This window comes from Pseudomonas sp. WC2 (assembly GCF_050586545.1).
Taxonomy (GTDB): domain Bacteria; phylum Pseudomonadota; class Gammaproteobacteria; order Pseudomonadales; family Pseudomonadaceae; genus Aquipseudomonas.
Map to the genome: position 1 here is coordinate 343,490 of NZ_JBOBDR010000002.1, position 56,283 is coordinate 399,772.

Sequence of the window (56,283 nt, forward strand, 5' to 3'; positions counted from 1 at the left end):
GCGGCCAATCAGTGCCCCAGAGGACGCGATCTGGAGCAATCTCAATCAGTCTCTTTGCGAAAGGAGCGGCATCATTGAATGGTCGGCGGCCCGCTGATACTCGCTCTGCGCCACAAACCTTGACCCACGCCAGCGGGTTTTCCATCAATTGCTGTAACGCAAGGAAGGACTGCTGCTCAATGCCATCCTGAGCTTTAACCCTACCCATGTGATCAATGATGAAAGGTACGGGGATACGGCTCAGTCTGTCCGCATAGGTAAGGATGTCTTGTGCATCAAGGTGCAGGACGACATGCCATCCAAAATCAGCAAGTCGATCCACAGTGCTGTCAAAGACGTCCAGGTCAGGCGCACCACCCAGATGTGCAACGAAGTTGAATCGCACGCCGCGAACGCCGCCAGCATCCATTTCGGCAAGTTGCTCGTCGGTTTCACTACCATCAACGATTGCTACGCCTCGATACCGACCTTCACTTCGCGCGATAGCATCCAGCATTGCGTGATTATCACTACCGTGGCAGCTGGCTTGAACAATCACACCTCGAGTGAACCCCAAGTGGTCGTGCAATGACCGCAAAGTTTCAAAGGGAGCGTCAGGTGGTGTGTAGCTACGATCTTCGGCATAAGGAAATTCAGCCGCAGGGCCGAATACATGGCAGTGAGCATCCCAAGCACCCTCAGGAAGTATCTGCGTGGGTTTTGTAGGATTAGAGTCAGGTGCGAGGCAGGTTTTCATCTCGTGTCCTTTAGTCATTGTTAGTGGAAGCGATAGCCCCGATGTTGGCCGTCTCTACGCACTACAACAACCGGATGCAGGCTCTAGCAGTTATGCACATTTTGCATGCATATCTTCAGCCTATGCAGATCTCGCGAACCAATAGCATTGTCTGTTCTGCCAGACGAGACAGCGGACGCTGCTCATATGTGGCTATAAATAGGTGTGTTTGAATCGATGGGTCAACGATTTGGGCAGCTTTCAAACCTTCCATTTTTCCGTCGGAATTTGCCAAAGCCGAGCGAAAAAGTACGCCGTATCCCATGTCTAGATTGATGAGTTCCAGCAGGGACGGGATGCTATCGATCTCCAGACAAACGTTCAGATGCACGTCATGCCGAGACGCTTCACTTTCGATGAGACGGCGTATGGAGTGAGGTTCGCTAGGAGTGATCAAGGGGTAGTGCCCCAAGTCTTTCATGGCTACCTGGGAGGAGAGATTAGAGTGCTGGCTACCGATGAGCATCAGCGGCTCTGAGTGGATGTGCTCATATTGTAGTTGTGCGCTGTGACCGGGATTGAAGAGCAAAGCAAAATCCAGGCGACCCAGCAGCAACCACTCACGCATCGAATGGGTGAGACCTTCCTTGATCCCTAATATGCAGTTGGGAAAACGCTCGCGAAAGGTAGAGACCAGAGCCACGGTGTGACGTCGGGAAATACTAGGGGGGAGCCCGATGACGACTTTGCCAGACAATGTATCGCGTTGTTCGCGCAGGTCTTCACGAGCCACTTGCACCTGTCGCAAGATGCCTTTGCCATGATCGAACAAGCGTTGCCCGGAAGTGGTCAGCAAGACCCCCCGGCCATTTCGCAGTAGCAGATGCTCCTGCAGTTCGACCTCAAGCTGCCTGACTTGGCGGCTGACGACCGATTGAGAAATGTTCAGTACAGCGGCAGCTTTGGTGAAGCTTCCGAACTCGGCCACCCTGACGAAACATTCGAGCTGTTTTAGATCCATGAGTGCGACTCTGGGAAAAGGCTATGTTACCGCTTTTCCTCCATAGCGCTTTCCCGGGCAATTGGACTGCCATACAACGTGTCTATCAGGTTTAACCAGTCGAATGGCTCAAGGTTTGGGTAATCAATATCGGCATCCAGCATGGCATCGACAAGCCCTAGCTGAGCGCTGACGATGGCTTGGCTCATGTTAGGAACAACGTCTACATCGCGAGCGGTTTTCGCCACTTCCTTCATTTCCTCTGAACGACGCCGACCGTGCTCTGCCACGCGGCTGATCAAGTAGTGGGGGAGTGCACCATCCCAACCCATCTGCGGAAAACTCTGGTGCAATGATGCCAGCACCTCGTCTTCAGCATGGTATTGGCGAGCGGTGCTCAAGCATTCGGTGGTTAGCGCTTCCAGGCCCTTGATCATGATGCTCCGACACATCTTAATCGCCGACGCTACGCCAATCACCTCAGCCACTACCCGCACGTTCATTCCGAGCCCGCGTAATCGTTCGGCAACCAGGTTAGCGTGTTGGCCACCTAACAGAATCGGTGTTTTCAAGCGTTGTGGTGGAACCGGCGCCATGACTGCCGCATCGATGTAATCAACGCCATACTGTTGCATCGCTGTAGCTGCCGCACGCTTAGTAGAGGGGGCGACGGAGTTGATATCGATGAACAGTTGACCACGCCTCATCAGTGGCGCCGCGTTCAGTGCGACCTCGAGTGCGTTATCCGCTGTGACGGCTGAAATGATCCACTCGCCAAGCTCTATCGCTTGAGCCGCACTCTTGCATAGCTGAACGCCACACCGAAGAGCGCGCTCCTGCAGTGCTGCTCGTTTGGTGGGGTCTTCAAGGAGTCGATCATAGGCGAAGATCTTCACGTCCAGCGCGGCAAGATCCTGGCCCAGAATGGCACCTGCTTCGCCGAATCCGATCAGTGAAAAGGTAGTGCTCATTACGATTTCACCGTGTTCTGCCAGACATCGCCAGGAATGAGCACGTTGCCTTCGAACAATAACCGTGTCGTGCGTACCAGCCCGCAACCGGCTAACTCACCGTCACTTAACCGCAACTCGACCGTAAACTCTCCGGTTGGATGCTCGACAGACAGTCGTATTCGGTCACCCGTGTCCACTTGGGCCAAACCGCTCGCTACTGTTCCTTTAACCTGGCAGGCAGAAGCGACACTGACAGCGCCGAACACCCCAATCGATGTGTGACAGCGGTGAGGAATGAAGGTACGACTGCAAATTGCGCCTCCATCGCGGGGGGCTGCTATCAAAGACATTTTCGGTACCGTGCGCTCGCGGACATCCCCAAGATTCATCGAGGGGCCAGCCTGCAGCCGGATCGATTCCAACAACGCTTTGAGGTCGATGTTGGCGTCCAGTTGCGCAGGGGTTTCATCGCCCGTACACCCCACATCAGTGGCCCTGATCAGCACTACAGGCATACCATTGTCGATACACGTCACTTCAACGCCATCGAAGCGGTCAATGGCATTTCCGGTAGGCAAGAGCGCTCCGCAACTGGAGCCGGCAATGTCTTCGAACTCGACAATCACTGGAGCGCTGGTGCCCGGCACGCCATCAATGCGGGTATCACCTGCGTACTCGACCATGCGACCTGGTGTGTAGACGTTAGCTACGGCAATCTGTCCAGTATTCATCATGAAAATCCGCACGGTCGTCAGCGATTCGTCTGCGCTGATCAGCTCACGCTCAATTGAAAAGGGGCCGACACCTGCGAGGATGTTTCCGCAATTTTGGCCGTAATCCACTTGAGCATGTTCGACAGAAACCTGAGCAAACAAATAGTCGACATCAGCGTCTGGGCGATTTGAGCGACTGATAATGGCGACTTTGCTGGTCAGCGAGTTCGCACCACCGATGCCATCTATCTGGCGCGCATCGGGTGATCCCATAACGGCCAGTAATACTTGATCACGCAGCTTGCCTTCGGGCGGCAGGTCGTCGGCCAGAAAGTAAGCGCCCTTGGATGTTCCTCCACGCATCATAAGACACGGAATTCGGGTCTGGCGCATGAAAGTCATCCTTGCACGTCAGTGAGGCTGTCGTAATAAGTGAGGCCCCGGTCGATAAGCTTTTGACGCATCTCGTAGATATCCAGGCCCAGCTCGCCAGCAGCCAGGCGAACGCGTTTCTCCTCTTCGATGCGAGCGCGTTTTCGGCTTGTGTCAAACACGCCGGGTAGTTCTTCGCGGCGAACAATGACCACGCCGTCATCGTCAGCGACTACGACATCCCCGGGCTCGACCAACTGGCCAGCGCAGATGATGGGCACGTTGACTGAACCCAGGGTTTCCTTGACGGTGCCTTGGGCATGAACCGCCCGCGACCATACCTTGAAGCCCATGTCCCGCAGCGTTCGGGTATCGCGTACCCCAGCGTCAATAATCAGGGCGCGTACCCCTCGGGCCATCAACGAGGTGGCGAGTAAGTCGCCGAAGTAGCCATCGGTGCAGGGCGACGATGTCGCGACCACGAGGATGTCGTCCGGTTGGCATTGTTCGACTGCCACGTGAAACATCCAGTTGTCGCCCGGCGCGACCAGCACGGTCACCGCCGTTCCGCTGATGCTCTGGTTTTGCTGAATGGGACGAATGGCAGAATCCAGCAGACCTTTACGCCCTTGGGCTTCATGCACGGTAGCCACGCCAAAGCGATCCAGTTCGTCGATCAACGCCGCATCTGCACGCGGGATGTTGCGCACGACAATGCCGGTTTTTCCGATCAGTGTGCTCATGCCAGGTTCTCCGTCACCCGTGGGAAGATGCTTTGATAGCCCTCGGCGTAAACGATGTTGCGGGTGGAGGCGATACCCACATTGCGCTTTGCCTGAACGCCGCGTTGCAGTGCGACGCGTGTGTAGTATTCCCAAAGATGTTCCTGGCCTGCCATGCACTGAATTGCGGCGTATTTCTTGTCCCAGACCTCGGTGATATCCAACAGTACATCCGGGCGCCATTCGCATTGCTCAGGCTGATGGGGTTCGAAGCTGTAAACGGGAGGGGCACCCACAATTTTTTCGCCAGGCTTGTAGCCCTCAGCTTGGGCGATGATGCGCGCTTCCTGGGTCAGGTTCATCGCTAACGGGTGATCGTAGTTGTACGGGTCTTTAATCGAGTGGCTGAGGACGAACTCCGGCTGTACTCGACGAAACACATCGGCCAGGCGGAACAGCGTCTCTTTGTCGGCACGCATCGGGTAATCACCGATGTCGAAGAATTCCACGCTCGCGCCAAGAATCTCCGCTGCGGCTTCAGCCTCGCTGCGACGCGCGGTTTTGACCTTGTCTTCGGACATCTCGCCTTTGCGCCAGAGCTTGGCCGACTCACCTCTTTCTCCGTAGGAAAGGCACACGATGTGAACGGCGTGACCTTGTTGGGCGTGCAGGGCGATGGCACCACCTGCGCGCCAGACGAAATCGGCAGAGTGGGCGCTGACGACCAGTGCAGTTTTTGTTGTATTGATCATGGGAGGGCTCTTCTTGCGGCTGTTTGATAGAGCCCACATTCGCATTTGAGGTGAGTGATGAATAATGCGTTCGGCGGTAAGAGGTATGCGTTTTACTTATCGGGATGGGTTCTGCATGCTGTACGGTCAGTTCCTGAAAAGCCGACAGGTGAATATGCACAGTCCTGAATTGCCCAATCTGATGCAGGTTCGAGCATTCCTTCGTGTCGCTGAACACGGCAGTGTATCCAAGGCCTCGGCCGTACTTTTTCGGGCTCAGCCCGTTGTGACTCGCGCCATCCTGTCCTTGGAGAAACGCCTCGGCGTGGCGTTGTTTGAGCGCAACGTCAGTGGTATGCGTCTGACCGATTATGGAGAGCGCGCAATACCCCGGGCTCGGCGGGCCATGGCTGAGTTGCTCGCCGTACCGCCTTTATTCGGGCACTCGTTGGGTCAGGCCGCCGAACCGCTGTACTTATTACAGACCCGGCGCCTGGAAGCGTTTGCCAAGCTCTGCGAAACCCACCATATGCAAACGACCGCCAGCATCCTGGGGGTCTCCCAGCCAGCGATCAGCGCCGCTATCAAAATACTTGAGCAGGGTAGCGGCTGCAGCCTGTTTGAACGCACCCCCCACGGCTTGCTGCCGACTCGTCTATGCCTGGCAATGTTGGTGCGGGTACGCCGAGCCCTGAATGAGCTGCGCCACATCGATGCGGACATCGCTGCGCAGGGTGGTTCCCTTCAAGGCGTCGTGCATGTAGGGGCCCTGCCTCTTGGGCGCACGGGGATATTGCCTGAAGCCATAGTGCGCCTGACCCTGGAACACCCTTATGTTCGAATCGTCACCAACGAAAGCCCGTTTGATTTGTTGGCCGGCGAATTGCGTGCAGGCGACGTGGATTTTGTGCTGGGCGCTCTTCGCCCGTTGGCCTACGCCAGTGACCTGTCTAGCGAGGAATTGCTGCAGGAAGAAATGGTGATCCTTGTACGCCACGACCACCCTTGGTTGAAAAGGGCACCAGTCTATGAAGACTTGAGTGCCGCCCGCTGGATCTTGCCTCGCGCGGGCTCTCCAGCGCGGCAATTGCTAGACGTGTTTTTTGGCCATATTGGTATCGCCGCCCCCAGCCCCGTGATTGAAACGGGCGACCTGGCAATTTTGCGCGGAGTGCTGCTGCGTTCAGACATGCTTGCCGCTGTTTCAGCACACCAGTTGGAATACGAAATGCTAAGCGGTGATCTTGTTCAGCTACCGCTCTCCTTGAGTCATACAACGCGACCAATTGGTTTTATCTCAAGGACGGGAGCGCTCCAGTCGCCAGCGGCGACTGCGTTGATGAACAAGATCCGGGAGGTAGTGAGGGAGGCAACGGCGAAAAATACGTAGCAGACCTGACTCAATTTAGAGCGGTGAATTAGGACGCCATTGGTTTCAATACGGTGGTAGAGCTTTCAAGCACTGGATTTTTCTATCTAGAGTTGTTCGGATTTCCATCTCGCTACGATCTGTTGACTGCCGTCTAGGGGGGAGGTGCAAATGTTCGCATCCTTTCGATGCAGTAGAACCAAAAGCCGTATCACAAAACTTTGAAAGAATACGAGTCAGCTCAGTGACCATTGAATCCTGGCTGAGGAAGTGAATTTGGTTTGAGTACAAAGGGGCCCTTGAAAGGATCATTTTTTGTGGTGCTCCACCTATCTGATGACGCTTTAACCGTGTCCAGTGACAGGTGATAGCGCTGAATAGTCTCACCGGTAAATTAATTCTTCTCTCCAAATGCTCTGACTTGAAAGACTCACGAAAGCACTCCGGTTTATCTTCAGCGCTGCGTCTCTGCTATCGTGTTAAACACCTCTAATCGCTCATTCGGGCGATTTCCGTAAGCACGCTTTACGGCACCGTCATAACGGTCAGGTTCGCGAGTTAACGGAAAATTAATCAATGGATACCCCTCCTTCACACAGTCCGCCCAGCCATCCCCAAACTCGAGCTGAGAAGCTTGTCGAGTTTCGCCGGCAGCAAACCGTGCTCAAGGCTGGCGCGCTTCAAGACGCGATCTTCAACAGCGCCTACTTTTCCAGTATTGCGACCGATGAAAAAGGTGTCATTCAGATCTTCAATGTCGGCGCCGAGCGCATGCTCGGATACCTTTCCGAAGATGTGATCAACAAAATCACCCCGGCAGACATTTCCGATCCTGCTGAGTTGATTACCCGAGCAGCAGCACTAAGCCAAGAGCTCAAAACGCCAATCACACCTGGTTTTGAGGCCCTTGTATTCAAGGCTTCTCGGGGTATTGAGGACATTTACGAGTTGACCTACATCCGTAAGGATGGAAGCCGGCTGTCGGCGATGGTGTCGGTCACCTCTTTGCGTGATAGCAGCGAAACCATCATTGGTTATCTGCTGATCGGGACTGATAACACCGCAAGGAAGCAGGAGGAAGCCGCCCAGGCTTTGCTGGATCAGCGCTTGAGAGATCAGCAGTTTTATACGCGCTCGTTGATCGAGTCGAACATCGACGCCCTGATGATGACTGATCCGCAAGGCATCATTTCTGACGTGAATAAACAAATGATGGCGCTCACGGGCCGTACCAGGGACGAATTGATTGGTGCTCCGTGCAAAAACTTTTTCACAGATCCTGCTAGTGCAGAAGCCGCAATCAAGCGCGTTTTGAGTGAAAACAAAGTCAGCGACTACGAGCTGACCGTTCGCGCTTACAACGGCACTGAAACCGTTGTTTCTTATAACGCTGCAACATTTCATGATCGTGATCGCAAGCTGCAGGGCGTGTTTGCTGCTGCGCGGGATGTTACCGAGCGCAAACGCTTCGAGCGTACCCTGGAAGAGAAAAATATCGAGCTGGAACGCGCCAGCCATATGAAGTCCGAGTTCCTGGCCACCATGTCGCATGAACTGCGCACGCCGCTAAACGCCGTCATCGGTTTCTCCGAAGCGCTTAAGGATGGAATGGTCGGAGACATGACCGAGACTCAGCGCGAGTACATCAACGATATTTTCAACAGCGGCCAACATTTGCTTTCTTTGATCAATGACATCCTCGACTTGTCCAAAGTGGAAGCCGGGATGATGGAGCTGGAGCTGGAGCCCGTCGAACTTCAAAGCGTGCTCAGCAACAGTTTGTTGATCGTGCGCGAGAAAGCCGCACTGCAAAGCATTCAGCTGACACTCGAGACTGACGGTGATCTCGGCAGTATTGAACTTGATCTGCGTAAGACCAAGCAGATCGTCTACAACTTGTTGGCCAACGCGGTGAAGTTTAGTTCGCCAGGTGGGGTTGTCACTTTGGCGGTGCGACAGGTTTCGCGTGAGGAAGTAGGGGTGCTGGGAGGGGACTGGCCGGTGCATGCTTTCCAGATTCCAGAAAGCGATTTTGAGTTGTTTTTGGAGTTGAGTGTCAGTGACACCGGCATCGGTATCGCTGAGAGCAATATGGACAAATTGTTCAGGGCTTTCAGTCAAATCGACAGCAGTCTGGCACGTAGATTTGAAGGCACCGGTTTAGGGTTGGCAATGGTTAAGCAGCTGACTGAACTCCACGGCGGAAGTGTTGCGGTGGCCAGCCTTGAAGGGGCGGGCGCTCGATTTGTGGCCTGGTTACCTATCCGAAGTTCGACCCATGTGGAGGCGCCGTGGCCGAGATCCTGATCGTCGAAGACAACGCCGCGAATATGCGCTTGGCCAGGTTACTTCTGACCAGTGCCGGCCATAGCGTCATATGCGCGGCTGATGCCGAAACCGGTCTGAAGCTTGCTCGCGAACTTCAGCCGGCCCTGATTCTCATGGACATCCAATTACCGGGAATGGACGGTCTCAAGGCCACCTCATTGCTAAAGAGTGATGAGCTGACTGCCGCCATTCCGGTGATTGCGCTCACCGCTATGGCCATGAAGGAGGATGAAGAAAAAACACGTCTGGCAGGGTGTAACGCCTACATCATCAAACCTCTGCGCTACAAGGAGCTCTACCGGGTCATCGACACGTTGCTGCAAAACAATCTGCCTCAACAGCCCTCTATGTGAGCTCCCTTCATGTCTATAACCGCTGCAACGTTGTTAATCGTCGATGACGAACCCCTAGTCCGCAAGCTACTAAAAATGCTGTTGGAAGATCAGGGGTACCTTACGCTGACGGCGTCTTCGGGTGAGGAGGCGCTTGCTATTGTTGAGCAGCAACCGCCTGACTTAATCCTGCTAGACATCATGATGCCCGGCATGGACGGCTATGAAGTAGCACGTAAATTGAAGTCCGATAAGAGCATGGCCAACATCCCGATCATCATGTTGTCTGCACTGGGTGAGCACAGTGCTCGAATTTTGGGTTTGGAGGCTGGCGCCGAGGACTTCCTCAACAAGCCAGTAGAAAGTGCAGAGCTGTGGTTGAGAGTTCGAAATCTGCTAAGGCTCAAGGCATTTGGAGATTATCTGAAAAGCCACAACCTGATGCTGGAAGAACAACTGCAACAACGCACCATAGACCTTGAGCGATTTCGCTCGGCTATGGATGCGTCTGGGGATGCCATATTTCTGATCAATCGCAGTAGCATGCGGCTGATTGAATTTAACCGACACGCTTGCCAGGTGATGGGTTATTCCGTCGAAGAGCTTTTGCGCAAAACACCTGCCGACCTTAGCGATAACACTATCGAGCAGTTGGAGATCATGTATGACCAGATCATAGCTGGTCGAAGCCCAATCGAGCCGATAGAAACGCGCATTCGCTGCAAAGATGGCAGCTACATCCCGGTAGAAATGCACCGTGAAGCTTATAAAACTGGCGACGATTGGATCATCGTTGGCATTGCGCGAGACATCTCCCGACGCAAGGAGACCGATCAGCGTCTGCTAAAAATGGCGCATTACGACAGTCTGACTGGGTTGCCCAATCGCAATCTCTTCTTTACGACTTTGCAAATGGGGCTGACCCAAGCATTGCTCAGTAACTGGCAATTGGCCGTAGTGACCGTTGACCTGGACGACTTCAACAACGTTAACGAGACGTGGGGGCATCTGGTGGGCGATCAGATGCTGACTGAGCTAGGTCAGCGACTGACTAACTGTCTGAACGTGAGTGACACCGTAGGGCGCATGGACGGTGACGAATTTGCGTTGATATTGATGATTCGTGAGGGGCAAGCGGATCCTCTGCAAACAGTAGAGCGGGTGCGTGAAAAGTTACGTGAGCCTTTTCACCTTGCCGGGCAGTTGACAGCGATGACCGCAAGTATCGGTATCGCTCTATACCCGAATGACGGAGACGATGCTCACGGATTGATCAAGCACGCGAATACTGCAATGCATCGCGCCAAAAAGATCGGCAGAGACACATACCGTTTCTACACGGCACAAATGAACGTGGAGGCATCCGCGCGTCAAGCAATGGAGGCTGCTTTACGTGATGCAGTCGAGCAACACGCATTCGAACTCTATTACCAACCCAAGATTGATTTGGCCGACGGTACTGTTTGCGGACTGGAGGCCTTGTTACGTTGGCCACGCCCAGGGCTGCCCAATGTCTCGCCAGCAGTATTCGTTCCTATCCTGGAAAACCTGGGGCTGATTACCCAAGTCGGCAAATGGGTCATCACGTCAGTCTGCAAGCAAATCGCCGATTGGCAAACCGCAGGGGAGAAGCCATTCCGAGTGGCGGTCAACGTTTCGGGCCAGCAGATAATCGAAGGAGATCTGATCGCCAGCATCCAGCAGGTGCTGGTTGACCATCAGATCGATCCGCATTGGCTAGAGATCGAGCTAACGGAAAGCTCTCTGATGGAAAACACTTCGCACACCATCGCAAGTTTGAAAACGTTGCAACAAATGGGCATCAAGGTTTCCATAGATGACTTTGGCACCGGGTATTCAAGCCTTGCGTATCTGCGACGATTTCCCATCGACAAACTCAAGATAGACATCGCGTTCATACGCGAAGTGACGAGCAACCCCCAAGACGCCGCCATTGCCAAGACGATCATTGAATTAGCGCACAGTCTCGACCTACAAGTGATAGCAGAAGGCGTCGAGACCGTTGAACAGCTTGCATTTCTTACGGCAAATGGCTGTGATCAGGTGCAAGGTTACCTGTTCAGCAGGCCACTGCCGATCAGTGAGTTGGATGAACTTCTGCGTGAACGAATCTGTTTTACTTGAGCTTTGAAAGCATTTGGGGAGTTTGATCGGCGTTGATATGGCGTTGATTCCTGGCGGCCCTTTTTCACATGAAAGGTGCCGCCAAATCCCGAAGCCAGGAAGGTTATGCGGGGTTGATCCCTGAGTCGATTCGACCTAACGCTTTCAGGTATAAGGACACGGTTGTCCCCTTGTCAGGTGCTGTATTTACCCTAACTGTGCCCCCAGCGTTTTCTGCAAACTCACGCACTTGAGATAGGCCCAAGCCGGTGCCTTTTCCTCTTTCCTTTGTCGTGAAAAACGGCTCAAAAATTTTAGCCGCAAGATCGGTGGGTATGCCCGTTCCACTGTCACTTACGCTGAGCACTACGTAATTGCCTCCAGTCAGTGAAACGTCATCCTCTACATAAACAAGACGTGTTGAAATGCGAACAGTACCTGCTGTCGCAAGCGCGTCTCTTGCATTCGTTAGAAGGTTTAGCACCGCTGCATTCAGCTGGTCTTCCTCACACATCACGATTGTGTTTGGAGCCGACAAGTCGAAAGCCAACTCGACACTTTCGGTCGCTGTGCGAAGCAATACATCACGCATTCCTTCAAGCCGAGCATTGACGTCTATGCAGACGACATTCGGGCCGTCCAGCCGAACGCTGCGCAGCAGGTGACTGACTAGCTGGCGTCCTTGGTCTACAGCCTGCAAACCGGTATCGCTGAACTGTTCAACATCGCCCGGTCGCCTGGCTCGCAAGCGAATCATTTGCAAACTTGCGCTCAACGCCTGAAGGATATTGTTGAAGTCGTGAGCGATACTCGCAGTGACCATCCCCAGTGAGGAAATGCGCCTCGCATGATGCAATGATTCTTCTGTCAGTTTGTTCAGCGCCTTCGCCTGGGAGAGTTCCTTCTCCAGAATTTCTGCTCGGTGCTCACGTTGATGTTTGAGCAGGCGTAATTGCAATAACGAAGCGGTCTGCCTAGCCAACGCCAACAACGCCGTTCGCTGCTGTTCTGTCAATGTTCTCGGCTTTGTGTCGATCACGCAAACTGTGCCAAGTGCATGCCCCGAATCGTCAATGATCGGAGCTCCCGCATAAAAGCGAATATAGGGCGGGCCAAGCACCAGCGCGCTGTTTTGAAATCGCGAGTCCAGTTTGGCGTCTTCCACAATCAACACGTCAGCGGGAGCCAGGATCGCATGGGCGCAAAAAGCCAAATCGCGATGGGTTTCCTTCACATCCAGTCCGACGCAAGCCTTGAACCACTGACGCTCTCTATCGACCAGCGAAACAAGCGCGACAGGCACCTCACACCAAGTGCTTGCCAGCATCACAATGTCGTCGAAATCTGGCTCCGGAGCGGAGTCCAGTATCCGTAGATGCTCCAGTGAAAGGGCTCTTTCATCCTCGTTTGGTGGAAAGGGTGCAGGACTGTGAGGCATCTGAGTACGCATCGTTATGGGGTGTTTGGCGATGATGCTATTTTGATTGCTGATACAGCAAGGGATTGTTCCACCGCAGCCAAAAGCATTCTATGAGTGAGGGATCTCTACTTCGTTTCTTCAGGTCACGGCGCGCCAAAAAACATTTTGACGTCAACTTTTCTTTAAAGAATAGATTTCATGCCTTCATCTGATGGTGCAATTGCATTATCTGTAATAGTGCATTTTGGCTAGAGGCGAACGTATATCCAATTGCCATACTCAGACTGGATAAGGCACATCGCCTTGCTCCCATAACTAAACAGTGGTTTGAGCGCGTAAAAGCCTCCGGTGAGCCAGCACTCAACGCTGCGGATAAAGAGGCTTTGGTCAACATTGTTTCTGCCCGTACCGGCAAGAGTAAAGAGGAGGCCACTCAGATCGTTGACAACTACGCTCAGGCCTATCAGCAAGCGATGCAGAAATTTGAAGAGTTGAAACAACAAGCTGAGCAAAAGGCGCGTGAAGCTGGCGAGATTGCTGCCAAGCAAATTTCGCGCGCGGCATGGAGCACATTGGCGATGCTTCTGTTGGGGGCGGCTCTGAGCTACTTTGTTGGTCGCATGGCTCTGGCCAACCGTCGTATCCCTACAGCTTGATGGAAAAGAAGGGGAGGGCGACAAGGATGTCGCTTTGGCTTCTTTTCTCGTGAGGCGCAGCTTCTCGCTAAACAGGCGCCTCTAATCGAAGCGCTCAACCTGTCATGCTCATACGAGTCACTTCACTCAGCCGGGACAAGATGGATTCCAAAAGCGCACTCCAGCTTTCCGCGAGTCAGGCGCTTTTTGCAGTGGATGGAAAGTAAGCTGTGACATGAATTCACGTATTGAGTGGCGCGTATGAAACTTAGAATAAAGAGTCAGTTCCGCGACTGAGTTCCAGCCGCGTGCTTACAGATTGCTCACGGACGGGAAGCCACCTCATCCAGATGCCGCAGCAGTGCCAGAGGATCCTCGTAAACCCGCAGTGCACCTGCGCGTTCAAGCTCTCCGGTGTCGTAACCACCAGAAAGCAGGCCGATACCGGTGGCCTTGCAGCGGCGTGCGGCAAGCATGTCCCAGATGGCGTCGCCGATCACCAGGCAATCTTCGATGGGTACCTTGAGTTTGCTTGCAGCGGCGAGGAAAAGGTCGGGGTCGGGCTTGCCGTACTTGACGTCATCACGGGTGATGAGATTGACCTGCGCGATATCCAAGCCCAATGCCTTCAGGTTTATCGCCGCAGTGTCGATGCCACCGCTGGTCGCAATACACCATTTGAGCTGATCGCGGTTCAGAGTATCGAGAAGCTCGACAGCGCCAGGGAGAGCGGTTATCTGGCCTTGCAGATCCTTGTAGGCTTCAGCATGTTTATCGCTGAGTCGTTCAGCCTGGTCTGGTTTGATTTCCAGGCCGGTCTCCCGGGCTAGCATCTTGAGCATCAGCCCGCCGCTCATACCGATCTTTCTGTGAATTCGCCACATGGCCAATGGTATGTCTTCTGAGTCGAGCGCGGTTTTCCACGCAAAGACATTCTGGTAGACGCTATCAGTCAACGTGCCATCCAGATCAAATATGAATGAGGTTTGCTGGCGCATACGTGACACCTCCATTAAGCAAGTTTCAGGTAGTAGATGTCGCATATTGGAAATATGGGTCGCATCGAATATCGTGATTCGAAGCGCTCAATTTTTCGAAAGCACAGGCTCTGAGTCGTTCAGTCTTTCGCAAATCTCGAAACGCAGGGGAGGGGCAATCAGCAGGATCCGCGCTAGCCCTCGGACACCCCTTGGGCAATCCTCAAGTGAGTTGGTCAGGGGATGGCTAACTTGGATGGGGAGCAGGCAGAGCTGGACAGTTGAGTCCATATTCGGCGCGAAAAAAAGACCCGCGATGGGGGGCGGGCCGGGAATCACCAAAGGAGCTGTCACAACCGTACACCTGCACATGTGAAATTATCGTGATGGGTGTTTCAGCGCTTTTTCAGAAGCGAGGTTAGTCAAGGATGCGGGAGTGGCCTTCGGTAGCGAGCTCGGCAGCGGGTATTCCAGTTTGGGGAGCGCTGCTCAATCATGGTGTGTCCTGAGTCCAGCAGCGTTATCTGAAGTTCCTGCAAACAACCTTATATTGCAGTCATCAGGGATCGTTCCAGATGCTGTATGCTCGTTTTCCTCCCTATCTCCATCAGCACACTCAGCCGATGCATTTGATTCCTTTGAATTTGATCGCACTGATGGTGCATGCCCCAATGCTGGAGCCCAAATGATTGTGCAACGTGTCACTGATCCATGCGATTCGCCGGAACGTCTTGCCGCGCTGCATGGCTATGAGATCCTCGACACCCCGCGCGAGTCCGATTTCGACGAACTGGTAAGTTTGGCTGCTTCCATCTGTGATGCGCCTATCTCAGTGATGAACCTGATCGATAGTCATCGGCAGTGGTTCAAGGCGGAAGTAGGATTGGGGATAAGTGAAACGCCACTGGACGTTTCCATCTGCCGTCATGTCCTTCTCCAACCGGGCGTCACCGTCATATCGGATCTGCGCGATGATCCGAGGATGAGCGCCAATCCTCTCGTGACAGCGGATGAAGGTCTGCGCTTCTACGCTGGCTGCTTGTTGGAAACACCGGAGGGCTATGGTCTAGGGACTCTGTGCATCCTCGACCGCCAGCCAAGACAGTTAAGCACGCAACAAAAGGTCGCCCTCGCAACGCTGGCGAAACAGGTCATGGCTCAGATGGAACTGAGACGGTCGCTAAAGCAGAAAAGCCGACTTCTTGAACAGAAGGATATGCTTCTCAAGGAGATCAACCATCGAACGAAGAACCACCTGCAACTGATCATTGGCTTGATTCAGTTACAGATACGCCAGTTGACAGATCCGCAGGCGCGGGCAGCACTCGTCGATACCAGCAGAAGAATCACCAGCATCGCGGCAGTGCATGAAAAGCTGTATCAGGCTGATCAAGTGGAGACGGTTAACGCGGGAATTTACTTGTCTGAGTTGATAGACGGCCTCCGTGGCTCAGCATCCCTCCATACGAGTTTCGCAATCGATATGGAGGACGTAATCCTGCCGCTGGATAAAGCGATACCTTTGGCCCTGGTCCTGAATGAGCTGGTCACCAACGCCCTTAAGTACGCTTATGCAGACAAGGCACCCGGCGAGGTGTTTGTTGAGTTAAAGGCGTCCACTGACCAGATACTGTTGAGAGTGACTGACAGAGGCAGAGGACTTCCGGAAGGGTTCGATCTCAAAAAGCATTCGTCGGTGGGCATGAAGATTATCAAGTCGCTGACACGCCAGCTTCGTGGCGAAATTTCCATGCTAAACCAGCATCCCGGGCTGCAATGCTCTTTAGAGTTTCCACGTTGAAAACAGGGTACGTTGCACAGCTTTTGCTAAGGGTGATCATCGCTGGCCATTGAATTCAGTCCAGATAAGCCAGGTCATCCCCCCGTACAGTTCAGCGAATTGAATCGCTAGGTCGATGCGACTCTGGTCAATCGGGCTTCTGGATGAGGTTTTCGATCACCCAATTGCGCGCAGCAAGGAGAAATCATGACAACGCACAAGCTAATAGCGAAGGGCTTGCAGTTGAATGTTTCGGTCTGCGGGCAAGGCTCTCCGCTGCTCCTGCTCAATGGTTTGGGTGGGTTGATGCGTACCTTCGATCCGCTGCGCGATGAACTCGACGACTTCACGACCATCACGCTGGACGTGCCAGGCGTCGGCAAGTCGCAAATGCCCCGTTGGCCCATTCGCCTGCCAAGCCATGCCGACGTGATTGCCGAGATGCTCCAGCAATTGGGAATCGAGCAGGTGGATGTGTTCGGGGTGAGCTGGGGAGGTGCGTTGGCTCAAGAATTCGCTCTTCGTTACCCAAGCAGGGTACGCAGGCTGATTCTCGCGGCGACCTCTCCCGGCCCAGTGCTGTTGATGAAGCCTGCTGACGTTATGGAGTTTTTCCGCAAGCGTAAAAACGTCAAAATGCGCAGGCAAGATAGCTCGCGCACTTCAATTCACACGCTGCTGCGGTTCGGTGTGATGAAAGGCATGCTCTCGGTTAATCCGCGAACCTACTATTTCCAGCTCGCAGCCTTGATCGGCTGGACAAGCCTGCTTCGGTTGTCGCGGCTGCCTCAACGCACGCTGGTGCTTACCGGCGACCGCGATCCGTTGGTACAGGCATACAACGCCCATATCCTGCGCCGCACAATTCGACGATCAGAACTTCGCCTTCTGAAGGGCGAGGGGCACTTCTTTGTGGTGACCAGCGCTAGACGAACTGCCGTCTTGATCCGCGAATTTCTCAGCCGGCACTATGACGACGAAGAGACGGCGCCGAGGGTCGCAGACCAAAACGCCAAGGCTTTCCGTTTGGAATGATCTAGGGGATCAAGCGCATCTCGCGCAGTTTGTCGAACACGTCGAAAAATGCCTGATCGCTTGCTTGATACGCAGTGAAGCCCATTGCACGGCTTTTCGACATATCCGTGACAACTTCGATGGGGCGACCGAGATCTGCATCGGTGTGCCATGGGGACACCAGGCGACCAATATCGGATTCTTTCAAACCGTGTTCCGCAACCATTTGCGTCCATACGGCTTGGTCGTCAGCCATCTGCTTCTCAAGCGGTGAAAGCGAAGCGGGATAATCGGCAGCAGGCAAGTCGAAGTAGTCGGCAATTCGGCTCCACATCCATTTCCAGCGAAATACATCACCATTCGTGACGTTGAAGGCCTGATTGGCCGCAGCCGGCGTGGTGGCCGCCCACAGTTGTTGTTGCGCCAACTGCCGGGCGTCGGTCATATCGGTGAGGCTGTCCCACTGCACTCTCGATCCCGGGAACACAAAAGGCCGATTGGTTTGTTTGCAAATCGAGGCATAGACGGCGAGGGTGGCTGCCATGTTCATCGCGTTGCCTACGGCAACCCCGGTAACGGTATGCGGGCGATGAACGCTCCAGGTGAAGCCGTCTTTTTCAGCCGCGGCGAAGAGTTCGTCTTCTTGGGCGTAATAGAAATTCTCGACATCCAGCCGACCCTGCTCTTCGCGGAACGGTGTTTGCGGAAGGCTTCCTTTACCATAGGCTTCGAATGGGCCGAGGTAGTGTTTCAGGCCTGTCACCAGTGCTACGTGCTTAACGCTTTTGGCTGGACGAATGGCGGCGAGCACATTGCGAACCATGGCGGCATTAACGCGAATGTTCTCCGCCTCCGTAGCTTGCCGTGACCATGTAGTGATGAACACATGAGTGGGTTTCAAATCTGCCAGCGCCTGCTCCAGCGAGGCAGGATCCTGAAGGTCCGCCGCAACAGGTATCACGCCTTGCACCTGCGACGGGTGCCTCGAAAGCGCGGCGACCCGCCACTGGTTGTCGATGAGTAACTGCGTGATGGCGCTGCCGACGATGCCGCTGGCGCCCACGACCAAAGCTGTCTGGGTCATACGTTTCTCCTGAGTTCAGGTTTGGGAGTCCACGTAAGCCACAGAGGTTCAACCCAAAGCGGATCCCCATCAGCCTGGCGAGCTGCGCTCAGCTTCAGAGTGTTGACTGGCCGGCATCTTGCTTTATGGTTGGCGCCAAACAAGAAGCGAGTCGGACACTGTGAAATTCCATCAAATCAGAGCCTTGGTCGCGATCAACCAGTGCGGCAGCATCAATGAAGCCTCGCAGATGCTGCATGTCACCCAGCCTGCGTTGAGCCGTTCTATCAAAGATCTGGAGCGCGAGTTGGGCCTGACCCTGCTGCAGCGTTCCTACAAAGGCATGTCGTTGACTGATGAAGGCCGGCGGATCATTCGTCATGCGCACATGGCAGTCGAGAGCATGCGGCGACTGCAGATCGAGGCCGATAATATCCACGACATGGCCGTGGGTGAGGTGGCTGTCGGCGTCACTTCACTGACCGCCATGCTGCCGGGTTTTGAGAAGTGCATCAGTGACTACCAAGCGAAAAATCCTCGCGTGCGGATCAAACTGATCGAGCTGCGCCCCAGTCACATCGTCCAGCGTTTGCGCGACGGGAGTTTAGACTTTGCCCTCACGTCTCAGCAGAACACGCAACGCCTGAATCTCGATTGGGAGGCCCTGCACCGGATCAAAGGCACGGTTGTCTGCAGTCCGAACAACCCGATGCGCCATTCGCCATCGTTGCGGCAATTGCAGTACGCCAACTGGATCAGCCTCGATGAGGTGGACGATCGATCCTCACAGTTCTATCAAATGTTCGAGGTCAACGATATTCATCCGCCGCAGAAGGTCATCGAGTGCGCCTCGCTGTTCCTGGCCTTGCGCCTGGTCGAGAATGCCGACGCGTTCATGACCCTGAGCAATCTGGCGTTGGGTAGCGCACTTCCGCCGGGGCGGGTACCGGAACTGGTTCTCGTCGAAGTCGAAGAAGTTATCCCCGAATACCCGATTTATCTGGTGTGCGTTGACCGCCATTCGCTGACGTCGCCGGCGAGGGATTTGTTCTACGGTCTCAAATCCAAGCTAGCCGCTGAGTCATAGCTATGCCTAATGGTTAATTTGCTAGTGGATGCACACTAAGTTAATTGCCGAATTCGCTTAGGCAACCCTCAGAAAAGGCGATTAACCCCGATTCAGTGGTCGTATTGGCTCTGATCCATGGCAGCCATTGGTGCGTCAACTAGCCTGATGCCCTCGCAAAGCACTGTTGTAGGGCGCTTTCAAAGGTCGTGGAGCAAGCAAGTTAACCATTGGTTAATTGCCTGCAAAAAGCGCAAGTGATTCGTCTTCGGAGTTCCCCGATAGTTGGCCTCGCATAACGCCAATAAGAAATCGGAGCGTGCCATGACGACCCTGCATTCGGACACTTCTCTGGCCAACGGAACGATGCGTTCCAATCCGGCCACCACCCACTCCAGAAAAGCCACCGTAGCGTGCGCTCTGGGCAATGCCCTGGAAATGTACGACTTCACGATCTACAGCTTTTTTGCGGTGATCATCGCCAAGAACTTTTTCCCCGCCCAGTCGCCGATAGCTTCTTTGCTGATGTCGCTGACCGCGTTCGGAGTGGGCTTTCTGATGCGTCCGGTCGGGGCGATGGTGATTGGCCGTTTCGCCGATAGCAAGGGTCGCAAGGCCGCACTCACGCTGACCATTGCGCTGATGACATTGGGCACAGCGCTGATCGCATTTGCCCCCACTTACCAGCAAGCCGGGGTCTTGGGCACCGTTCTGTTGGTGATCGGCCGGCTGACTCAAGGCTTTTCTGCCGGGGGCGAAATCGGTACTGCCTCGGTGTTGATGATGGAGTCGTCGACGACGAGCCATCGTTGCAGCAATGTCAGTTGGCAGGCGGCGAGTCAGGGCTACGCGGCTTTGGTGGGGGCGGGTATTGGTCTGCTCTTGAGCAGTGTCATGGCCACGCCAGACCTCGAAGATTGGGGCTGGCGTATTCCTTTCGTCATCGGCCTGCTGATTGGCCCGGTCGGCTGGTACATCCGCCGCTGCCTGCCAGAAACTCTTGAGCAGACCACGCTCAGCGCCGCCCCTTCAACCGCGCGCAAACCCGGCTGGCGCGAGGTCATTGATCTGCGCAACACCGTGCTCGCCACCGGCCTGATGGCGAGCGCCACCATCGGCATGTACCTGTTCATTTTCTACATGCCGGCGTATCTGGTGAGTGCGCTGCATTATCCGCAGCGCAGCGCCTTGGCGATTGCCTGCGTTTCAGCCGCGTGCCTGGCAGTCATCACGCCGATTGCCGGACGCTACGCCGATCGCCACGGCCTGCGCAAAAAACTGCTGGTTTGGACCATTACCTTGCCCGTCATCGCGGCCTGGCCCGCACTTTGGCTGTTGTCGCATACCACGGACTTGTACATCGCCATGTTGATCGTCGCACTGCTGGTACTGCCAGGCTGCGTGGGCTCGGGGGCGTTTTTCGCGATGATCATGGAAGCCTTTGCCAAGCCACACCGAGCGCTCGGCACCTCGGTGAGTTACAGCTTTGGCGTCACGTTGTTCGGCGGCTTCTCACCGTTGATCGCGACATGGCTGACCTCGGCGCTCGACACGCCCACAGCCCCAGCGTTCTACATGCTGGTCGGCGGTGTGATCAGCCTGTGCTGCCTGAAACTGTTCCCGGAAAACATTGGACGAGACTGACCCATGCGCAATCAACAAAACCTATCAACGTTGAGCGACACCGAACTGCAAAGCTTCACCGCTTTGCGCCGACAAATCCATGCAGCGCCTGAACTGGGCGGCGATACCCCGAACACCGCTGAACTGGTCGCCGCCAAACTCACGCAGTGGGGCTATCAGGTGCATCGCGGTATCGGCGGACATGGCCTGGTCGGCGTCCTGAAAAAAGGCGAGGGCGCACGCCGTATCGGTTTGCGCGCCGACATGGACGCGCTGCCCATGCAGGAAAAAAATACCTTTGCACATGCCAGTCAGATTGCCGATCGCATGCATGCCTGCGGGCATGACGGGCATACCGCGATCCTGCTCGCGGCGGCTTATCGTCTGGCCACCCACGGCGAATTCAACGGCACCGTGAACCTGATTTTCCAACCGGACGAGGAGGGCTTGTGTGGCGCCAAGGCGATGATCGACAATGGCCTGTTCCAGCGTTTTCCCTGTGATGCGATTTTCGCGTTGCACAACATGCCGGGTTACCCCTTGGGCACGGCCGTGGTTCAGGCAGGGCCGACCATGGCGTCCTCGCAACGTGTGTCGCTGCACATCAGCGGGCAAGGTGGACACGGCGCCATGCCGGAGAAATCAGTTGATCCATTGCCAGTCGTAGCGAGCCTGATCAATGCGATCCAGACCATCAAGTCGCGCAACCTCGGCCCGGAGGAGTACGCGGTCATCAGCATCGGCATGCTGCAGGCCGGGAGTGTCTACAACATCATTCCTGATGAGGCGCGCATGCTGATCAGTGTGCGTACCGACACCCCGCAGACTCAGCAAAAGATCAATCAGCGGCTCGAACAGATCGTCCGCGGTCACGAGCAATCATTCGGCGTCAGCATTGATCTGGAAATTACCCCGCTGGCCCCCGCGCTAATCAACGACGACACCGAAACACAACGAGTGCGCGAAAGCCTTGCGCCACTTTTTGAACCCGGCCACCTGCAAAGCCGCGGACCGAAGGTCATGGCCACCGAGGACTTCGCCTGGATGCTCACCGAAGTGCCGGGGTGCTATTTCTTGCTGGGCAATGGAGAGGGCGAGTTTCACGGCTGCTCCGTGCACAACCCGCACTACGACTTCAATGATGAGCTGATCCGACTGGGCGCCGAATGCTGGGTAAAACTGGTGGAGGATTTTCTCGCCTGACCACCCAGCTCAACTGAAAGCGGCAGAATTGATCCGCACACGCCGTTGCGTGCACGGATCAGCGATTGATAGAAGCGATGATGCTGAGACAGCGTTGGACAATCGGACTGATGTCGCCAGCCCGGCGGCTCAAAATGATCGGCGAAACTGCTTCGGAATCCTGAATGGGCGCGTAGGTGAGGTCCGCACGATGTTGTTGCTGAACAGACGCGGGTACCAGCGTGATGCCCAATCCGGCCGCCACCAGACCCAAGGCTGTTTGCAGTTCATTGGCCCATTGGGAAACCCGCACGCCCATCCCGTGATTCGCAAACAACGCCAGAACATGATCGGCGTAGCTGGGTCTCGGGTTGGCCGGGTACAGCACGAAGGATTCGTGCGACAGGCGCTCCAGCGTGATGGTTTCACCCTGCAAACGGTGCCCGGTTGGCAGTACCGCGACCAGCGGATCTTCATAAAGCACTTGCTGATGGACGGCACCGTCGTCGAAATGAATACGACCAAAACCGATGTCGATACGGCCGCTTTTCAGTGCCTCGATTTGCTGAAGCGTGGTCATTTCCTGCAGGCCCAGCTCAAGGTCTGAATCGCGGCGTAATTCTCGAATGAGTTCAGGCAGCAGCGCATAGAGGGTAGACGGCGCGAAACCTATACCCAGCCATTGCCGCTGCCCTTCACCGATGCGTCGGGTGTTCTCGCACAGCTGTTCAAGCTGCTTGAGCAGCATACCGCTGTGCTCATGAAAGTAGCGGCCCGCTTCGGTCAATTGCACCGGACGCGTGCGCTCCAGCAGCGCGGTACCTAAATGCTCTTCGAGTTGCTGAATCTGCCGGCTCAGCGGTGGCTGGGCGATATTCAGACGCTCGGCGGCACGGGTGAAATTGAGCGTTTCAGCCACCGCTTGAAAGTAGCGGATATGTCTGAGTTCCACGATACCTCCGAGGTATGAAGAGAGACAAAATGAATATTGGACGCAGTGGATGCGTTGCGCGGATTCTAAGTTACATCAAACAAGATTCCGTGGGTATCGATGCGTAGGCATCAAAACCCACATCTGAACCTGCGCACAATGGAACCAGAAATGAACGTAACCCGGATCGAGCGCCTTGAGACGATCATCGTTGACTTGCCCACCATTCGCCCGCACAAGTTGGCCATGCACACCATGCAGGGGCAAACCCTGGTCATCCTCCGCCTGCTTTGCAGTGATGGTATCGAGGGCATTGGCGAAGCGACGACGATCGGTGGACTGGCCTACGGCAATGAAAGTCCGGAGAGCATCAAGACCAACCTCGACAGCTATTTCGCGCCGTTGCTGATTGGCCAGGATGCCGAGAACATCAATGCCGCGATGCAACGTCTGGACAAGGCCATTAAAGGCAACACGTTTGCCCGGTCGGCCGTGGAAACGGCATTGCTGGACGCCCAAGGCAAGCGTTTAGGTCTCCCTGTAAGCGAACTCCTGGGCGGGCGCGTTCGCGATGCACTCGAAGTGGCGTGGACGCTGGCCAGTGGTGACACCGCCAAAGACGTTCAGGAAGCCGAGCAGATGCTCGAGCTGCGTCGTCACCGCATTTTCAAACTGAAGATTGGCGCCAACGCGCTGGAGAGAGATCTTGCTCACGTGGTCGCGATCAAGAAAGCCCTTGGTGACCGCGCCAGTGTCAGGGTCGACGTGAACCAATACTGGAGCGAATCTCAGGCGATCAAAGGATGTCAGGTACTGGGAGAGAACGGGATCGACCTGATCGAGCAGCCTATTTCCCGGATCAATCGCGGCGGACAGATTCGCCTCAACCAGCGCAGTCCGGCGCCAATCATGGCCGACGAATCCATTGAATGTGTCGAGGATGCATTCAGCCTCGCCGCCGATGGCGCGGCGAGTATTTTCGCCCTCAAGATCGCCAAGAACGGTGGCCCTCGCGCTGTCCTGCGCACCGCCCATATCGCCCAGGCGGCTGGCATTGCACTGTATGGCGGGACGATGCTCGAAGGCGCCGTCGGCACGCTGGCATCGGCCCATGCCTTCATCACGCTTGAGCAATTGCAATGGCAAACCGAACTGTTCGGGCCGCTGCTGCTGACCGAAGAAATCGTCACCGAAGCACCGGTCTACCGCGACTTTCACTTGCATGTTCCGACCACACCAGGCCTGGGGCTGACGCTCGATGAGGATCGCCTGGCCCGCTTCCGTCGCCGCTAAACCTTGTTATCAGGAGATAAGAAAGATGCTCTTCCACGTAAAAATGACGGTGAAGCTTCCCGTCGACATGGACCCACAGAAAGCCGCGCGTTTGAAAGCCGATGAAAAGGAACTGGCGCAGCGTTTACAGAGTGAAGGCAAATGGCGGCACCTCTGGCGTATCGCTGGTCACTACGCCAACTTCAGCTTGTTTGACGTCGAAAGCGTTGAGGCTTTGCATGACACGCTCATGCAATTGCCGCTGTTCCCGTACATGGATATCGAAGTGACCGGGCTCTGCCGGCATCCTTCATCGATCCACGCAGACGATCGTTAAGCGTTGCTCTTTGCGACTTTGAACATAATAAAAAGATGGGAACATAATCATGACAGTCAGAATTTCCAGCTCTGATGAGATCCAGGCATTTTTCAAACAAGCTGCTGGTTTGGACAATGATCAAGGCAACGTGCGGGTCAAACAGATCCTGCTGCGTGTATTGCAAGACAGTGCGCGTTTGATCGAAGACCTGCAGATTACCGATGACGAATTCTGGAGCGCAATCGACTACCTGAATCGACTGGGCGGTCGCGGTGAAGCCGCTCTGCTCATGGCCGGACTTGGCCTCGAGCATTTCCTCGACCTGCTCAACGATGCCCGCGATTTACAGGCTGGCCACACCGGCGGCACGCCTCGCACCATCGAAGGCCCGCTGTATGTCGCCGGCGCTCCGCTGTGTGAAGGCGAAGCACGCATGGACGATGGCAGCGAGGAGGGCGTCGCGACAACGCTGTTCATCGAAGGCCAGGTCGTCGACCTGCAAGGCCAGCCTGTCGCCGGCGCTATCGTCGACTTGTGGCAGGCCAATACCAAGGGCAACTACTCCTACTTCGATAAATCCCAATCGGCGTACAACCTGCGTCGGCGCATCGTTACGGATGCCGACGGCCGCTACCGTGCGCGCAGTATCGTCCCGTCCGGGTATGGCTGCGATCCTCAAGGACCGACTCAGGAGTGCCTGAATCTGCTTGGCCGCCACGGTCAGCGTCCTGCGCACATTCACTATTTCATTTCAGCACCCGGTTATCGCCACCTGACCACTCAAATCAATCTTTCAGGCGAAAAGTACCTGTGGGACGACTTCGCCTACGCCACGCGAGAAGGCTTAATCGGTGAAGTGCGCTTCATTGATGACGCTCAATCGAGTGCCAAGCGTGGTGTAGAAGGGCGTTTCGCCGAGCTGTCTTTCGACTTCCAACTGCAACCGGCAGAGGCCGTAACGCAAGAGCAGCGAAGCTTGCGCCCGCGCGTGCTTCAGGACTGACGCAAGAGAAAGGTGGCGACTCCACGCAAGTCGCCCCGCCGCTAGAATCCGTCGCCGGACGAACGCAATGTTCGTCCGGCGCTGGCGAATCTGTCACTTGATCAGCGGCACACCACTGAGGGATTGCAGATCCTCAAAGCTGATATCAGCCAGAATTTCCCTGACTTTTAAGCCCTCAGGGGTCACGTCGAGGATGGCCAGGTCGGTATAAATCCGCGTCACGCAGCCAATACCGGTCAGCGGGTAGGTGCATTGCGGCACCAACTTGCTTTCGCCTGTCTTGGTCAGGTGATCCATCATCACGAACACTTGGCGTGCGCCGGTGGCGAGGTCCATGGCGCCGCCCACTGCCGGAATCGAACCCTCAGCACCGGTGTGCCAGTTGGCAAGATCACCGTTGACCGAAACCTGAAAAGCACCCAGTACGGCAATATCGATGTGTCCACCACGCATCATTGAAAAGGAGTCGGCGTGATGAAAGTAGGCACCACCGGCCAGCAGCGTCACATGTTGTTTGCCGGCATTGATCAGATCATCGTCTTCCTCACCCGGCGCGGGGCTCGGACCCATGCCCAACACACCGTTTTCACTGTGCAGGAACACTTCCTTGTCACCCAGATAATTGGCCACCAGCGTCGGCACGCCGATGCCGAGGTTCACGTAGGAGCCTTCAAGAATATCGTCGGCCACACGCTGGGCCATTTCGCTACGCGAAAGTTTGTTCAAAGCAGTCATGGCGGACCTCAGTTGGCATTGGCTTTCGGAAGACGGGCGAGCGGCACGGCGACCACGCGCTGAACGAAGATCCCCGGCGTGACAATGTGTTCGGGGTCCAGCTCGCCCAACTCGACGATCTGGTTGACCTGAGCGATAGCCGTTGTCGCTGCCATGGCCATGATCGGCCCAAAATTGCGTGCAGCCTTGCGATAGGTGAGGTTGCCCCAGCGGTCTCCTTTCTCTGCTTTGATCAGTGCCACATCGGCGCGCAGAGGCATCTCCAGCACGTAGTTACGGCCGTCGATCACCCGAGTCTCTTTGCCTTCAGCCAGTAGCGTTCCATAGCCTGTTGGCGAATAAAACGCACCGATGCCTGAACCGGCGGCACGAATGCGCTCCGCCAGGTTGCCCTGCGGGACGACTTCAAGTTGCACCTTTCCGGCCAGGTAGAGTTCGTCGAATACATAAGAATCGGATTGGCGCGGAAACGAGCAGATAACCTTGGCGACTCGCCCAGCCTTAAGCAAAGCGGCAAGACCGATTTCACCGTTGCCGGCATTGTTGCTGATGATGGTCAGGTCCCGGGCGCCCGAGGCGATGACACCGTCCACCAGCTCGGACGGCATGCCGGCGGTGCCAAAACCACCGACCATGATGGTCGAACCATCGGCGATCCCATCGAGCGCGGCAGCGATGGATTCAAACGTTTTATTGATCAAGGCGTACCCCATGTTTCATGTTGACTGGCAGCGAAATCTGGCTACAAAACCGCTTGAATCACGGTTACTGCACCGATGTGCATAGCCTGCCAAACAATGGGCCAGGGGAGGGGGCCCGACGCTTGATGTCGTGCGATCAGCGAACGCTACCTTGAGTCATTCCAGGTGTAGCGCCCAGAACAGTACGGCGATAATGAACAGCGCAATGGCGACCTTCAGCTGAAACGTGTTTGTTCTGCACAAACCGGATAGCGGTCTGCACGCAACGGATATTGCTGATACGGATTGCCGGTGACACTGAGCCTACCAATAACAACAACGGAGGCTCAGACCATGTCCATTGGCGTCGAGTATCTCAATTCCTTGCTCGAGGAAAACCGTGAAGAGGGCATCTATCGCTGCAAGCGCGAGATGTTCACCGATCCCCGCCTGTTCGACCTCGAAATGAAGCATATTTTTGAAGGCAACTGGCTGTACCTCGCACACGAAAGCCAGATCCCTCAGAAAAATGATTACATCACGCTGCAGATGGGGCGCCAGCCTATCTTCATCGCACGGAACAAGGACGGCGTACTTAACGCCTTCCTGAATGCCTGTAGTCATCGCGGCGCGATGCTGTGCCGACACAAGCGCGGCAACAAATCTTCCTATACCTGCCCGTTCCATGGCTGGACCTTCAACAACTCAGGCAAGCTGCTCAAGGTCAAAGATCCGAGCAATGCCGGATACCCTCAAAGCTTCAACTGCGAAGGCTCGCATGACCTGACCAAGGTGGCGCGGTTTGAGTCCTACCGGGGTTTTCTGTTCGGTAGTCTCAATGCAGACGTGGTGCCTTTGGCCGAGCATTTGGGAGAGTCTGCCAAGATCATCGACATGATTGTCGATCAGTCCCCGGATGGCCTGGAAGTGCTGCGTGGTTCTTCCAGCTACATATACGAGGGCAACTGGAAGCTCACCGCGGAAAACGGTGCGGACGGTTATCACGTCAGCTCGGTGCACTGGAACTACGCGGCCACCCAAAACCAGCGCAAAGAGCGTCAGTCCGGCGACGTCAATCCGACCATGAGCGCGGGCGGCTGGGCGAAAAGTGGTGGTGGTTTCTATTCATTCGACAAAGGCCACATGCTGCTTTGGACGCGCTGGGCCAACCCGGAAGACAGGCCTCTGTATGAGCGCCGTGACGAACTGGTCAGTGGCTTCGGTCAGGCTCGCGCCGACTGGATGATCGGAAACTCGCGCAATCTGTGCCTGTATCCGAATGTCTATTTGATGGACCAATTCAGTTCGCAAATTCGCATCGCTCGGCCCATCTCGGTCAATCAAACCGAAATCACCATTTACTGCATCGCCCCAGTGGGGGAGAGCGCAGACGCCCGTGCGCGACGCATCCGCCAGTACGAAGACTTTTTCAACGTCAGCGGCATGGCAACGCCAGATGACCTTGAGGAGTTTCGTTCCTGCCAGATCGGTTATCAAGGCAGCGCGACAGCGTGGAACGACATGTCACGCGGCGCCGAACACTGGGTTGAAGGACCTGATGAAGCGGCGCTGGAAATTGATCTCCACCCGTTGCTCAGTGGCGTGCGCACGGAGGACGAGGGGCTGTTCGTGGAACAGCACAAATACTGGAAAGACACCATGCTTCAAGCGGTGGCCGTCGAACAGGCAGGCAACATTCCTGCGCGGGAGGTGCAATGAGCGCTTCCTACGAGCAAGTGCGCGATTTCCTCTTTCGCGAAGCCCGTTATCTTGACGACAAGCTGTGGGACCAGTGGCTGGAGCTCTATGCCGCCGATGCGACGTTCTGGATGCCGTCCTGGGATGACGACGACGAACTGACTGAAGACCCGCAAAGTGAAATTTCGCTGATCTGGTATGGCAGTCGCGAGGGCCTGGAAGACCGGATTTTCCGGATCAAGACCGAGCGCTCCAGCGCGAGTATTCCGGACACCCGCACCTCCCATAACCTGAGCAATATCGAGATCACCGAGGTGAGCGAAGGTCAGTGCGCGGTGCGTTTCAACTGGCACACGCTGAGCTTTCGCTACAAGACCGTCGACAGTTATTTCGGCAGCAGTTTCTACACCTTGGATACCCGCGGAGAACAGCCGCTGATCAAAGCCAAGAAAGTCGTGCTGAAAAACGATTACGTCCGTCAGGTCATCGATATCTACCACCTGTGAATCGGGCCGCGTTGCGCAACCCGCCACGAGTGGGGAGGCGCGCAGCCATGCGAGGTTTGTCATGAGCCACAAGATTGCCCTGAATTTCGAAGACGGCGTCACCCGTTTCATTGTTGCGACGGCCAGTGAAACCGTCGCCGATGCCGCGTACCGCCAAGGAATCAATATTCCGCTGGACTGCCGTGATGGCGCGTGCGGAACCTGCAAATGTTTTGCGGAGGCGGGTGAGTATGAGCTCGGCGAGGATTACATTGATGATGCCCTGACTGCCGAGGAAGCAGGCGAAGGCTTCGTACTGACCTGCCAGATGCGGGCCAAAAGTGATTGTGTGGTGAGCATTCCTGCGTCGTCCGACGTATGCAAGACCCAGCAATCCACTTATGAGGGGGCGATTCAGGAAGTTCGTCGACTGTCTGACAGCACGCTGTCACTGTCCATTCAGGGCGATGCACTCGCCGACCTGACGTTCTTGCCGGGTCAGTATGTCAACCTGCAAGTGCCAGGCAGCAACCAGACGCGCGCCTACTCATTCAGCTCGGTGCAGAAGGAGGGGCGCGTAAGCTTCCTGATCCGCAATGTTCCTGGCGGCCTGATGAGCCAGTTTCTCACGGAGCTGGCGAAGGTCGGCGATCACATGAGCCTCGCGGGTCCTTTGGGCAGCTTCTACCTGCGCCCGATCAAACGGCCGCTGCTCATGTTGGCCGGCGGCACTGGGCTTGCGCCGTTTACGGCAATGCTCGAGACGATTGCCGAACAAGGCTGTGACCACCCATTGCACCTGATTTACGGCGTCACCAATGATTTCGACCTGGTAGAAATGGACCGCCTCAAGGCCCTGACGGCGAGCATTGCCAATTTCACGTTCAGTGCCTGTGTGGCCAATCCGCAGAGCGAGTGGCCGAAAAGGGGTTACGTCACCCAGCACATTGCGCCTGAGCATCTGAATGGCGGCGATGTCGACATTTATCTGTGCGGGCCACCTCCGATGGTCGAGGCCGTCAGTCATTACATCCGTGAGCAGGGCATCTCTCCCGCCAACTTCTACTACGAAAAATTTGCCGCCAGTGCTGCCTGAGCCAGCGGGATTTCGAGGTCGCCATGAGCATGAGATTCAACAATAAAGTCGCGCTGGTCACGGGCGCTGCGCAAGGCATTGGTCGAGGCGTCGTCGAGCGTCTGCTGCTCGAAGGCGCAAGGGTGGTTGCTGTGGATCGCAGTGAACTGGTGCACGAACTGCCGGCGCAAGTGTTCGCATTGACTGCCGACCTTGAGCGCTACGCCGATTGCCAGCGTGTGGTGAGCCAAGCCATTGAGCACTTCGGCCGGTTGGACATTTTGATCAACAACGTGGGTGGCACAATCTGGGCCAAGCCTTTCGAGCATTATCTGCCCGACGAAATCGAGGCAGAAGTCCGTCGGTCACTGTTTCCCACGCTGTGGTGCTGCCATAACGCCTTGCCTCACATGTTGGCTCAGGGGAGCGGGGCGATCGTCAACGTGTCGTCTATCGCCACACGCGGGGTGAATCGTGCGCCTTATGGCGCGGCCAAGGGCGGAATCAATGCGCTGACGGCCTGCCTGGCGTTTGAAACGGGCGGGCGCGGTGTACGAGTCAACGCGACTGCGCCGGGAGGCACAGACGCACCACCACGCCGAATCCCCCGTAATACCGCCGTGCCCACCGAACAGGAACAGCATTGGTACTCGCAAATCGTCGAGCAGACCAAGGACAGTAGCTTGATGAAACGCTACGGCACGATCGATGAACAGGTCGGCGCGATTTTGTTTCTGGCTTCCGATGAAGCCTCCTACATCACCGGTGTCACGCTACCGGTTGGCGGTGGCGACCTGGGCTGAACGCGGCTGTTGTATGAGCAGCGAAAACCGAGTTGGATACCTGTCGAGTATGGTGTCCAACTCTTTTCGTATTGGTATTCGACGCGATCGTGACCGAGAATCGAGAGGGCCTGTTCGTAGCCCGCTATCCCTAAGCTTCAAGCCTGATTGATAACAATAATATAAGAGTGACCGACATGAATATGCCCCTGCTAAGCGAGCGGAGCGAGGTGTTCAAGAACGCCGACCCCCACGCGGTATCTGGATATGTAAATCAGCATGTCGGCAGCCATTGCATTCAATTACCGCGCAAAAGCAACGCGCGTGCCCAGTTGAATCACCGCAAATTCGCCAGCCTGGATCTCTGCCGGATCAGCTACGGCTCCAGCGTCCGAGTCGTCTCCGACGCGTTGCAGGACATCTTCCATTTACAGGTATTGCTACGCGGCGACTGCCTCTGGCGGGGACCCGCTGGCGTGCATCATCTGGTGCCGGGTGAGTTGTTGCTCATCAACCCCGACGACCCGGTTGACCTGACGTACTCTCACGACTGCGAGAAATTCATCCTCAAAGTGCCTGCACGATTGCTTGAGTCGATCTGCGAAGAGCAGCGCTGGCTCTATCCGCGCGAAGGCATCCGTTTTCTGCAACAACGTTATTCGCTGGATCAACTGCAGGCTTTTGTGCCGTTGATGGCCACTATCTGTACTGAAGCCGAGGACGGGGCCGCGTTGGCGCGTGTGCAGGAACACTATGCGCAGATCGTCGCCAGCAAGATGTTGACCCTGATGCGCAATAACGTGCGGCGTGAACATCTGGCGTGCACCAACAGTACGTTCGAGCGGGTAGTGGATTACATCTATCGCCACCTGCAGCAAGACATCAGCGTCCAAAGCCTTGCGGATCAGGCGCAACTGAGTGTGCGCTCGTTGTATGCGTTGTTCGAAAAGCACATGCACACCACGCCGCAACGGTTCATCCGTGAGCAGAAGCTGACACGCATCCAGGCATGCCTGGCCGATCCGGATTGCAATGTGCGCAGCGTGACAGAAATGGCCCTCGATTACGGGTTTGTCCACTTGGGCAGATTTGCCGAACAATACCGGCGCCAATTCGCCGAACTGCCTTCGGACACGTTGAAGCGGCGCATGCAGTCTATGGCGGTTGTTTGAAGGCGCGGAGGCGAGAACATGAATTTTGGAGGAGGGTGTCGAACGCTCCTGGGGCATAGCTCTACTAAATGACCGTTTAGTCGAGTTAACTATATTTTAGCTACATAATCGACGGAGAAGTGCGCATGATCCAGCGTAATAGCAACGCCCGGGACGTGATTGAAACGTTGGATCTGCAGCCTCACGTCGGAGGTGGCTATTTCCGTAGAACCTATCAGGCCGATCATCGCAACCAGCTAGAAACCGCCAATGGCCCGCGATTCCTGTTGACCTCGATCTACTATCTGCTGGATCGGCAATCACCGGTCGGCCAGTTTCATTTCAATCAATCCGACATCCTGCATTATTTCCACTTGGGCGACGCCATTGAGTACAGCCTGATTCACGCGGATGGATCGGTACAGACGTTGGTGATGGGCAGCGACATTCTGGCCGGACAGCTTTTGCAATTGCACGTACCGGGCGGAATCTGGAAAGCGTCGCGGTTGCTTGATGGCGACAACGGATTTGGATTGATCAGCGAAGCGGTTTCACCAGGGTTTGATTTTGCCGATATGGAAATGGGCGATCGGCGGAAACTCACGCGGCAATTTCCACAGCATCAAGCGCTGATTGAAAAGCTGACGCGTGATGAGAGGTGTCGAATTCAAGGAATCGCTGGGGGCTGGTTTCAAGGTGATTCTGCAGGTTGAAATCGACTGGGCAACCGGGCTAATTCAGAAACATATTGTTACGTGTAATGTATATTATGTTAAATCAGATCTCAGCCGTCTCGACGGACTTCACACGCTCAACCACTTCGTAACTTTTCACACGCGTCTTGAAGCGTCCAAATACCTCAACCCAATCGCGCGCATGATCGAGCGCCCAGCTTCACCCTTAATCATGAGCATTTCGGCACAGCCACCGCTGCAAGATGCACGGTTCATTGCAAACGAGATCGCAAGTTGAGGCTGAACATACCGCCAGCAATCATTTGAGGACATGACCGACCTGTTCTTCATCAAACAGGTTCGTTCCGCCTTCCTTGATGAATGAAGGCAATGTGATAGCATGCGAGCCCCCCGGATTGGGGGCTTTTTTATCTCCCGCAAGGAATATGCCCTGTGAAAGACTTCGTCATCAGCGTCAACAACATCGTCCTCTACGTCTCTTTGGCAGTGATTTGGCTGGTCGCTATCGTCTCCCTGTTCACCAGTGGGTTCTTGCCAGCTGTCGGGGTTTTCGTGGTCGGCACATTGGTTTGGTGCATCGTTTCCGGGTTCTGGTTCGTCCAGTCGGCGACTTACGAAGAGCTGCGCAAGCTCAACGCTAACAAAGCCTAAAGCGCCGGTGCGGAGCCAAAAGTGCTCCGCCCTGCCCTGGGCGCATCGCGCAAGGGCAGCAGTTCCCCAGCTCCGACTTCCCTGCGTCCTAACGCCGCACCAAACAGCTATTGGCAATTCCTCCATAAACCGTAGAATCCCGCGCGCTCTTGCCGTCATCGACATCGAACGCTGAAGGCATCACTGGCACCCAAACGCATACCTGAATGGCTGACCCCACATCTTCAATGTGCTGCCTGCTCAATCATTCTGCCCGTCATTCACCCTTCGGCTTGGCAATCGCATGCGCAGAGGCGCACGTTCCGCTGCACGATTTCTAGAGGTTTTTATGTCTCCGCGTTTGCTGGCCATGGCGCTGGCGCCTTTGCTCGGGCTGTTCATTGTTGCGCTGGGCAACGGCTTTCTGTCTTCTCTGACCACGCTTCGCCTGGACGCCGCCGGTGCGTCGACCACGATGATCGGCATCGTGTCATCGGCGTATTTCATCGGTTTGACCTTGGGCGCCTTGTTCAATGACCGGTTGATTCTGCGCATCGGGCATATCCGCGCCTACGGCAGCTTTGCATCGCTGATCGCCGTGACCATCCTGCTGCAGGGATTGTTCTATGACACATGGGGCTGGTTCGTCCTCCGTCTGATCAATGGCTGGGCCACGGTCGGTGTGTTTCTGGTGATCGAAAGCTGGCTGCTGCTGGCAGGTGACGCGAAGATTCGTGGGCGCTTGCTCGCGTTGTACATGATCGTGCTGTATGGCGCCGGCGTTCTGGGCCAGGCAACGCTGGGGAAGATCACCGGTTTGAGCGACAGCGCGCCGTTCATGGTGGCCGGCATGCTCGCGTCGTTGTCGGTGCTGCCGATTGTGATTCTGCCGCGCGTGTCGCCGCTGCTCGATCAGGTTGAGCCGCTCAAGCCTCGGCAACTGTTGGGCGTGACGCCGACCGGGCTGGTCGGCTGTTTCGGCTCGGGCGTGACCATCGCGGCGATCTACACCTTGCTGCCGCTGTATCTGCAACGCACCGGTCTGAATGTCGGCGAAGTCGGCAGCATGATGGCCTGGACAATCCTAGGTGCAATGCTCCTGCAATACCCGGTCGGACGCTGGTCCGATCGCAAGGATCGCTTGCAGGTGCTGACGCTTCTGACGATGGCGTGCACGGTGTTGTCGCTGGTGATTGTCTTGCTGCCGCTGACTTCAACGATGCTCGCCGTGATGCTGTTTTTGCTCGGTGGCGGCGTGTTCGCGTTGTATCCGGTGGCCGTCAGCCACGCCGCTGACCGTGCGCCCGCCGAAGCGTTGGTGCCGATGATTCAGGGTTTGCTGCTGATCAACTCGCTGGGCTCGGCGATCAGCCCGATGATGATCTCGCCGGTGATGAACTCGTTCGGCGCCAACGGTCTGTTCTGGGTCTTCGCGCTGGTCAATCTGTGCATGGTCACGTTCTTCCTGTGGCGCCGTGGCAAACGCCCGGTTCCGGCCAATCCCGCGCCTTTTGCGGCAGCGGCGACTTTCTCGCCGACCGGTGCAGAACTGCGGGTGACCGAAGATTTGCGCCAGGCTGTACAGGATCACCCGCCGATGGTCGATGCGTTGAGCGGAGAGCCGGCACCGACGGCGTGAAGTGCGTCAAGGAGTATTCGACAAATCACGCCGATTGCTTTGTGTTGCCGAAATTTTTTTCTGATGCGATGAGCGTTGAAGTTACACCTTTCAACGCTTGATTATTCCTGGGCTCTTAAGGTCGTCAGCCAGTTTTCATGGCCCTGCAGATCTAACCAAGATCTAGCCAGTTCGCATGTTCAAGCAAGTCAGAAAACGTTGGTTTCTCCACTGGCGTTTCATATCCAAGCGAAGTCACAAGTCTGCTAGCACCAAACGCGCGTCCCAGAAAGAGGCTGTTACTCATATCGATAGGTAACCCGACAAAGCCTGTCAGTTTCATCTCTTTCATTAGAAATTTCATTCCTTCATTAGTCAGGGGTGAAAGCGTAGATCCATGCAGGCACGGATTCCAGTTGACGTGGAGCAAATCAGGAATTTTGCGTGCTCCGAGCGCACCCTTGTTCCTGAGATGGACTAGCAGCTCAGCGGGATTATCCAGGTTAATATCATATCTTGGATCAGTCATACTGCACACGCGGAAGCCAAAGCTTGCTGCTAACTCAGTAAGCGCATGTGGCATGACTTCTTCCCTAAAGACCCGAATAGGCAAGCCAACCTGGCTAGCAAGCAGATAACAGAATAAATCTGTATTCGCAGCAGTCATGATGGCGAGCAAATCCCTTCCTATGAGTGAAGCCCTGTCTGGCGTCACTTTAAATATAAGGTTGGGTGCTTTCGAAATAATAGCCTTAACTTTGCTCAGGTCTTTATCTGATGGCTGAGTATAAAATAATGCTTCATCGCTTATACGATTGAAAGAATGTGCGGAACTCCAGATCATCCCGCGCGAACGTGCAAACTGCAGCACCTGCTGTGGTGATTCGAGGAAATGGAATCTACCTTCGATTCTTGCGTGAGCTTTGACTTGAGCCCAAGTCAATGGCTCCAGGGCTAAAACCTCTACAGTGCCCACACTACCAACTGCTGATAAAAATTTTGCCCTGGAGTTATCAAGAAACGTCTTGAGCCAGTCGGCATGCTTCTGAAGTTCACCACTCGTCCAACGAAGAAATGTTTCATCAGGCTCAACCAATCTCTGAGTCATCACGACAATGGGGGTCGCCCCCCTCGCTCCGACGTCGGAAACACAGCCCGGGCGATCCATTAGTTCCTCATTCCAGGTCAATGAAAGTACCGACTTGATCGGCTGTGTGGCTTTGCCACATGAAAAGGAACCGAAGCAACTTCGGTCTGAATCACATGACGCAGCGGGAGGCGAGATGCGTTCTACACCGCGGACATTTGTGCACATGACCGCCGCTCCGACTGACCGAAGCGCGTCTCGCATCCGATTGTGCGGCAAGCCATAAGTACCGCTTGCGCTGACGATGGCGATGCGAGGTCTGAGCCAGAGATAAGTCTGCTCAACGGCCGCTTCATTGAAATTAGTCTCGCCTTTTTTCTTATCCGTCAGGTAGACCATGCCGCCATGATGCGGAACCTTGAGTACATCCACGCCCAGCCCGGCTGGATGGCGAGAAGCGATGTACGCCCAATTCTCTTGATCGCCAGTCAGTAAGACCCGGCGCCGGTGCTTACCGTCCAGCCATACATCCAGCGCTAGAACCAGTGATGTATCGTTGAGGACTTTATTACCGAAGAAGTTCGGTTCATTTGATTCATCGGAAAAGAATTCTGAGCTCTTTGGCTGCACCGAAACCAAAGGGAATTCATTAGCCGGGAAATCACCGGGTACGCAGAAAGAGCGCTGGTCAAAGCTGTTCAGGAATGAATCTTCGCTTTCGTCGTTCATTGATGGGCTGAGAAGCCACTCAATTGGTAAGTGTCCAGTGCCCTCCACGATGTCTTTAAATCCTTGGGAAGACTCATACAGGCGGCGAATCAATCGGGCTGGTGGTGAAATCACACTCAGCGTAGCTTTTCCGCCAACCCATCTATCCGAATGCCCCTCCATTGGATAAATGGTTTTTATGCCACGCCCATCGAGTGTGGATTCGAGAAAAGATGCCGTGTCCACCGCACGCTGTATACGTTTGGAAAATAACCAGCGTAGACGCCTGAACGCGGGCAGGCATGGAGCCCAATACGATTTTATAGTGACTGACTGATCGGAGAACAGCTCCAGCATTCCACCTTGATGATCGCTATCAACATGTGACAACACGACCAAATCAAGATCAATCTGATCCTGTTTTCTATTGACTTGTAGATAGGTAATCAATTCTTTTACATGCGGGCCTGCTTTTCCCGCATCGCTGAGCATGCGAAAAACTGCTTTACCCGCACATAGCAACTCGATTAACAGGCAGTCACCATGACCAACCCCAAAGGTATGGATTTTAAGTTCGTCCGCCGAATGGTTGTTGGGCGCTGTGGGTTGAGTTGATTTGATTGGCACTCACATTATCCTTATCTGAACTGCCTTGAAGACGAGGCCGGGAAATTCCCTTTATCAGGCAATCATAGTTGAGGCTGGGTGCAAAGTGCCATCACACTGTCTGTGCCACCGCCTTCTGATTCATTCACCCCCCCCCACGTCCACGCACGCCTCTACGTCTCCGGTAACCGCATCCACAGTTATTTGTGCTCGTGGGTGATATCCAAAAGCGGAATCGGCTCAATCGCCCAAGCGCGAATTTGACGACGCTCGGGGCTGGGCACCGCGCACGCCTTGCGTCCCGTAAAGGTTCGCGCGAGACGTTCTTCATCGATACGCCAGCCACGCTGCTCCAGTGCCTGCACGTCTCTGCGAAAGGCAATCTGCAGCGCGTCGGATTTCAACGACACCTCTTGCTGAAAAGACTCCGGCACGCGCTCGGGTCGCACGTTTTTAAGCACGGCGTGGTCTTGTTCGAAGATGCGGATATTGCTGGCGATGAACCGGCGATCCAGCAGTCGCGAGCGCAGGAACGTCCTGCCCATCATCCACCAGGTTCGCGTGCGGTTGGCGTCAATCGGCACATGGGCCGAGACGATGTGAATGCGCCAGCCATTGGGTAATTGCAGCTCCAGCGTTGTACACGGCCCGGACAAATGAAAACCCGGAACGGTGACCACATTGACAAACTCGCTGGATGATTTACGCCGCAGCAGACCTTTGCGCGCCGGCCGGCGCATGAGCATCTGTGCGCTGCCGCTCCATGCATCGCTCTCTACTTCGAATGATTCAATCTCGGGATGATCGGGATCGCCGAAGGTTGAGCCATGGACAAAAGGTGCGTGGGCGAAGTCGAGGCCGTTTTCGATAATTCGGTCCCAACTCGCCTGCCAATCAAAATGGCCGGACACCACCCGGATGGCGGGATCGTCGATCCAGTCGAGTGTGGGCAATGGCGGACGCTCAGCTTCAGGCAGATCACCCAGAAAAGCCCAGATCCAGCCGTAGCGCTCCTGGGTCGGGTAAGCATCGACGCGGGCCTTTGCCGGAATCCGCAGGTCGGGCTGCGCCGGGATCAGCGTACAGACGCCATCACCGCCAAAACGCCAGCCGTGATACGGACACTGCACGCTGTTGCCGACCTTGCTACCCGCAGACAACGAGCCGCCACGATGCACGCAAACATCCGACAGCACGTGAGCGACGCCGGCCTCGTCGCGGAACGCTACAAAAGGTTGTCCGAGCAAGCGAACCGGCATCAGTTCGTCTGTCAGCTGCGACGATGGAGAAACGACATACCAGAGGTTGGTGAGCATGGGCAGCGTGCGATCCGTCAGGGTTTTACAGGGCAATAAAAAGGTTCATGGTTGACTGTGTTCAGCGTTGAGTTGTTCCTCTTCGCACCTCGCGGGGTTGGCGCGGTCACAACACGATGAAGAGAGATTCTGATGTGCCGCGCCCTCAGCCACAGCCATCGCGTCGGACTGCGTTTTTTGCAGACACCGCAGCGCTGATTGTGTTTTTCACCACCACTGGCGTGATCAATGAACGGTTCATCGCGGGCATGACCTGGGATCAGGTCCTGCATGCACGCCTTTTAGGCGCGGCGCTGATGATACCGGTCGCGAGGCCCTACGGCCTATGGCGGGATTGGGTGATGACGCGAGCCAGCGAGAGTCGGATGTCGAGGTTGCTCTGGGACAGCATGGCCCTGGTCAGTTTCCAGGTGCCTATTTATGCCGCCATCATTGCCTTCAGTGGCGCTTCCGGCGCCGGCCTGGTGCGCGGTACGCTGGGTGCGACCGTGATGATGCTCGTTCTGGGCCGACCCTATGGCGCGTTTCTCAACGGCGTACGCAAGTTGTTTGGCCTGCCTCCGGGTGGGGACAGGCCGATGTCGCTGTCGCCGTGACCTGTTCGCTTGCGGGTGACGAGTACCTTTCCTCCATTGCATTGAACCCTGATGAATCCCTGTTCTCTATCGCAAAACCACTAGAGGAGGGATTCACCATGATTGCCCCTGCAACCGGTATGAAACCGGGTGAGCGTTACAGCATTGAAAGCGTGGAACGCGCGCCGCAATTCCCGGGCTTTTTTCTCGACGGGAAATATTATCTCGGCCCCGAGTTGCAGACTGCCGTCGGCTGGCTCGAAGGGCAGAATTTCTTGTATGACCAGCTCGATCCCAATGGCGAACCGGTTTATCCGGACAGAATCGTCGGAACGATCACGGGCCTGAGCTTGGAACTGGCCGATGGACTGCGTTTGGGCATCGAAGAAATGCCCTATGCGGCGCAAACCGCTACGCCACTTCAGCCGCTCATTGAGACGATCACCGAAATCCAACCCGCGGCGAGACCGCAACGGCTGCGCCCGCCGATACAACCGTCTGCGCTACTGGTCGCAGGCGCTGCCACGCTGGTTGGCCTGTGTTTGTTGGCGATTAACCGGTCGTTCGGCCGAGGTCGCTAATCTGAAGCTGAACCATCAGCGCAGGACTTTATAAATCTCTGCGACCACCTGCCTTGTTGCCGCTTCGATGGTTCCTTCGTTGCGGCACAACACCCAACCGTGATCGGCAACCGCTCGCTCGAACATCTCGCTACAGGCAACGTGCTCGGCGTGCTTCTGAATCACTGTGCCGCCGAGCCCCCGCGAGCGTGCCGTGGCCCGCGCCCACGAGATGTCCGGCGCAGTGACGACTCCGACGTGCAGATCCGGCACCTGCACGCCTCGCTCCAGATTCATCTGCAGAATCTCGGCAAACGGCACCGTATGGCGGAAAGCAGCGTCGGACGGGTACCAGCGATCAATCAGGATAATGCTGTCCGACGGTTGTTTCGGCAGCACATGCCGGGAGATCCAGCTTCGGCTATCGGCAAAACGCTGACACACCGCCCACTCCAGATCCCGGGAAGGATGTCGGGCGAGCTGGTTGACCAGGGCCATGGTTTCACCCCGGTTGGGATCGCTTTTTCGCTCGCACAGCCGGATGACTTTATGCTGGTCTGCTCGCAGTGCTGCCGTGATGGCTTCCAATAGCGTGGTTTTGCCGGTGCCTTTCGGCCCATCCAGTGAGATAAACAGCGGAAGATTCATGGTTTGCGCAACGATTGAGACATTGGTGAGCACTCTACCCGCATTTTTGTTATTCAATGAGCCCATCCCTGCCCTTTGCCTACACTTGCTTGCCAATAATCTTCAGATCTCTGCCGAAGGAGGCACCCATGTCAAAGCTCTATCCCAGTATCGACCCTGAGGGGCTGGTCGAGTATTCCGTGGTTTACACCGACCGCTCGCTGAATCACATGTCGCAGTGCTTTCAAGGGGTGATGAAGGACATCTCCAAAACCCTGAAGCAGGTCTACAACGCCGAAGCCGTTGCGGTGGTTCCGGGCAGCGGCACCTTCGGCATGGAAGCGGTGGCGCGACAGTTCGCCACCGGCCAGCAATGCCTGGTGATCCGCAACGGCTGGTTCAGCTATCGCTGGAGCCAGATTCTCGAGATGGGCAACATCCCCGCCGCCACCACCGTGTTGAAGGCCCGACCGGTCGAGACAGGTCACCAAGCGCCCTACGCACCACCGCCGCTGAACGAAGTGCTGGCCGCCATTGCCGAGCACAAACCGAAAATCGTCTTCGCCCCCCACGTTGAGACCTCCTCAGGGATCATTCTGCCCGACGATTACCTGCGCGCCGACGAACGCATTGTGCTGCCACGGTTTGAAGCGATCTGCGTCGTAAAACGCCATACCGCTGACACCCGGCGATTTCTCCCAGACATGATGCGGTGCAACGGTGCCTTCAGCGGTCTTGCCCTGAGCTTCTGGGATAGGCTGCATGGAATAGTTGATGCCATGGGTCGCCGACGGCCAGCCGTAATTTTTGCCACGCTCGATGATGTTCACTTCATCGCCGCCACGGGGCCCGTGTTCATTTTCCCAAACTGTCCCCGTCCACGGATTGAGCGCGGCGCCTTGCGGGTTGCGATGGCCGTACGACCAGATCTCCGGACGCACACCGGACTGGCCGACAAAGGGGTTGTCGTCCGGTACTTTGCCGTCGGGATAGATCCGCACGACTTTGCCTTGCAGCTTGTCGAGATCCTGTGCGGTGGGCCGGTCATTGTTTTCGCCTAGGGTGATGAACAGATAACCGTCACGGTCGAACACCAAGCGTGAGCCGAAGTGGTTGCCCACCGACAGCTTCGGTTCCTGGCGGAAGATCACTTTGAAATCTTTGAGCGTTTTCAGGTCGTCCGACAGGACCCCGCGCCCCACCGCTGTTCCGGCCTTGTCGCCGGCACCGCCGCCCTCGGCGTAAGACAAGTACACCATCCGATCCTGTTTGAAATCCGGCGACAGCGCCACATCGAGCAAGCCGCCCTGCCCCTTGGCCCACACCTGCGGAACACCGGTAATCGGCGCCGACAGTTTGCCATCGGCACCCACGACCCGCAGGTTGCCCGGTCGCTCAGTTACCAGCATGCCTTGGCGATCCGGCAGAAACGCCAGCGCCCAGGGATGTTCGAGCCCTTGGGCGATCGTGGTGACTTCGAGGGTGCCCTGTTCGCTTTGCAGTTCTTTGGGGGCTGCAGCAAACGCCGAGCCGCTGATCAGCGCGCCGGCACACAGGCTGGCGAGAAGGGTTTTACGCAACATGCACGATTCCTTTTGTTCATTTCAAAGGCTGACAGGCTTCAATCCTGCCGTTCAACGGGTAGAGCCGGTGGATCGCGAAGGTGGATTGGGAATGAATGTGGGGGGTGTACTCGGCACCGAACGGATTGGCTGGCCATTACCGATACCGCGGTTTTCGACGGTGGGCTGACGTGGCGTCGGCACGGTGTTCGGTCCGCGGATGGGCGGATTGCTGGGCTGAGTGCCTTGCATGCTGTTGGGATTGGCCCGGCGAATCGGGCTGTTGTAGGGATTGCTGCTATTGCCGGTCGGGCTCTGCGCAAGCAATAGCGTGGTCGTCGGCACGTCCGCTTGAGCCCAGCCAGTACCGAGACTCAGGATAGCGATGACCCACAGAATTCGTTTCATGGAGCGGCCTCTCGATGCGCCAGTGATAGAGCCTTCGAGTCCACGCTACGCCGCGGGTTCGGATTTGTTAAGCCACAGCGTTTAAACAACATGTAACACGACTTGACCAAGTCACCGGTAGCCGCCGCAATCACTGGAAACTTTCGCGCTGCGTCGCGGGTCACCTGATCATCACTCGGAGAACTCACCATGGCTCGGGCAATCTGGAAAGGCGCGATCAGTTTCGGACTGGTACACATCCCTGTCGCACTGGTCTCGGCGACCTCGTCGCAAGGCGTGGATTTCGACTGGCTCGACAGTCGCAGCATGGACCCGGTGGGCTATAAACGCGTGAACAAGGTGACCGGCAAGGAAGTCACCAAGGAAAACATCGTCAAAGGCGTGGCCTACGAAAAGGGTCGCTACGTGGTGCTCAGCGAGGAAGAAATTCGTTCGGCGCACCCGGTTTCAACGCAAACCATCGACATCTTTTCCTTTGTCGATGCCGAGCAGATTCCGCTGCAGAACATTGATACGCCGTATTACCTGGCCCCCGACAAACGCGGCGGCAAGGTATATGCGCTGCTGCGTGAAACGCTGAGCAAAACCAACAAGGTCGCTCTCGCCCGCGTGGTTTTGCACACGCGACAATACTTGGCCGCGTTGATGCCGCTGGAATCGGCATTGGTACTGGTGAAACTACGTTGGCCGCAGGAAGTACGCAGCCTCGATCAACTCGAATTGGGCAGTGAGGTGACCGAGCCGAAACTGGCCAAAAGCGAGCTGGACATGGCCAAACGGCTGGTGCAGGACATGAGCGCGGACTGGAAGCCCGAAGACTATAAGGACGAATTCGAAGACAAGATCATGGCGCTGGTCGAGAAGAAGGCGCATGAAGGCAAGATTGAGGACGTCGAGACGGTGGGTGGCGAGGAAGAGCGTAAATCGGCTGATGTGATCGATTTGACCGAGCTGCTTAAACGCAGTCTGGGCGGGAAAGCGCCGGCCAAGCCGAAAGCGAAGGCGGAGAAACTGGCGAAGGCGGCGCCGGCGAAGAAAGCCAAGAAGGCGTCCTGATGGTTATCGGTGGGTTTTGAGGCCTCTTCGCGAGCGGGCTCGCTCCCACAGGGTTTTGAGTCGAATGCAAGAATCTGCGATCGCTCAAATCTACTGTGGGAGCGATCCTGCTCGCGTAGAGGCCAGCGAGATCCCAGCGATAATCAGATGAGGATGAAGATCGCCAGCAAACCACCAAAGATCGCCCACTTTTCCATGTAATAGCGCTTACGGTTACGCTTCTTCAGTTCTTTGCCACGCAAGCGAATCTTGTAGATCCTGGTAAACAAACGGTTGATCCCGCCGGTTTTGTCCCCGGCGTCGTTTGGCGCACCCGCCGCCGACATCACGGTCCGGCTGAACCAACTGTTAAACGCCGCCGCCCAGCGATACTTCATCGGACGCTCGATGTCACAGAACAGGATGATGCGGTTCTTGTCAGTGGTGTTTTCTGCGTAATGGATGAACGTCTCGTCAAACATCACCGCTTCGCCGTCGCGCCAGTGGTAGTTCTCGCCGTCGACGTTGATGTAGCAACCGGCGTCGTTCGGCGTTTCCAGGCCTAGGTGATAGCGGTAGGAGCCGGCATATGGATCGCGGTGGCGTACCAGTTTCGAGCCCGGCGGCAACTCGGCAAACATCGCCGCTTTGATGGAGCCGATGCTCTGCACCAGTTCAGTGGTTCGCGGGCAGAGTTTCATTGCCGACGGATGGCTGTCGCCGTACCACTTCAGGTAAAAACGCTTCCAGCCAGTTTTGAAGAAGGAATTGAAGCCGACATCGTCGTACTGGTTCGAGCGTTTGATCTCACCGGCACGCAGCAGATTCTGGCCTTCTTCGCGGATCTCCTGCCAATGCGCCTGCAATGGGCTCAAATCAGGAAACTCTGCCGGATCGAGAAACGGCTTGTTGGGCTTTTTCGAAAACAGATACAGGAAGCAGTTGATCGGCGCCAGAAACGTCGAGTGATCGCTCAGTTGCCGACCCAATTTGTGACGCACACGGCCACGGAGATGAACGTATGCAATCGAAATGACATAAATAGCAGCAATGATGAGTTTCACGGAAATCGTCACACGTCAGAAATGAACAAACTGCGCGCCGAGCGGCTTGTGGCTCTGCGTCTTATGCAGCGGTCTGAATACAAATGGCACGTCCTTGAGCCCACGCCATTAACGGGCGCTGAATGAATGGATGGCATTTTAGCCACACTTTGTAACCGATAGTGAACCTTGAACTGTGAAAAACTGTCCCGCGTTCGTGCCAATCGGCATTCCGGGCGTCAACGCCCTATCGTTTAAAGAGCCAGACCAGTACAATCGCCGCCAAACTTTACGCGCCCCCCTTGGTTGATGACGGGTCTTTCCCGCTTCAGCGCACGTTGACTCGGGCCAAGCGCTCCAGCCGCACCCTCGCTACTCGAATGCTTCGCAGGAAAAACTCTTGATTTCTACAGCTAACATCACGATGCAGTTCGGCGCCAAGCCGCTCTTCGAAAACGTCTCGGTCAAATTCGGCGCGGGCAACCGCTACGGCCTGATCGGCGCCAACGGTTGCGGCAAGTCGACCTTCATGAAAATCCTCGGCGGTGATCTTGATCCGTCCGCTGGTCAGGTCATGCTCGAGCCGAACGTGCGTCTGGGTAAGTTGCGCCAGGATCAGTTCGCCTACGAAGAATTCACCGTGATCGATACCGTGATCATGGGTCACGAAGAGCTGTGGAAGGTCAAGGCCGAGCGCGACCGTATCTACTCGCTGCCGGAAATGTCTGAAGAAGACGGCATGGCCGTGGCCGAGCTGGAAACCGAGTTCGCCGAAATGGACGGCTACACCGCCGAATCCCGTGCCGGCGAGCTGTTGCTGGGTCTGGGTATTCCGCTGGAACAGCATTTCGGCCCGATGAGCGAAGTCTCGCCAGGCTGGAAACTGCGCGTGTTGCTGGCGCAGGCGCTGTTCTCCGATCCGGAAGTGCTGTTGCTCGACGAACCGACCAACCACCTGGACATCAACACTATTCGCTGGCTGGAAAACATCCTGACCCAGCGTAACAGCCTGATGATCATCATCTCTCACGACCGTCACTTCCTGAACAGCGTGTGCACGCACATGGCTGACCTGGATTACGGCGAGCTGCGCCTGTTCCCGGGCAACTACGACGAGTACATGACCGTGGCGACCCAGTCCCGCGAGCAACTGCTGTCGGACAACGCCAAGAAGAAGGCGCAGATTTCCGAACTTCAATCGTTCGTCAGCCGCTTCTCGGCCAACGCCTCGAAAGCCAAGCAGGCCACTTCCCGCGCCAAGGCGATCGACAAGATCCAGCTGGCCGAGGTCAAGCCTTCCAGCCGTGTCAGCCCGTTCATCCGCTTCGAGCAGAACAAGAAGCTGCACCGCCAGGCCGTCATGGTCGAAAAAATGGCCAAAGGTTTCGACGGCAAACCATTGTTCAAGGACTTCAGCTTCCAGGTTGAAGCGGGCGAGCGCGTGGCGATCATCGGCCCGAACGGTATCGGTAAAACCACTCTGCTGCGCACCCTGGTCAACGAACTGACCCCGGATGCCGGTAGCGTCAAGTGGACCGACGCCGCAGAACTGGGCTACTACGCTCAGGACCACGCGCACGATTTCGAAGACGACGTCACCCTGTTCGACTGGATGGGCCAGTGGACTCAGGGCGAGCAGATGATCCGTGGCACTCTGGGTCGCATGCTGTTCTCCAACGACGAGATCCTCAAGTCGGTCAAAGTGATTTCCGGTGGTGAGCAAGGTCGCATGCTGTTCGGCAAGCTGATCCTGCAAAAGCCGAACGTGCTGATCATGGACGAACCGACCAACCACTTGGACATGGAATCGATCGAGGCGCTGAACCTGGCGCTGGAAAACTACCCGGGCACGCTGATTTTCGTCAGCCACGACCGTGAGTTCGTATCGTCCCTGGCCACGCGCATCATCGAGCTGAGCCCGAATGGCGTGACTGACTTCAGCGGCACGTACGATGACTACCTGCGTAGTCAGGGTGTTGTGTTCTAAAAAGCAGCTTCAAGTTTCGAGCCGCTAGCTGCAAGTTGAAAGCCCTGTCCATGTGACAGGGCTTTTTGCATTCAGGACGCTGATCGTCCGTGGCGGCGTGACCACGCAGAGCGAGGGAACGATCAGCGAAGGAAAGTAGTTAGCCTGCTTTCTTTTATCCAACACCCAAGCCATGATGCCAATTCTCCCACCGCCGCCCGCGAACGAGTTCTCATGTCTGCGCAGCAACTGCCACCGCAAAGCTCCATGGCGATCACCCTGCAGATCGTCTCCATCGTTTTCTACACCTTTATTGCCTTTCTCTGCATCGGTTTGCCGATTGCCGTGTTGCCCGGTTATGTCCACGAACAACTGGGGTTCAGCGCGATCATCGCCGGGCTGGTGATCGGCTCGCAGTATCTCGCCACCCTGCTCAGCCGACCGATGGCCGGACGCATGTCGGACACCATCGGCACCAAACGGGCGATCATTTATGGCTTGTGGGGCATTGTGCTCAGCGGTGCGCTGACGCTGCTATCGACACTGCTGCAAAGCTTTCCGCTGACAAGCCTGCTGATCCTGATCGTCGGGCGTTTGCTGCTCGGTGTCGCGCAGGGCTTGATCGGCGTGGGCACGATCAGTTGGTGCATGGGCCAGGTCGGTGTCGAACACACGGCGAAATCCATTGGCTGGAACGGCATCGCCTCATACGGCGCGATTGCCATTGGCGCGCCGCTCGGCGTGGTGATGGTGGCTGAGTACGGTTTCACCAGCCTGGGTATTGCGCTGTCTGTGTTGGCGGCGGGCGCGCTGCTGTTGATTCGCAACAAACCTTCGGTGCCGGTGATTCGCGGCGAACGGCTGCCGTTCTGGGCAGTGTTTGGCCGGATTGCACCCTACGGCGCCAGTCTGACGCTGGCCTCGATCGGTTACGGCACGCTGACAACCTTCATCACCCTTTATTACCTCAACCGTGGCTGGAGCGGTGCGGCTTATTGCCTGACCGTGTTTGGCGTGTGTTTCATCCTGTCGCGGCTGCTGTTTATCTCGGCGATCAGCCGCTTTGGTGGTTTCCGCTCGGCCATCGCCTGCATGACGATCGAAACGGTCGGGTTGGTGATGCTGTGGCTGGCGCCTTCCACGGCTTTCGCCTTGATCGGCGCCGGACTGGCGGGGTTTGGCCTGTCGCTGGTGTATCCAGCGCTGGGAGTTGAGGCGATTAAACAGGTGCCGAGTTCAAGCCGCGGCTCCGGACTGGGGGCTTATGCGGTGTTCTTTGATCTGGCGCTGGCGATTGCCGGGCCGTTAATGGGCGCGGTGGCGTTGAATCTGGGGTATTCGTGGATATTCTTCAGTGCGGCGTTGTTGTCGGTGATTGGGCTGGGGTTGACGTTGCTGCTGATGCGCCGTGCAATTTCCTGAGCCTTTTAACCAGACCCTGTGGGAGCGAGCCTGCTTGCGAAGGCGTTGTGTCAGTCGATATATGTGCTGACTGATCCACCGCTTTCGCGAGCAGGCTCGCTCCCACATGGGTTCCGTGGCTGGTTATTGATCTGCGGTTTGCATGCCCGCCCGCGTCGGCCGGCCCAGCGCATGGGAGAAGAAACGTCCGGCTTCAGAAATGAGGTTGCGGTGAATGTCTTCGCGATCAACGCCATCCGCGTCGGTACACAGCGCTGGCATGGCGCGGATCTGTTCTTCATTGCACGGCGCCATGAAGACGAAGTGCCCTGCCCCGGCCAATAACTTGAAGTCGGGCGCCGTCGGCAGTTTGCGCGCCAGGGCAGCGGCGTTTTTATCGAAGGCGACCAGTTTGTCGCCATCGCCGCTGTAGAGCAGCACCGGCACATGCACGTCGGCCAAGGTGTGCCGGCCGAATTTCAGGCTCAGCGGCGCCATCAATAGCAAGGCGTGAACACGCGGATCCGCCACCGGTTGCAGGTCGTCGCGATCGACGATCAATTCACCTTGGGTGTTGCAGGCATCACGATCGTCCGGGCGCTCTTGGCAATAACGGCGCAGGCGATCCAGATCCGGTTGCGCACCGGACAGAATCAGCGCCGTTTCGCCGCCCGCCGAATAACCGATCACGCCGACCTGATCGGCGTTGACATACGGCGCAAGCATGCGGTCGCCAAGGGTTGCAGTAATCGCTTCGGAAATCTGGATCGGCCGCCCGTAAAGATTACTCAGGGTGCCGAGTCGGCTGTGGTCTTTGGAGTTGTCGCCGGGATGAATCACCGCCACCACGACAAAGCCTTTGCGCGCCAGCGACGTGGCCAGATCGTGCAGGGCCAGGGGCGTACCGGTGTTGCCGTGGGAAAGCATCAGCATCGGAAAGCGGCCAATGGCGACCTTGGTGTCTTCGCCTGCCTCAACGGAATAGCCTTCGAGCAGGCTCAGGTGTTCGCGGTCGCTGGAGGGGTAGAACGCGATGGCGCGCATCGGTTGCAGGTCCAGCGGATCGAGGAAGGTCATCTCGTGATAGCCGACGCTCCACACCGGATGACGTCCAGGCGCAGCTTGCACTGAATTCAGGCTGCCGAGCAGGCAAATCAGTAACGTTGCACAAAGACGCATCATCGGATGCCCCACCCTGTTGTTACTCAATCGAAAGATCCGTTGCGTTGCGGGCCTGAAACGCCGGGGATTCGGTGTTCCGGTACGACAATGCATTCAGACGCTGATTGTGTGAGTGCATAACCCGGGCCAGATTATGTAACAGCCGGAAACAAAAAAACTCCGTATTTGGCCCTTGCAGAACCAGAATACAGAGTTTTTTGGGTGTTACCTGAACGTCAGCTGTTCTTTACGCAAGCCTTACGCGGCGGCAAACAGTTGCTCGCTGATTTTCGCTTGAGCAGCGGTCATCGCGTTGTTGCGCACTTCATCACCGTACGCCAGGCCTTCAGCGCGAACGATTTCGATGTCGGTGATGCCAAGGAAGCCCAGCACCAGCTTCAGGTATTCTTCGTGAGCGATGCCGCTCGCTTGACCGGCATGGATGCCGCCAGCGGTGGACACGATCACCACTTTCTTGCCACCGCACAGACCTTCTGGCCCGGCTTCGGTGTAGCGGAAGGTTTGACCGGCGACGGCAACGCGGTCGATCCACGCTTTCAGCTGGGTCGGCACGGTGAAGTTGTACATCGGCGCGGCGATGACCACGGCATCGGCAGCGATAAACTCGGCCAGGGTCGAAGCGCTCAGTTCGGCTTCGTGCTGTTGTGCGGCGTTGCGCAGTTCCGCGGTGGTGCCGGCAGCCACCAGAGTGGTCGACGAAAAGTGGCTGATGGCGTCAGCGGCCAGGTCACGGTAAGTCACCACAGCGCTTGGCTCGGCGACTTGCCAGGCTTTGACGACTTCGCTGCTCAACTGACGGGAAGCCGAGTTGTCGCCCAGAATGCTCGAATCGATATGCAGCAGTTTCATGTGGAATCTCCTGGAAGGAATCGCCGGTGGCGACGGAATGGAGACAATCCTACGCAAGAAACCAATAGATGATTAGCCGCCTGAAATGCGATAGTTTGTCCCATTGATAGGACAGTTGGATTTCCCCCCGATGCAAGACCTCAACGATCTCTACTATTTCGCCAAAGTCGTCGAGGCCGGCGGGTTTGCCGCTGCGGGGCGTTTATTGGGCATTCCCAAGTCGCGCTTGTCCCGACGCATCGCCGAGCTGGAAGAGCGCCTCGGTGCGCGCTTGCTGCAACGCACGACTCGGCAACTCAACCTCACCGCTGTCGGCGAGCGTTATTTGCGCCACTGCCAGGCCATGTTACTGGAAGCGGAAATGGCCGATGAGGCCGTGGCGAGCATGTCGAGTGAGCCGCGCGGGCGGCTGCGCGTCTCGTGCCCCACGGGTTTGGCCCGGGAAATGTTGCCGTGGGTGATCAGTGAGTTTCTCGGCAAATTCCCCCAGGTGCAGCTGGAAGTGGTCTTGCTCAACCGCCGCGTCGATCTGGTGGGCGAAGGTTTTGACGTCGCCTTGCGCGTGCGCGAGCACGGTGATGAAGATCCGTTGCTGGTCACCCGGCGTTTGCGTCAGGCGCAAATGGTCGTGGTGGGCAGCCCGGCGTTTCTTCAGGGCCACACGGTGCAACATCCGCAAGACCTGAAAAACTTGCCGGTGCTCGGCGCATTGGAGCCCGATCGCCTGGTGCATGTGCGCTTGCTCGATCAGCAGGGCAACCCTTTCGAGCTGAGCATGGAGGCGCGGCTCGGGATCGATGATTTTGTGGTGCGCAAAGCCTGCGTGCTGGCGGGACAAGGTTTTACCTTGTTGCCGATGATGTATTGCGAGGCGGAGCTGGAGAACGGCACGCTGGTGCAGATGTTGCCGGACTGGTCATTGCCCGGCGGCTGGCTGCAAGCGGTGTATCCGCATCGACGTGGGGTGATGCCGGCGGTACGCGCCTGGATCGACCACCTGGTCGAATCGTTCAATGCCTGCGGGGAGCGGTTGTTATGAAAAAGGGAAAGATGAGCGAGGCCGACGTCGCCGAATTTTGCCTGGGGTTGCCGGGCGCGCGGGAAGATTACAAGTGGGGCGGCGTGCGGGTGTTTTCAATTGCCGGCAACAAGATGTTTGCCTTGCAGGGGCTGCGCGGAGATTCACTGGCGTTCAAGGTCGACAAAGATCTGTTTCTCGGCCATTGCGACCGCCCGGGCATTCACCCGGCACCGTATCTGGCGCGAGCACAGTGGATCATCATGCACCCGCCCTACCCGTTGGGTGCTGAGGAGTTGCAGGGGTTGTTGCGGCGTTCGCATCAACTGGTGGTGAGCAAACTGCCAAAGAAAACCCAAATCGGTTTATTGCTGTAAACCCGATCTCTGTGGGAGTGAGCCCTGCTAGCGATTGCGGTGTCATTCAACATATGAGTTGCCTGACACTCCCTCATCGCTAGCAGGGCTAGCTCCTACAGGGGTTTTGTGTGGCTCGTTAGAAGAGCGCCAGCAGGTTGGAACCGAGGAATATCTGGTCGATCCAGAACACTTGGTGCAGCAACACAATCACCCAGAACAGAATCTGAAACGACACCTTGCGCGTCTTGTGCCGGAACACTTGTTGAGCGATCAACGCGCCCGGCCAGCCACCGGCCAGTTCCACCGCGTGGAGGATGTTCTCCGGCGTGCGCCAGGCATCGGCGCGCGCTTTGCGCTTGTCCGCCCAATACATGAAGAACGCCAGCACGCTGACAACCCCATAAGCGGCCAATGGCACCCAGGAAATCCCGCGCAGCCACATCGACAGCGATCCAAACAGCGGCAACGCACAGACAATCAGCAGAACGCCCAGCTTCAGTTTCAGATTCTGGATATTGTTGCCGCCCGAGGGTCGCCCTTCCGGTCGGCGCGCGCGGGAATCACTCATGGCTTGGCCGCCGCCCAGTCCACCCAGCCGAACTGCCAGGTCGCCAAAATCAGTAGACCGAACACGATCCGATACCAGGCGAACGCCGCGTAGCTGTGGTTGGCGATGAACTTCAGCAAGCCGCGCACCGCAATCATCGCGAAGATGAACGCCGTGATGAAGCCGATGGCGAACACGGGAAAGTCTGCTGGCACGAACAAGTGGCGATACTTGTAGCCCGAGTAGACCGCTGCGCCGACCATGGTCGGCATTGCCAGAAAGAACGAAAACTCCGTGGCGGTTTTCCGTGACAGGCCGAACAGCAGGCCGCCGATGATCGTCGAACCCGAGCGCGAGGTGCCGGGGATCATCGCCAGGCACTGGGCGAAGCCGACTTTCAAGGCATCTTTCCAGGTGATCTCGTCGACGGTTTCGGCATGCACTTCATGCTGACGCTTCTCCGCCCACAACATGATCACGCCGCCAACGACCAGCGCTGCTGCAACGGTAATCGGATTGAACAGGTATTCATGGATCAGATCGGCAAAGATCACACCCAACACCACGGCGGGCAGAAAGGCGATCAGCAGGTTGGCGGTAAAACGCCGTGCGCTGGGCTGCGTCGGCAACCCGACGACTACGTCGAAGATCTTGCGGCGAAACTCCCAGACCACCGCGAGGATCGCGCCGAGCTGGATGATGATGTTGAACGCCATGGCTCGCTCACCGCCGAAGTCGAGCAAATCGGCAACGATGATCTGGTGTCCGGTACTGGAAATGGGCAAAAACTCCGTCAGCCCCTCTACAACTCCTAGTATCAGTGCCTGCAAGGCCGTCCAAAGATCCATCAATCCCCCAAAGAGCGATGCGCAACGGCATGCCCCGATAGTATTTTTCTGACGTTCACTGCGATCAGCGTAGCTGGTTAATGCTGTACCGATTCCGCGCACACAGGATCCATACGGAACAGTCAAAATTCCGTGAAATATCAACTTGGATTCAGGTTTTCACGCGCGGGGCCGAAATCCTATCAGACAAGCCTTAATAGCGCTGCTGCGTTATACGACTTGGGTCGCGTATGCCCGCTCACTCAATCGTGACTGGATGCTGGCGGTCGTTTATTACAAGAACAAGAACCCGGAGTGACAGCGTTATGAACAGCTTGCGCAGTGTGTCGATCAGCCGACGCTTGTGGCTCATTTTGATTGTGGCGGTGGTCATGTTGCTGACCTTGGGCGCGTTGATGCTCAAGCAGATCCATGATGACCTGTATCACGCCAAAGCGCAGAAAACCCAGCATGTGGTGCAAACCGCCAGCGGTCTGCTCACCTATTATCACGACCTGGAAACCGCCGGGACGCTGAGCAAAGATGCGGCGCAGAAACAGGCGCTGACCGCGATTCGCGGCTTGCGCTATGACCAGAGCGATTATTTCTGGATCAACGACCTCACGCCCGTGATGGTCATGCACCCGACCAACCCCAAACTGGAAGGCCAGAACCTCTCGGCGATCCGCGATCCGGACGGCTTTGCGGTGTTCAACGAAATGGCCGCGATCGCCAAGGCCAAGGGCGCCGGCATGGTCAATTACCGCTGGCCGAAACCCGGCGCGAGCGACCCTGTGGCCAAGACTTCCTATGTAAAACTGTTCGAGCCTTGGGGCTGGGTGATCGGCTCCGGCGTCTATATCGACGATGTGCAGGCCGAATTCCAGGGCCAGGTCATCAAGGCTTCCGCGATCGGCCTGGGGATTGCGCTGATCATGGCGCTGCTGGTGATTCTGATCGCGCGCAGCATCGTTCGCCCGTTGCAGGAAACCGTCAACGCCATGGCCAATATTGCCAGCGGCGAAAGCGACCTGACCCGCAGCCTCGATACCCATGGCAAGGATGAAGTCACCGAACTGGCCCATCATTTCAACGCATTTACCGCCAAATTGCGCCGAGTGATCGGCGACTTGCAGGTGTCGGCCAGCGCCCTCGGCCAATCGTCCAGCGAACTGGGCAACGATGCCGCGCAGGCCCAGCAACGCAGCCAACAGCAATCGCAGCAGATGGAACTGGTGGCCACGGCGATCAACGAGGTCACCTATGGCGTGCAGGACGTGGCGAAGAATGCCGAGCACGCGGCCAGCGAAATGCGCGACGCCGAGGCACAGGCGCAACAAGGCCAGATCAACATCGACGGTAGCCTGCAACAGATCGACAAGCTCTCGGGCACCATCGATCAAGCGGTGGAGGTGATTCGCACGCTGGCGGCGGAAAGCACGCAGATCGGCAGCGTGCTCGAAGTGATTCGCTCGATTGCCGAACAGACCAACCTGCTCGCGCTCAACGCCGCAATCGAAGCGGCGCGGGCCGGCGAGCAAGGTCGCGGTTTCGCCGTGGTCGCGGACGAGGTGCGTTTGCTCGCGCAACGCACGCAAAAATCCACGGCGGAAATTCAGTCGATGATCGAACGCCTGCAAAATCATTCCGAGGCGGCGGTCAAAGTCATTGGCGACAGCAGCAAGGCCTCGCAACTGACCATCGAACAGGCCGGACTGGCCGGCGCCAGTCTGAGCGCCATCGGCCAGGCCCTGCGCAATCTCAATGGCTTGAATGCTTCGATTGCCAGCGCCACGTTGCAACAGGCGCATGTGGTCGAAGACATCAACCAGAACGTCACGCAGGCTGCAGGGCTTTCGCACAGCACGGCCATGGCAGCGGAGCAGTCGAGTGCGACGAGCGCAAAACTCGGTCAACTGAGCGAACAACTGAACGGACTGCTACGCCAGTTCCGCGTCTGACCCAAACCTGTGGGAGCAAGCTTGCTCGCGAAGGCGTCAGATCAGTCAAAGAAGATTTCGACTGCACAGGCCCCTTCGCGAGCAAGCTCGCTCCCACAAGGGTTCTTCTGTGTTCCGACCAATGCAGTACAATCCGCTCCCTTCTTTTGCTCTCCCAAGGAATGCACATGTCCGGGCTTGAACTGTTTGCCGCCGCCCTCGGTGTGATTGCCGTGTGGCTGACCGTCAAACAGAACCCATTGTGCTGGCCGATTGGCCTGGTCATGGTGTTGCTCTACAGCTGGATCTTCTTTGAAGTGAAGCTGTATTCGGACATGTTGCTGCAAGTGATCTACGCCGCGTTGCAACTCTACGGCTGGTGGCAGTGGACCCGGGCCGGGACGATGCATGACGGGCGTGAAGTCACCCGCCTCGACCAGCGCTCGATACTGCTTGGCCTGAGCGTCGGTGCGGTGGGTAGCTTGCTGCTGGGCGCAGCGATGGCGCACTGGACCGATGCCGCACAACCTTGGCTCGATGCAGCGCTGACCGGTTTCAGTCTCGTCGCGCAGTTATGGATGGCGCAGAAACGCCTGCAATGCTGGGCGTTGTGGTTCGTGCTCGACGTGTTTTTTGTCGGCCTGTTCATCTATAAAGGCCTGTATCTCACGGCGGCGCTCTACGGCGTGTTTACGCTGATCGCGGTGCAAGGCTGGCGCGAATGGCGTGCCGATCCGGCGCTGCGCACATGAAGGTCGTCGTCCTCACCGGCCCGGAATCGACGGGCAAGAGCTGGCTGGCCGCAGGTCTGCAGCAACGCTTTGGCGGGCTGCGCGTGGATGAATACGTGCGCCGGTTCATCGAACTGAACCCCCGGGATACCTGCCTGGCGGATATTCCCGAGATCGCCCGCGGTCAGTTGCAGTGGGAAGATCAGGCGCGGGCGCAACGGCCGCCGCTGCTGATTCTCGATACTCACTTACTGAGTAATATGCTCTGGAGTCAGACGCTGTTCGGTGCTTGCCCGCCATGGCTCGAAACCGAGTTGCTGGCCCGCCATTACGATCTGCACCTTTTATTGTCTCCGGAAAACGTCGACTGGACGGACGACGGTCAGCGTTGCCAACCCGATCTGAAGGAGCGTTTGGCTTTTTTCGATGCCACTCGCGAATGGCTGGAACGGCACCGGCAACCCTTCGAAATCATTCAGGGCAATTGGCTCGAACGCCAGACGCAAGCCTTTGCGTTAGTTGATCGGTTGCTCGCGGAATAACGGCGTCATCGGGTGTTCTGCCCCACCCGATTCCCCTGTTTCGGGGGCAAAGTGTCCGATCCTGTTACACCCCTCCCCATGCAGAGTGCCCGTCTAAGCGCTCTTCATCGCTTTGTCATGTCACCTGTTACGTCAATGAAACACAACCGCGCCAACCCCTGTTCCAGAGCATTGTTCAGCCAATAGACAGGTCGGCGGCAT

The 56,283-nt window shown here is 56.5% G+C and carries 51 protein-coding genes and 3 pseudogenes (1 of these 54 running past the window's edge); 32 read left to right on the forward strand and 22 right to left on the reverse strand.

Translation table 11 applies throughout. From position 1 onward, the window contains the following. The 6 genes from ACQ4OE_RS03555 to galB form a co-directional block, all read right to left on the reverse strand. Window positions 1–736 carry the 5' portion of an amidohydrolase family protein gene (locus ACQ4OE_RS03555; protein ID WP_430945706.1) on the reverse strand. 128 nt of this gene lie to the left of the window's left edge, so the window shows 736 of its 864 coding nt (coding positions 1–736); its start codon is at window positions 734–736; its stop codon lies off the left edge, out of view. A gap of 115 nt (window positions 737–851) precedes the next feature. Beyond that, window positions 852–1,736, reverse strand: a complete 885-nt coding sequence (locus ACQ4OE_RS03560) for a LysR family transcriptional regulator (RefSeq protein WP_122722112.1) — start codon at window positions 1,734–1,736, stop codon at window positions 852–854. Window positions 1,737–1,762: 26 nt separating this feature from the next. Then, on the reverse strand, window positions 1,763–2,686 hold the full coding sequence (locus ACQ4OE_RS03565; protein WP_122722113.1) for an NAD(P)-dependent oxidoreductase: 924 nt from the start codon (window positions 2,684–2,686) through the stop codon (window positions 1,763–1,765). Next, window positions 2,686–3,774 (reverse strand): 4-oxalomesaconate tautomerase, encoded by a 1,089-nt coding sequence (locus tag ACQ4OE_RS03570; protein WP_430945707.1) that lies wholly within the window; start codon window positions 3,772–3,774, stop codon window positions 2,686–2,688. The genes ACQ4OE_RS03565 and ACQ4OE_RS03570 overlap by 1 nt, the downstream gene beginning before the upstream one ends. 5 nt (window positions 3,775–3,779) lie before the next feature. Beyond that, complete coding sequence (locus ACQ4OE_RS03575) at window positions 3,780–4,496, reverse strand: 4-carboxy-4-hydroxy-2-oxoadipate aldolase/oxaloacetate decarboxylase (protein ID WP_122722115.1); 717 nt, start codon at window positions 4,494–4,496, stop codon at window positions 3,780–3,782. After that, window positions 4,493–5,227 carry a 4-oxalmesaconate hydratase gene (galB, locus tag ACQ4OE_RS03580; RefSeq protein WP_322149307.1) on the reverse strand — a complete coding sequence of 245 codons (735 nt, stop codon included), beginning with the start codon at window positions 5,225–5,227 and terminating at the stop codon, window positions 4,493–4,495. The genes ACQ4OE_RS03575 and galB overlap by 4 nt, the downstream gene beginning before the upstream one ends. A gap of 154 nt (window positions 5,228–5,381) precedes the next feature. Here galB and ACQ4OE_RS03585 point away from each other — a divergent pair, with 154 nt between their 5' ends. From ACQ4OE_RS03585 to ACQ4OE_RS03600, 4 genes are all read left to right on the forward strand, one after another. Continuing rightward, window positions 5,382–6,596 (forward strand): LysR family transcriptional regulator, encoded by a 1,215-nt coding sequence (locus ACQ4OE_RS03585; protein WP_430945766.1) that lies wholly within the window; start codon window positions 5,382–5,384, stop codon window positions 6,594–6,596. A gap of 555 nt (window positions 6,597–7,151) precedes the next feature. Then, on the forward strand, window positions 7,152–8,882 hold the full coding sequence (locus tag ACQ4OE_RS03590; RefSeq protein WP_430945708.1) for a PAS domain-containing sensor histidine kinase: 1,731 nt from the start codon (window positions 7,152–7,154) through the stop codon (window positions 8,880–8,882). Continuing rightward, window positions 8,867–9,256 (forward strand): response regulator, encoded by a 390-nt coding sequence (locus tag ACQ4OE_RS03595; RefSeq protein ID WP_122722118.1) that lies wholly within the window; start codon window positions 8,867–8,869, stop codon window positions 9,254–9,256. Before ACQ4OE_RS03590 ends, ACQ4OE_RS03595 begins: the two co-directional genes overlap by 16 nt. 9 nt (window positions 9,257–9,265) lie before the next feature. Further along, window positions 9,266–11,380: a GGDEF/EAL domain-containing response regulator gene (locus ACQ4OE_RS03600; RefSeq protein ID WP_430945709.1), complete on the forward strand. Its 2,115-nt coding sequence runs from the start codon at window positions 9,266–9,268 to the stop codon at window positions 11,378–11,380. A gap of 103 nt (window positions 11,381–11,483) precedes the next feature. On the opposite strand, the gene ACQ4OE_RS03605 is transcribed toward ACQ4OE_RS03600, so the two are convergent. Beyond that, a complete protein-coding gene (locus tag ACQ4OE_RS03605; protein ID WP_122595990.1) occupies window positions 11,484–12,797 on the reverse strand; it encodes a sensor histidine kinase in 1,314 nt (437 codons plus the stop codon). A gap of 299 nt (window positions 12,798–13,096) precedes the next feature. Here ACQ4OE_RS03605 and ACQ4OE_RS03610 point away from each other — a divergent pair. Continuing rightward, window positions 13,097–13,435, forward strand: a pseudogene (locus tag ACQ4OE_RS03610) (hypothetical protein); the annotation flags it as partial. 302 nt (window positions 13,436–13,737) lie between these two features. Here the strand turns inward: ACQ4OE_RS03610 and ACQ4OE_RS03615 are convergent. Continuing rightward, on the reverse strand, window positions 13,738–14,412 hold the full coding sequence (locus ACQ4OE_RS03615; protein WP_430945710.1) for an HAD family hydrolase: 675 nt from the start codon (window positions 14,410–14,412) through the stop codon (window positions 13,738–13,740). A 664-nt stretch (window positions 14,413–15,076) separates the two neighbouring features. Between ACQ4OE_RS03615 and ACQ4OE_RS03620 the strand changes: the two genes are divergently transcribed. Further along, entirely contained in the window at window positions 15,077–16,192 is a 1,116-nt protein-coding gene (locus tag ACQ4OE_RS03620) for a sensor histidine kinase (RefSeq protein WP_430945711.1), read from the forward strand. 186 nt (window positions 16,193–16,378) lie between these two features. Beyond that, window positions 16,379–17,206, forward strand: a complete 828-nt coding sequence (locus tag ACQ4OE_RS03625; RefSeq protein ID WP_430945712.1) for an alpha/beta fold hydrolase — start codon at window positions 16,379–16,381, stop codon at window positions 17,204–17,206. 1 nt (window position 17,207) lies between these two features. Here the strand turns inward: ACQ4OE_RS03625 and ACQ4OE_RS03630 are convergent, their stop codons facing one another. Beyond that, entirely contained in the window at window positions 17,208–18,269 is a 1,062-nt protein-coding gene (locus ACQ4OE_RS03630) for an SDR family oxidoreductase (protein ID WP_430945713.1), read from the reverse strand. A 160-nt stretch (window positions 18,270–18,429) separates the two neighbouring features. Here ACQ4OE_RS03630 and ACQ4OE_RS03635 point away from each other — a divergent pair, with 160 nt between their 5' ends. The 3 genes from ACQ4OE_RS03635 to ACQ4OE_RS03645 all read left to right on the forward strand — a co-directional run bounded on the left by ACQ4OE_RS03635 (window position 18,430) and on the right by ACQ4OE_RS03645 (window position 22,140). Next, entirely contained in the window at window positions 18,430–19,335 is a 906-nt protein-coding gene (locus ACQ4OE_RS03635) for a LysR family transcriptional regulator (protein ID WP_430945714.1), read from the forward strand. A gap of 303 nt (window positions 19,336–19,638) precedes the next feature. Further along, window positions 19,639–20,958: an MFS transporter gene (locus tag ACQ4OE_RS03640; protein WP_430945715.1), complete on the forward strand. Its 1,320-nt coding sequence runs from the start codon at window positions 19,639–19,641 to the stop codon at window positions 20,956–20,958. A 3-nt stretch (window positions 20,959–20,961) separates the two neighbouring features. Then, a complete protein-coding gene (locus tag ACQ4OE_RS03645; RefSeq protein WP_430945716.1) occupies window positions 20,962–22,140 on the forward strand; it encodes a M20 aminoacylase family protein in 1,179 nt (392 codons plus the stop codon). 58 nt (window positions 22,141–22,198) lie between these two features. Here ACQ4OE_RS03645 and ACQ4OE_RS03650 read toward each other — a convergent pair whose 3' ends face one another. Further along, on the reverse strand, window positions 22,199–23,071 hold the full coding sequence (locus ACQ4OE_RS03650; RefSeq protein WP_430945717.1) for a LysR family transcriptional regulator: 873 nt from the start codon (window positions 23,069–23,071) through the stop codon (window positions 22,199–22,201). Between the two features lie 150 nt (window positions 23,072–23,221). Here ACQ4OE_RS03650 and ACQ4OE_RS03655 point away from each other — a divergent pair, with 150 nt between their 5' ends. Genes ACQ4OE_RS03655 through catA form a run of 3 tightly spaced genes read left to right on the forward strand, consistent with a single transcriptional unit; the run spans window position 23,222 to window position 25,644 of the window. Then, window positions 23,222–24,343 carry a muconate cycloisomerase family protein gene (locus ACQ4OE_RS03655; protein ID WP_430945718.1) on the forward strand — a complete coding sequence of 374 codons (1,122 nt, stop codon included), beginning with the start codon at window positions 23,222–23,224 and terminating at the stop codon, window positions 24,341–24,343. Window positions 24,344–24,368: 25 nt separating this feature from the next. Continuing rightward, window positions 24,369–24,659 (forward strand): muconolactone Delta-isomerase, encoded by a 291-nt coding sequence (gene catC / locus ACQ4OE_RS03660; RefSeq protein WP_430945719.1) that lies wholly within the window; start codon window positions 24,369–24,371, stop codon window positions 24,657–24,659. Window positions 24,660–24,708: 49 nt separating this feature from the next. Continuing rightward, complete coding sequence (gene catA, locus ACQ4OE_RS03665) at window positions 24,709–25,644, forward strand: catechol 1,2-dioxygenase (protein ID WP_430945720.1); 936 nt, start codon at window positions 24,709–24,711, stop codon at window positions 25,642–25,644. A 93-nt stretch (window positions 25,645–25,737) separates the two neighbouring features. Here the strand turns inward: catA and ACQ4OE_RS03670 are convergent, their stop codons facing one another. Together ACQ4OE_RS03670 and ACQ4OE_RS03675 are read right to left on the reverse strand one after the other, a co-directional pair. Further along, the gene (locus tag ACQ4OE_RS03670; RefSeq protein WP_430945721.1) at window positions 25,738–26,379 is read right to left on the reverse strand and encodes a 3-oxoacid CoA-transferase subunit B; all 642 of its coding nucleotides are present in this window, start codon (window positions 26,377–26,379) and stop codon (window positions 25,738–25,740) included. 8 nt (window positions 26,380–26,387) lie between these two features. Next, window positions 26,388–27,080, reverse strand: a complete 693-nt coding sequence (locus ACQ4OE_RS03675) for a 3-oxoacid CoA-transferase subunit A (protein WP_430945722.1) — start codon at window positions 27,078–27,080, stop codon at window positions 26,388–26,390. Window positions 27,081–27,413: 333 nt separating this feature from the next. Here ACQ4OE_RS03675 and benA point away from each other — a divergent pair, with 333 nt between their 5' ends. The 8 genes from benA (at window position 27,414) to ACQ4OE_RS03715 (ending at window position 35,214) form a co-directional block, all read left to right on the forward strand. Next, the gene (gene benA, locus ACQ4OE_RS03680) at window positions 27,414–28,778 is read left to right on the forward strand and encodes a benzoate 1,2-dioxygenase large subunit (RefSeq protein WP_123449846.1); all 1,365 of its coding nucleotides are present in this window, start codon (window positions 27,414–27,416) and stop codon (window positions 28,776–28,778) included. Beyond that, window positions 28,775–29,263: a benzoate 1,2-dioxygenase small subunit gene (gene benB, locus ACQ4OE_RS03685; RefSeq protein ID WP_122595976.1), complete on the forward strand. Its 489-nt coding sequence runs from the start codon at window positions 28,775–28,777 to the stop codon at window positions 29,261–29,263. The genes benA and benB overlap by 4 nt, the downstream gene beginning before the upstream one ends. A 61-nt stretch (window positions 29,264–29,324) precedes the next feature. Continuing rightward, window positions 29,325–30,338 carry a benzoate 1,2-dioxygenase electron transfer component BenC gene (benC, locus tag ACQ4OE_RS03690; RefSeq protein ID WP_430945723.1) on the forward strand — a complete coding sequence of 338 codons (1,014 nt, stop codon included), beginning with the start codon at window positions 29,325–29,327 and terminating at the stop codon, window positions 30,336–30,338. Between the two features lie 23 nt (window positions 30,339–30,361). Beyond that, window positions 30,362–31,120, forward strand: coding sequence for a 1,6-dihydroxycyclohexa-2,4-diene-1-carboxylate dehydrogenase (locus ACQ4OE_RS03695; protein WP_123449843.1), 759 nt, complete (start codon window positions 30,362–30,364; stop codon window positions 31,118–31,120). 176 nt (window positions 31,121–31,296) lie between these two features. Further along, window positions 31,297–32,271 (forward strand): AraC family transcriptional regulator, encoded by a 975-nt coding sequence (locus tag ACQ4OE_RS03700; RefSeq protein WP_430945724.1) that lies wholly within the window; start codon window positions 31,297–31,299, stop codon window positions 32,269–32,271. A 125-nt stretch (window positions 32,272–32,396) separates the two neighbouring features. Continuing rightward, on the forward strand, window positions 32,397–32,963 hold the full coding sequence (locus tag ACQ4OE_RS03705) for a cupin domain-containing protein (protein WP_430945725.1): 567 nt from the start codon (window positions 32,397–32,399) through the stop codon (window positions 32,961–32,963). 414 nt (window positions 32,964–33,377) lie between these two features. Further along, a complete protein-coding gene (locus ACQ4OE_RS03710; RefSeq protein ID WP_430945726.1) occupies window positions 33,378–33,596 on the forward strand; it encodes a hypothetical protein in 219 nt (72 codons plus the stop codon). 283 nt (window positions 33,597–33,879) lie between these two features. After that, a complete protein-coding gene (locus tag ACQ4OE_RS03715) occupies window positions 33,880–35,214 on the forward strand; it encodes an MFS transporter (protein ID WP_430945727.1) in 1,335 nt (444 codons plus the stop codon). A 151-nt stretch (window positions 35,215–35,365) separates the two neighbouring features. On the opposite strand, the gene ACQ4OE_RS03720 is transcribed toward ACQ4OE_RS03715, so the two are convergent. Together ACQ4OE_RS03720 and ACQ4OE_RS03725 are read right to left on the reverse strand one after the other, a co-directional pair. Next, window positions 35,366–37,615 carry a ComEC/Rec2 family competence protein gene (locus ACQ4OE_RS03720; protein ID WP_430945728.1) on the reverse strand — a complete coding sequence of 750 codons (2,250 nt, stop codon included), beginning with the start codon at window positions 37,613–37,615 and terminating at the stop codon, window positions 35,366–35,368. 179 nt (window positions 37,616–37,794) lie between these two features. Then, complete coding sequence (locus ACQ4OE_RS03725; protein WP_430945729.1) at window positions 37,795–38,910, reverse strand: Rieske 2Fe-2S domain-containing protein; 1,116 nt, start codon at window positions 38,908–38,910, stop codon at window positions 37,795–37,797. A gap of 116 nt (window positions 38,911–39,026) precedes the next feature. Here ACQ4OE_RS03725 and alaE point away from each other — a divergent pair, with 116 nt between their 5' ends. Next, window positions 39,027–39,506, forward strand: a complete 480-nt coding sequence (gene alaE, locus ACQ4OE_RS03730) for an L-alanine exporter AlaE (RefSeq protein WP_430945730.1) — start codon at window positions 39,027–39,029, stop codon at window positions 39,504–39,506. A 98-nt stretch (window positions 39,507–39,604) separates the two neighbouring features. After that, window positions 39,605–40,066 (forward strand): short chain dehydrogenase, encoded by a 462-nt coding sequence (locus ACQ4OE_RS03735; protein ID WP_430945731.1) that lies wholly within the window; start codon window positions 39,605–39,607, stop codon window positions 40,064–40,066. 15 nt (window positions 40,067–40,081) lie between these two features. On the opposite strand, the gene ACQ4OE_RS03740 is transcribed toward ACQ4OE_RS03735, so the two are convergent. Beyond that, window positions 40,082–40,693 carry a dTMP kinase gene (locus ACQ4OE_RS03740; RefSeq protein WP_430945767.1) on the reverse strand — a complete coding sequence of 204 codons (612 nt, stop codon included), beginning with the start codon at window positions 40,691–40,693 and terminating at the stop codon, window positions 40,082–40,084. 128 nt (window positions 40,694–40,821) lie between these two features. Between ACQ4OE_RS03740 and ACQ4OE_RS03745 the strand changes: the two are divergent. Further along, window positions 40,822–41,292: pseudogene (locus ACQ4OE_RS03745) on the forward strand (alanine--glyoxylate aminotransferase family protein); the annotation flags it as partial. Here the strand turns inward: ACQ4OE_RS03745 and ACQ4OE_RS03750 are convergent. Next, window positions 41,281–42,255, reverse strand: a pseudogene (locus ACQ4OE_RS03750) (PQQ-dependent sugar dehydrogenase); the annotation flags it as partial. The pseudogenes ACQ4OE_RS03745 and ACQ4OE_RS03750 sit on opposite strands and share 12 nt — an antisense overlap. Window positions 42,256–42,306: 51 nt before the next feature. Next, on the reverse strand, window positions 42,307–42,642 hold the full coding sequence (locus ACQ4OE_RS03755) for a hypothetical protein (protein WP_430945732.1): 336 nt from the start codon (window positions 42,640–42,642) through the stop codon (window positions 42,307–42,309). Window positions 42,643–42,831: 189 nt separating this feature from the next. On the opposite strand from ACQ4OE_RS03755, the gene ACQ4OE_RS03760 reads away from it, so the two are divergent. Next, window positions 42,832–43,698 carry a Ku protein gene (locus ACQ4OE_RS03760; RefSeq protein WP_430945733.1) on the forward strand — a complete coding sequence of 289 codons (867 nt, stop codon included), beginning with the start codon at window positions 42,832–42,834 and terminating at the stop codon, window positions 43,696–43,698. Window positions 43,699–43,841: 143 nt separating this feature from the next. Here the strand turns inward: ACQ4OE_RS03760 and lpxO are convergent, their stop codons facing one another. Further along, complete coding sequence (gene lpxO, locus ACQ4OE_RS03765; protein WP_122595843.1) at window positions 43,842–44,741, reverse strand: lipid A hydroxylase LpxO; 900 nt, start codon at window positions 44,739–44,741, stop codon at window positions 43,842–43,844. Between the two features lie 379 nt (window positions 44,742–45,120). On the opposite strand from lpxO, the gene ACQ4OE_RS03770 reads away from it, so the two are divergent. Next, window positions 45,121–46,707 (forward strand): ABC-F family ATPase, encoded by a 1,587-nt coding sequence (locus tag ACQ4OE_RS03770; RefSeq protein ID WP_126363634.1) that lies wholly within the window; start codon window positions 45,121–45,123, stop codon window positions 46,705–46,707. A gap of 213 nt (window positions 46,708–46,920) precedes the next feature. Continuing rightward, entirely contained in the window at window positions 46,921–48,108 is a 1,188-nt protein-coding gene (locus ACQ4OE_RS03775) for an MFS transporter (RefSeq protein ID WP_430945734.1), read from the forward strand. Between the two features lie 123 nt (window positions 48,109–48,231). Here the strand turns inward: ACQ4OE_RS03775 and ACQ4OE_RS03780 are convergent, their stop codons facing one another. Both ACQ4OE_RS03780 and ACQ4OE_RS03785 read right to left on the reverse strand, forming a co-directional pair. Continuing rightward, window positions 48,232–49,269: a dienelactone hydrolase gene (locus tag ACQ4OE_RS03780; protein WP_122595840.1), complete on the reverse strand. Its 1,038-nt coding sequence runs from the start codon at window positions 49,267–49,269 to the stop codon at window positions 48,232–48,234. A 237-nt stretch (window positions 49,270–49,506) separates the two neighbouring features. After that, window positions 49,507–50,118: an FMN-dependent NADH-azoreductase gene (locus tag ACQ4OE_RS03785; protein ID WP_008079110.1), complete on the reverse strand. Its 612-nt coding sequence runs from the start codon at window positions 50,116–50,118 to the stop codon at window positions 49,507–49,509. A 130-nt stretch (window positions 50,119–50,248) separates the two neighbouring features. Here ACQ4OE_RS03785 and ACQ4OE_RS03790 point away from each other — a divergent pair, with 130 nt between their 5' ends. Together ACQ4OE_RS03790 and ACQ4OE_RS03795 are read left to right on the forward strand one after the other, a co-directional pair. Further along, entirely contained in the window at window positions 50,249–51,157 is a 909-nt protein-coding gene (locus ACQ4OE_RS03790; protein WP_122595839.1) for a LysR substrate-binding domain-containing protein, read from the forward strand. Then, window positions 51,154–51,513, forward strand: a complete 360-nt coding sequence (locus ACQ4OE_RS03795; protein ID WP_122595838.1) for an MmcQ/YjbR family DNA-binding protein — start codon at window positions 51,154–51,156, stop codon at window positions 51,511–51,513. Before ACQ4OE_RS03790 ends, ACQ4OE_RS03795 begins: the two co-directional genes overlap by 4 nt. Before the next feature lie 118 nt (window positions 51,514–51,631). On the opposite strand, the gene ACQ4OE_RS03800 is transcribed toward ACQ4OE_RS03795, so the two are convergent. Further along, window positions 51,632–52,063: a DUF1294 domain-containing protein gene (locus ACQ4OE_RS03800; protein WP_430945735.1), complete on the reverse strand. Its 432-nt coding sequence runs from the start codon at window positions 52,061–52,063 to the stop codon at window positions 51,632–51,634. Next, complete coding sequence (locus tag ACQ4OE_RS03805; protein WP_430945736.1) at window positions 52,060–52,890, reverse strand: undecaprenyl-diphosphate phosphatase; 831 nt, start codon at window positions 52,888–52,890, stop codon at window positions 52,060–52,062. Before ACQ4OE_RS03805 ends, ACQ4OE_RS03800 begins: the two co-directional genes overlap by 4 nt. Window positions 52,891–53,195: 305 nt before the next feature. Between ACQ4OE_RS03805 and ACQ4OE_RS03810 the strand changes: the two genes are divergently transcribed. The 3 genes from ACQ4OE_RS03810 (at window position 53,196) to ACQ4OE_RS03820 (ending at window position 56,082) form a co-directional block, all read left to right on the forward strand. Beyond that, the gene (locus ACQ4OE_RS03810) at window positions 53,196–54,830 is read left to right on the forward strand and encodes a methyl-accepting chemotaxis protein (protein WP_430945737.1); all 1,635 of its coding nucleotides are present in this window, start codon (window positions 53,196–53,198) and stop codon (window positions 54,828–54,830) included. A gap of 167 nt (window positions 54,831–54,997) precedes the next feature. Continuing rightward, window positions 54,998–55,561: a nicotinamide riboside transporter PnuC gene (gene pnuC, locus ACQ4OE_RS03815; protein WP_430945738.1), complete on the forward strand. Its 564-nt coding sequence runs from the start codon at window positions 54,998–55,000 to the stop codon at window positions 55,559–55,561. Beyond that, window positions 55,558–56,082 carry an AAA family ATPase gene (locus ACQ4OE_RS03820; RefSeq protein WP_430945739.1) on the forward strand — a complete coding sequence of 175 codons (525 nt, stop codon included), beginning with the start codon at window positions 55,558–55,560 and terminating at the stop codon, window positions 56,080–56,082. Before pnuC ends, ACQ4OE_RS03820 begins: the two co-directional genes overlap by 4 nt. Window positions 56,083–56,283 lie beyond the last annotated feature (201 nt).

What these genes read in the sequence shown, in the direction of transcription:
- ACQ4OE_RS03560 (WP_122722112.1), bottom strand. Translation starts at nt 1,736, where the DNA reads ATGGATCTAAAACAGCTCGAATGTTTCGTCAGGGTGGCCGAGTTCGGA.
- ACQ4OE_RS03565 (WP_122722113.1), bottom strand. Translation starts at nt 2,686, where the DNA reads ATGAGCACTACCTTTTCACTGATCGGATTCGGCGAAGCAGGTGCCATT.
- ACQ4OE_RS03570 (WP_430945707.1), bottom strand. Translation starts at nt 3,774, where the DNA reads ATGCGCCAGACCCGAATTCCGTGTCTTATGATGCGTGGAGGAACATCC.
- ACQ4OE_RS03575 (WP_122722115.1), bottom strand. Translation starts at nt 4,496, where the DNA reads ATGAGCACACTGATCGGAAAAACCGGCATTGTCGTGCGCAACATCCCG.
- galB (WP_322149307.1), bottom strand. Translation starts at nt 5,227, where the DNA reads ATGATCAATACAACAAAAACTGCACTGGTCGTCAGCGCCCACTCTGCC.
- ACQ4OE_RS03585 (WP_430945766.1), top strand. Translation starts at nt 5,382, where the DNA reads ATGCACAGTCCTGAATTGCCCAATCTGATGCAGGTTCGAGCATTCCTT.
- ACQ4OE_RS03590 (WP_430945708.1), top strand. Translation starts at nt 7,152, where the DNA reads ATGGATACCCCTCCTTCACACAGTCCGCCCAGCCATCCCCAAACTCGA.
- ACQ4OE_RS03600 (WP_430945709.1), top strand. Translation starts at nt 9,266, where the DNA reads ATGTCTATAACCGCTGCAACGTTGTTAATCGTCGATGACGAACCCCTA.
- ACQ4OE_RS03605 (WP_122595990.1), bottom strand. Translation starts at nt 12,797, where the DNA reads ATGCCTCACAGTCCTGCACCCTTTCCACCAAACGAGGATGAAAGAGCC.
- ACQ4OE_RS03615 (WP_430945710.1), bottom strand. Translation starts at nt 14,412, where the DNA reads ATGCGCCAGCAAACCTCATTCATATTTGATCTGGATGGCACGTTGACT.
- ACQ4OE_RS03620 (WP_430945711.1), top strand. Translation starts at nt 15,077, where the DNA reads ATGATTGTGCAACGTGTCACTGATCCATGCGATTCGCCGGAACGTCTT.
- ACQ4OE_RS03625 (WP_430945712.1), top strand. Translation starts at nt 16,379, where the DNA reads ATGACAACGCACAAGCTAATAGCGAAGGGCTTGCAGTTGAATGTTTCG.
- ACQ4OE_RS03630 (WP_430945713.1), bottom strand. Translation starts at nt 18,269, where the DNA reads ATGACCCAGACAGCTTTGGTCGTGGGCGCCAGCGGCATCGTCGGCAGC.
- ACQ4OE_RS03640 (WP_430945715.1), top strand. Translation starts at nt 19,639, where the DNA reads ATGACGACCCTGCATTCGGACACTTCTCTGGCCAACGGAACGATGCGT.
- ACQ4OE_RS03645 (WP_430945716.1), top strand. Translation starts at nt 20,962, where the DNA reads ATGCGCAATCAACAAAACCTATCAACGTTGAGCGACACCGAACTGCAA.
- ACQ4OE_RS03655 (WP_430945718.1), top strand. Translation starts at nt 23,222, where the DNA reads ATGAACGTAACCCGGATCGAGCGCCTTGAGACGATCATCGTTGACTTG.
- catC (WP_430945719.1), top strand. Translation starts at nt 24,369, where the DNA reads ATGCTCTTCCACGTAAAAATGACGGTGAAGCTTCCCGTCGACATGGAC.
- catA (WP_430945720.1), top strand. Translation starts at nt 24,709, where the DNA reads ATGACAGTCAGAATTTCCAGCTCTGATGAGATCCAGGCATTTTTCAAA.
- ACQ4OE_RS03670 (WP_430945721.1), bottom strand. Translation starts at nt 26,379, where the DNA reads ATGACTGCTTTGAACAAACTTTCGCGTAGCGAAATGGCCCAGCGTGTG.
- benA (WP_123449846.1), top strand. Translation starts at nt 27,414, where the DNA reads ATGTCCATTGGCGTCGAGTATCTCAATTCCTTGCTCGAGGAAAACCGT.
- benB (WP_122595976.1), top strand. Translation starts at nt 28,775, where the DNA reads ATGAGCGCTTCCTACGAGCAAGTGCGCGATTTCCTCTTTCGCGAAGCC.
- benC (WP_430945723.1), top strand. Translation starts at nt 29,325, where the DNA reads ATGAGCCACAAGATTGCCCTGAATTTCGAAGACGGCGTCACCCGTTTC.
- ACQ4OE_RS03695 (WP_123449843.1), top strand. Translation starts at nt 30,362, where the DNA reads ATGAGCATGAGATTCAACAATAAAGTCGCGCTGGTCACGGGCGCTGCG.
- ACQ4OE_RS03700 (WP_430945724.1), top strand. Translation starts at nt 31,297, where the DNA reads ATGAATATGCCCCTGCTAAGCGAGCGGAGCGAGGTGTTCAAGAACGCC.
- ACQ4OE_RS03705 (WP_430945725.1), top strand. Translation starts at nt 32,397, where the DNA reads ATGATCCAGCGTAATAGCAACGCCCGGGACGTGATTGAAACGTTGGAT.
- ACQ4OE_RS03715 (WP_430945727.1), top strand. Translation starts at nt 33,880, where the DNA reads ATGCGCAGAGGCGCACGTTCCGCTGCACGATTTCTAGAGGTTTTTATG.
- ACQ4OE_RS03725 (WP_430945729.1), bottom strand. Translation starts at nt 38,910, where the DNA reads ATGCTCACCAACCTCTGGTATGTCGTTTCTCCATCGTCGCAGCTGACA.
- alaE (WP_430945730.1), top strand. Translation starts at nt 39,027, where the DNA reads ATGAAGAGAGATTCTGATGTGCCGCGCCCTCAGCCACAGCCATCGCGT.
- ACQ4OE_RS03735 (WP_430945731.1), top strand. Translation starts at nt 39,605, where the DNA reads ATGATTGCCCCTGCAACCGGTATGAAACCGGGTGAGCGTTACAGCATT.
- ACQ4OE_RS03740 (WP_430945767.1), bottom strand. Translation starts at nt 40,693, where the DNA reads ATGAATCTTCCGCTGTTTATCTCACTGGATGGGCCGAAAGGCACCGGC.
- ACQ4OE_RS03755 (WP_430945732.1), bottom strand. Translation starts at nt 42,642, where the DNA reads ATGAAACGAATTCTGTGGGTCATCGCTATCCTGAGTCTCGGTACTGGC.
- ACQ4OE_RS03760 (WP_430945733.1), top strand. Translation starts at nt 42,832, where the DNA reads ATGGCTCGGGCAATCTGGAAAGGCGCGATCAGTTTCGGACTGGTACAC.
- ACQ4OE_RS03775 (WP_430945734.1), top strand. Translation starts at nt 46,921, where the DNA reads ATGTCTGCGCAGCAACTGCCACCGCAAAGCTCCATGGCGATCACCCTG.
- ACQ4OE_RS03780 (WP_122595840.1), bottom strand. Translation starts at nt 49,269, where the DNA reads ATGATGCGTCTTTGTGCAACGTTACTGATTTGCCTGCTCGGCAGCCTG.
- ACQ4OE_RS03785 (WP_008079110.1), bottom strand. Translation starts at nt 50,118, where the DNA reads ATGAAACTGCTGCATATCGATTCGAGCATTCTGGGCGACAACTCGGCT.
- ACQ4OE_RS03790 (WP_122595839.1), top strand. Translation starts at nt 50,249, where the DNA reads ATGCAAGACCTCAACGATCTCTACTATTTCGCCAAAGTCGTCGAGGCC.
- ACQ4OE_RS03795 (WP_122595838.1), top strand. Translation starts at nt 51,154, where the DNA reads ATGAAAAAGGGAAAGATGAGCGAGGCCGACGTCGCCGAATTTTGCCTG.
- ACQ4OE_RS03800 (WP_430945735.1), bottom strand. Translation starts at nt 52,063, where the DNA reads ATGAGTGATTCCCGCGCGCGCCGACCGGAAGGGCGACCCTCGGGCGGC.
- ACQ4OE_RS03805 (WP_430945736.1), bottom strand. Translation starts at nt 52,890, where the DNA reads ATGGATCTTTGGACGGCCTTGCAGGCACTGATACTAGGAGTTGTAGAG.
- ACQ4OE_RS03810 (WP_430945737.1), top strand. Translation starts at nt 53,196, where the DNA reads ATGAACAGCTTGCGCAGTGTGTCGATCAGCCGACGCTTGTGGCTCATT.
- pnuC (WP_430945738.1), top strand. Translation starts at nt 54,998, where the DNA reads ATGTCCGGGCTTGAACTGTTTGCCGCCGCCCTCGGTGTGATTGCCGTG.
- ACQ4OE_RS03820 (WP_430945739.1), top strand. Translation starts at nt 55,558, where the DNA reads ATGAAGGTCGTCGTCCTCACCGGCCCGGAATCGACGGGCAAGAGCTGG.